This is a genomic window from Duganella sp. FT27W, assembly GCF_009295655.1.
GTDB classification, from domain to species: domain Bacteria; phylum Pseudomonadota; class Gammaproteobacteria; order Burkholderiales; family Burkholderiaceae_D; genus Rugamonas; species Rugamonas zoogloeoides.
Genome location: NZ_WHIV01000003.1, coordinates 57,082 through 114,752, shown reverse-complemented (window position 1 = coordinate 114,752; position 57,671 = coordinate 57,082). Strand labels below are relative to the sequence as shown.

The following is a 57,671-nucleotide window of genomic DNA, read 5'->3' as shown; positions in this document are numbered from 1 at the left end:
GTGGACACGGACCGGTCATACTAGACGCTCCGCAGAAGGAGATAAATATGTCGATTCAAAAAATGCGCCTCAAACGAGGTTGGTCGCAACAGCAACTGGCAGATGCTAGTGGCTTAAGCGCTCGCACCGTTCAAAGGATAGAGTCCGGCCACCAGGGCAGTATGGAGTCACTAAAGTCAATTGCTGCGGTCTTCGAAGTTGATTTTTCAACATTAACCAAGGACGTAACTATGACTATTGAAAGCGCCAATTCTCTATCCAATAATGAACGGATAGATTTTAAAAGAGCAAGACGTATTCGTGATTGTTATTTGCATTTGCTGATGTATTTCGCTGTTAATATCATTTGCCTTGCCATTAACCTACTCACCACACCTGAGCACCTCTGGTTTATTGGTTTGACGTTGTTCTGGGGGATTGGTATTGCTTTTCACACGATGACCGTATTTGTCTTTGATAAATATTTTAATGGTCAGTGGGAATTGGCCTAAGTAGAGAAGATTCTTGGCCGTTCTTTGTAAATTGAAATGCAATGAATAACTTGGACTTTCTTCTCGGCGTTATCTCATCCTGGTGAAAAGGTTGTGATCTTGCCCCCATATCACTCGGCCTTGATCACTGCTGACCGCGCAAAGCGATACGCCTCGGACATTTTTTTACTGGAAACGCCGACTTCCCGCATTAATTTCGCTGCAATCGGTGAGGAAGGTGACCGCGAAAGTGTGGGAAAGACCGGGCCGTTTCTAGCTTCTTGTTGCGATGCAGGTTTAGCGACCATCCTGCGATTAATGGCGATGACGTCGCTGCGAGAGAAGGCCATTTTTGCCATGACGCTCTCCTGTTGGAATGAGCATCGATTATACGCCCCCGTATCATGAGATTCACGGCAGGCGTCAAAATAGGCAGATTCCGATTCAGCGCTTACCCGGCCGCAAAATCGATTCCAGCTCCGCAAACGACGGCCGCTGTTTAGCTGAAATCACCTTGCGCCCGAACTCCACCGCCAGCGACGGCGCGTAGCCGTTCAGGCTGGCGATGATGGTGACTTTTATGCACTGGAGCACGCCGGTCGATTCCTGCAGCTTGCGCTCGAGCAGGCTGGCGATCGGGCCGAACACGCCGTAGGCCAGCAGGATGCCGAGGAAGGTGCCCACGAGGGCGGCTGCGATCAGGTTGCCCAGTTCGGCCGGGGGCAGGCCGACCGAGGCCATGGTGTGGACCACGCCCATCACGGCGGCAACAATGCCGAAGGCGGGCAGCGCTTCAGCCACCTTGTGGATGGCGTTGATCGCAAGTTCGCCGTCCTGGTGGTGGACGTCGATTTCGTTGTCCATCAGGTTTTCGATCTGGTAAATGTCGATATTGCCGTTGATGATCAGGCGCAGGTAATCGGTGATGAATTCCACCAGGTGGGGATCGGCCATCACCAGCGGGAATTTCAGGAAGATCGGGCTGCTCTGCGGGTTGTCGATCTCATTCTCGATGGCCATCAGGCCTTCGCGGCGGGCCTTGGTCAGCAGCTCGAACATCAGGCTCATCAGGTCCACGTAGAGGGCGCGGGTCTGGCGCGCGGTCTGGAACAGGGTGGGCACGGCGTCGTACACGGCCTGGCGCGACTTGCCATCGTTGGCGATCACGAAAGCGCCCAGTGCGCCGCCGGCAATCATCAGGAATTCGTAGGGCTGGAACAGGGGCGCCAGGTGGCCGCCCTCGAGCGCAAAGCCGCCAAATATCGCGCCCAGCGCGATAACGATGCCAACAATAACTGCCATGGAAGGTCCAATCGTGAATTCCGACAAGGCATCACGATACCATCTTGCAGTACGGAAAGATATACAGATGAGCATGGATCCAACATCGATTCGGCATGCGCGGTGGTGAGGGCTTCTCCGCAGCAAGGGCGATCGGGTATAATGCCCGATTGCCCGGCATCTTCATGACACCCAACATGCAATCGCAACCACTTTCCCGTATCACCAAGCCTGCAGCAGCCACCACCATTACCGGTGCGGCGCCCAAAGTCGGCTTTGTCTCGCTCGGCTGCCCCAAGGCGCTGGTCGATTCCGAACAAATCCTGACCCAGCTGCGCGCCGAGGGCTACGAGACTGCCAAGTCCTATGACGGCGCCGACCTGGTGATCGTCAACACCTGCGGCTTCATCGATGCAGCCGTGCAGGAGTCGCTCGACGCCATCGGCGAAGCGCTGGCCGAAAACGGTAAGGTCATCGTGACCGGCTGCCTCGGTGCGAAAAAAGACGCCGCCGGCGACGATATCATCATGAAGGTGCACCCGAAGGTGCTGGCCGTGACCGGCCCGCACGCGCTGGCCGAAGTGATGGACTCGGTCCACTTCCACCTGCCCAAGCCGCACGAGCCGTTCATCGACCTGCTGCCGCCGCAAGGCATCAAGCTCACGCCGAAGCACTACGCGTACCTGAAAATCTCCGAGGGCTGCAACCACCGCTGCTCGTTCTGCATCATCCCGTCGATGCGCGGCGACCTGGTGTCGCGCCCGATCGGCGAGCTGCTGCTGGAAGCGGAAAACCTGTTCAAGTCGGGCGTCAAGGAACTGCTGGTGATTTCGCAGGATACCTCGGCCTACGGCGTTGACGTCAAATTCCGCACCGGCTTCTGGAACGGCCGCCCGATCAAGACCCACATGACGCAGCTGATGGAAGCGCTAGGCGAGCTGGCCAAGTCGCATGGCGCCTGGGTGCGCATGCACTACGTGTACCCTTACCCGCACGTGGACCAGGTCATTCCAATGATGGGCGAGCACGTGCTGCCATACCTCGACATCCCGATGCAGCACGCGCATCCCGACGTGTTGAAGCGCATGAAGCGTCCGGCCAGCGGCGAGAAAAACCTCGATCGCATCCTGGCGTGGCGCAAGATGAACCCGGACCTGACCATCCGCTCGACCTTCATCGCCGGCTTCCCGGGCGAGACCGAAGAAGAGTTCCAGTACCTGCTCGACTTCCTCAAGGAGGCCCAGATCGACCGCCTCGGCTGCTTCGCCTACTCGCCGGTGGAAGGCGCTACCGCCAACGAACTGGCCAACCCGGTGCCGGAAGAAGTGCGCGAAGAACGCCGTGGCCGCGTGATGCTGCTGCAGGAAGAAATCTCGAAGAACCGCCTGAAGGCCAAGGTCGGCAAGACCGTGCGCGTACTGATCGATGAAGTCAATCGCACCGGTGGTGTTGGCCGTTCGGCAGCCGATGCACCGGAAATCGACGGCGTGGTGTACGTGAAGCCACCGTACGAGCCGCACAAGAAGCTGGTCGTGGGCCAGTTCGTCGATGTGCGCATCACGACTTCCGATGCGCATGACCTGTGGGGCGAGGCGCAATAAGCTGCTGCGGGGCGGCTATAATACGGGCGGAGCATCGATATGATCGATGTTCCGCCTTTTTTTATTCGCTTGTTCCTTTGATGACCACCAAAAAATCCCCGCAGACCGCCCTGATCCACTCCGACTACCGTCCTCCCGCAGGCTTCAGCGCGTTCCCCACCGCGATCCACCACGCCTCCACGGTGCTGTTCGAAAACGTGGCTGCGCTGCGCTCGGGCGAGTGGAAGGACAAGAACGCCTATACCTACGGCCTGCACGGCACGCCCACCACGTTTACGCTCGAAGCGCGGCTGGCCGAAATCGAGGGCGGCGCCCAATGCCTGCTGGCGCCCAGCGGCCTGGCGGCGATTGCCATGGTCGATTTTGCGCTGCTCAAGACCGGCGATGATGTGCTGTTGCCCGATAACGTCTACAACCCCAATCGCGAACTGGGGCGCTGGCTGCAGGCCGATTTCGGCATCACCGCGCGCTACTACGACCCGCTGGTCGGCGCCGGCATCGCCGAGCTGATACTGCCCAATACAAAACTGATCTGGTCCGAGGCACCTGGTTCGGTGTCGATGGAAGTGCCGGATTTGCCGGCCATCTGCGCGGCCGCCCATGCGCGCGGCGTGCTGGTCGCGCTGGACAACACCTGGGCTGCGGGCCTGGCCTTCAACGGTTTCGAGCACGGCGCCGACATCGTCATGCAGGCCCTGACCAAGTACCAGTCCGGCGGCTCGGATGTGCTGATGGGCGCCGTCATCACGCGCGACCGCGCCATCCACGACCGTCTGAGCCTGGCCCATATGCGCCTGGGTCTCGGCGTGGGTGCGGACGACGCCTACCTGGTGCTGCGCGGCCTGCCCACCATGCGCCTGCGTTTCGAGGCCCACGACAAGTCCGCGCGCAAGGTGGCGGCGTGGCTCAAAACCCGTCCCGAGATCACCCGCGTGCTGCATCCCGCGCTGCCCGACTGCCCGGGCCACGATACCTGGCAGCGCGACTTTACCGGCGCCGGCGGCCTGTTCTCGGTGCTGTTCGACGCGCGCTACTCGGAAGAACAGACCGACCGCTTTGTCGATGCCTTGCAGCTGTTCGGCATCGGTTACAGCTGGGGCGGCGCCAACAGCCTGGCAGTCCCGTACCGCATCGCGCACATGCGCAAGAACTGGGGCGACCAGGGCATCCTGGTGCGCTTTAACATCGGCCTGGAAAGCGCCGATGACCTGATCGCCGATATTGAACAAGCATTGGAGTTGATGAAATGAGTCGTTTCTGGAGCAAAGTAGTCCATGGCCTGACGCCGTACACGCCGGGCGAGCAGGTACGCATGCCCGGCCTGATCAAGTTGAACACCAACGAAAACCCGTACGGCCCGTCGCCGAAGGCCGTCGCTGCCATGCAGGCCGCCGTGGCCGACGACCTGCGCCGCTATCCCGATCCGGCCAACCTGGCGGTCAAGGATGCCGTGGCGCGGCGCCTGGGCGTGCGGCGCGAGCAGGTTTTTGTCGGTAACAGTTCGGACGAAGTACTGGCTCACACCTTCCACGCGCTGCTCAAGCACGAACTGCCGCTGCTGTGCCCCGACATCAGCTACAGTTTTTACGCCACGTATTGCAGCCTGTATGGCATCACGGCCGTGCAGGTGCCGTTGAATGACCGCTTCGAGATCGACGTCGAACATTACAACGCACCGTGCGGCGCCATCATCATTGCCAACCCCAATGCACCGACCGGCATCGCGCTGTCGCTGGCGCAGATCGAGGCGCTGTTGCTGGCGCACGCGGACCAGGTAGTAGTGGTCGATGAAGCCTACGTGGACTTCGGCGGCGAAAGCGCCAGCGCACTGGTGGACCGCTACGACAACCTGCTGGTGATCCAGACGCTCTCGAAATCGCACTCGCTGGCCGGCCTGCGGGTGGGCTTTGCGGTCGGGCACCCGGACCTGATCGCGGGCCTGGAGCGCGTAAAGAACAGTTTTAACTGCTACCCGCTAGGGCAGGTGGCGCAGGCCGGCGCGGTCGCCTCGCTGGACGACGTCGACTACGCGCAGCAGACGGCGCGCGCGGTCATCGCCACGCGCGCGTGGCTCACCGCCGAGATGCTGGCGCTGGGCTTCGACGTGCTGCCTTCGCGCGCCAATTTCATCTTCGTGCGCCATCCGCAGCACGACGCGGTGACGATTGCCGCCGGCTTGCGCGAACGGGCGATCCTGGTCCGCCACTTCAAGCAGGCGCGCATCGACCAGTTCCTGCGTATCTCGATTGGTACGGATGCCGAATGCGCGGCACTGGTCGATGCATTGAAGACGCTGCTTGCCTGATTCGTTCTGGTATACTGTATGCATACACAGTATATCGAGACGAGGTGGGACGTGGAACTGACGGACAAACTGGAAATCCTGGCCGACGCGGCCAAGTACGACGCCTCGTGCGCCAGCAGCGGGGCGCCCAAGCGCCATTCGGTGGGCAAGGATGGCTTTGGCGCCACCACTGGCATGGGCATCTGCCATAGCTACACGCCGGACGGGCGCTGCGTTTCGCTGCTCAAGATCCTGCTGACCAATTACTGCCTGTACGACTGCCAGTATTGCGTCAACCGCCGCACGTCCAATGTGCCGCGCGCACGGTTTACGGTGGCCGAGGTGGTCAAGCTCACCAAGGATTTCTACCTGCGTAACTACATCGACGGCCTGTTTCTCAGTTCCGGCATCATCCAGTCGGCCGACTACACGATGGAACAGCTGGTGCAGATCGCCCGCGAGCTGCGCGAGGTGCACCAGTTCCGTGGCTACATTCATTTGAAGACGATCCCCGATGCCGATCCGGCGCTGATCGCCGCCGCCGGCCGCTACGCGGACCGCCTCAGTGTCAACATCGAGCTGCCCACCCAGGACAGCGTGCAAAAGCTCGCGCCGGAAAAGAGCGTGCATACCATCAAGCTGGCCATGGGCTCGATCCGCCGCAAGCTTGACGAAAAGGCCGAGGAACCGAAGTCGCCGCGCTTCGCGCCGGCCGGCCAGAGCACGCAAATGATCGTGGGTGCCGATGCCAGCGACGACCAGCAAATCCTGAAAACCGCCGAAACCCTGTACGGCAGCTACAAGCTCAAACGCGTGTACTACTCGGCTTTCAGCCCCATCCCGCAAAGCCCGAAAAGTGTGCCGCTTGCACCCCCGCCCATGATGCGCGAGCACCGCCTGTACCAGGCCGACTTTTTATTGCGCAGCTACGGCTTCCAGGTCGATGAACTGCTGCCCAAGACGGGCAACCTGGCGCTGGACATCGACCCCAAGCTGGCCTGGGCGCTGGAAAACCGCGAACACTTCCCGATGGACCTGAATCGCGCCGAACCGCACATGATTGCCCGCATTCCCGGCATCGGCCTGCGCAACGCCCAGCGCATTGTCGATCTGCGCCGCTTGCGCCAGGTGCGCTATGCCGACCTTACGCGTTTGAAGTGCAGCATGAAGAAGATTTCGCCGTTCATCATCACGGCCGATTACATCCCGGTCAACGATGCCGGACCGTCCGAGCACCTGCGCCGGGCGATGGCCGTGCCGGCCCAGCAGATGAACCTGTGGCCGGAGCTGCAAGCGGCATGACGCGGCGGGTGGTCCAGACGTTTGCCGAATGGCGCACGGCCGCCCGCGACCTGGTGGCGCGCAGCATCGCGCCCGAGTACGTGGAGTGGGCCAGCGAGCCGGAAGACGGCGACCTGTTCTCCGGCTTCGGCTCCCAGGCCGGCGCCGCGGCGCTCAAGGCTGCGCCGCCGCCGGGTACCGAGTTGCGCCTCCCGCGCCAGCTGATGGACATGATCGAGGACGCCGCCTGCTTCAATGCGCTCGACCGCTGGTCGTTTTTATACAAGGTGATCTGGCGCTGGCATTTGGGCGAGCGCGATGTGGTGTCGCCGGCCGATGCGGACGGCGCCCGCCTGTACGCGATGGTCAAAGCCGTGCACCGCGAGCAGCACGACATGCATGCCTACGTGCGCTTCCGCGAGCGCAAGGAAGAAGATGGTGCGCCGCGCTTCGTGGCCTGGTTCGAACCCACCCACAACGTACTGCCGCAGGTGGCGCGCCACTTCGCCCGCCGCATGGGGCCCATTACCTGGATGATCGCCACACCCGCCCAGGCCATCCTGTGGGACGGCGAGAAATTGATCGAAGCGCCGTCGCTGCTGCGCACCGCAGCCGATATCGAGGACGCCGGTGAGGCGCTATGGCTCACCTATTACCGCAGCATCTTCAACCCGGCGCGCGTGAATGCCGACCTGCTGCGCAGCCATATCCCGTCGCGGTTCTGGAAGAATTTACCGGAAGGCGCGATCGTGCCGGCCATGGTCACCGCCGCCAACAACGGCGAGCGCCGCACCGGCCAGACCGGCACCGTGGGCCAGCGCGGCGGCGCCACCAGCATCCCGATCGCCCCGGAACGCGCGCAGCCGCAGCGCGAGGTACCCACGTCGCTCGACCAGTGCCGCCGCTGCGCACTATGGGAAAACGCCACCCAGGCCGTGGCTGGCGTGGGACCGGCACAGGCGCGCATCATGCTCGTCGGCGAGCAGCCGGGCGACCAGGAAGATTTGCAGGGCTTGCCTTTCGTGGGGCCGGCCGGTGCGGTGCTGCAACAGGCGATGCAGGAGGCCGGGGTGGACCGCGACAGCATTTATCTCACCAACGCCGTCAAGCATTTCAAGTGGGAGCCGCGCGGTAAACGGCGCCTGCACAAGACGCCGGCGCAGCGCGAGGTGGCTGCGTGCCACCTGTGGCTGGAAGAGGAACTGAAGCGGGTGCAGCCGCAAGTGGTGGTGGCGCTGGGCAGCACCGCGCTGAAATCGCTGCTGCAGGACGGCTCGGCCACCATGACGTCGATGATGAACGATGGCCACCCGGCGCCGGTACAGCACGACGGACGCTGGGTGGTCACCGTCTATCACCCGTCATACGTATTGCGCGCGCCCGATGAAGCGGCGCGGCGCCAGGCCTACGGCGTGATCGTCGAAGGCCTGCGCCAGGCGCTGCAGCTGGTCGGGCGTTAGACGGCCGCCACTTCGTTGTTGCTGAGGCGCATGAAGCCAGCGATCAGGCGGTAGGCTTTCCACAGCCAGGCGCCGAGCCAGATCAGGTACGCCAGCGGAATGCCGATAATGGTGATGAACGCCAGCGCACCGACGGCCACCCACACCACGTACCACCAGAACGAGCGGATCATCCACGTGTGGTGGCTGTGCACGAAGGTGCCGGTGGTGCCGGGGCGTTGCGCATAATTGATCACCAGCGGAATCACCGAGAACAGGCCCAGCGAAAAGATGAAGCTCACGGCATGCACGATGTACAGCCACCAGGCGGTGGTCTTGGCCGAGCTGTCACGACCATCGAGTATCAGATCCTGCGACATGGCGATTCCTTTAAATTGACAATGGTGTCAAAAGTATAGCGGAATCGCCCAGTGTTCACCGAGTTTCATTGTGCGGAGGCGTACCAACCGCATGTTGCAAGAACATGTCTATATCAGCGAACAACTCGGCCTGAATGGCGGCGCGGTCGAACCCGGGCGGATCCTGCGACGGATGGAACTCCGGCTTGGTCATCTCGGGCGGGAATTTGCTCATGAACGAGAAGTGGGCCGCGCCCGCAAACACTTTGTGGACCACCTGGTCGCGGTTGGCCACACCATCGAGTACGTTGAGCGCGTGTTCGACCGGCGTGTTGACGTCCTGGTCGCCGGTGATCATCAGGATCGGCAGCCGCACGGCGCGCAGCGCTTCGGGACGAAACCAGGCGGTGGCTGGCGCCAGCAGCACCAGTGCGCGCACCCGGTCGTCGGGCGTCACCGGCACCGGCTGCGGCGGATTGGTCTTGCGCTCGTATGGCCCGGTCCACGGCTTGCCGCCCGCTACCGCCAGCGCCGTATAGCCGCCGATCGAGTGACCGATGACCGCGACGCGGTCCGCGATCAAATGGTTGTTCAGCTCATTGTAGGCGGCGTCGATGACCAGCGTGATGTGGCGCGGCCGGTTGGCCAGGTTGGCGGCGGTGTTGGCGCGGTTGTTGTTATGGCGCGTGTTGCCGGTATGGGCGGGCAGGGCGACGATGTAACCCGATTGCACCAGGTGTTTCGCCAGCTCGCGATATGCCCACGGCGTGCCGGCATTGCCATGCGAGACCACCACCAGCGGATACGGCCCGCCCACCGGCGCAGCATTGAGCGCCACATCGAGCGAATACGGACCGAATTGTTCGGTCGCTTCCACGCCCTCTGCCGGATACAGCAAGGCCAGGGGGATCATCGCCTGCTGCACGGTGTCTGCCACCTCGAGCAGGCGGCAGCCGCAAGCCGCCATTTATGCCAGCAGCGGCAGGATGCCGTCGAGCCCCACGAAGTTGAGCGCCACGCTGGCCTGCTCGCGCACCACCGGCTTGGCGCGGAACGCCACCGACATGCCGGCAATGCTCATCATTTTCAGGTCGTTGGCGCCGTCGCCCATGACGATGGCATCCGATGGTGAAATGCCCAGCTCCGTGCATACGCGTTCCACGGTCTGCTGCTTGGCTTCGGCATCGACGATGGCGCCCACCACCTTGCCGGTCAGTTTGCCATCGACGATCTCGAGCTCGTTGGCGTGGGTATAGTCCAGATTGAGGCGCTGTTTCAGGCGGCTGGTGAAATAAGTGAACCCTCCGGAAACCAGCAGGGTTTTCAGGCCGGCCTGCTGCACCGCTTGCAGCATGGCTTCCGCACCGGGCGAGAGTTTCAGGCGCTCGTCGTACACGCGGTCCAGCGCGGAAGCGTCGAGGCCTTCGAGCAGCGCCACGCGGCGCGTGAGGCTGGCGGCGAAATCGAGTTCGCCGCGCATGGCCGCCTCGGTAATCTCCGACACCTGCGCTTTCAACCCCTGCATGTCGGCGATTTCATCGATGCACTCGATGGTGATCAGGGTGGAATCCATGTCCATCGCAACCAGTTTGAAATCGGTCATTTTCTGCACGCCGATGGTATAGGTGGCGTCCAGTTGGGCGGCATTGGCGGCCACCTCGATGGTCTGGCGCAGCGCCGGCGAGAACGCGATGCCCTCGCAGCGGACGGCGCGGTCGCTCAGCCACGTGAGCGCTTGCGGCGCCGTCAGTGCGGCGATGCGTTCGAGTCGCGCGCGGCAGTCGTCGCGCCCTTGTAATACCAGGTTCATGGATTTTGTGGCTGATGTCATAGTTCGTACGAGTTGTAGGCTTCGGTGTTCGAGTGACGCGTGTTTAAGGTACGACCTTAGGCGCGTGCGGTCAACCCTTGATTAGTTGCCAGTGAGTTGTTTAATTGCACCTTTGATCTGCGCGACCCGCGCAGCCAGGTCCGGCATGGCGGCCGTGATCTTCAGTTTGTCCTGGCCGGCAAGCTTGATCTGGCGGTTTTTCTGTATCAGTTCGATGATGCGCATCGGATCGATCGGCGGTTTGGCCATGAATTGCAGGCTGGCCGCTTCGCCGTGGGCGTCGATCTTGATGATGCCCACGGTCTTGGCGGCGATGCGCAGGCGGTGGGTTTCGATCAGCGCCTTGACCGGGTCGGGCAGCTTGCCGAAACGGTCGATCAGCTCTTCCTGCAAATCGTCGATCTTGTCCTGGACCGTGCAGTTGGCCATGCGCTTGTAGATCGACAGCCGTTCGTGCACGTCGCCGCAGAAATCGGACGGCAGCAGCGCCGGCGTGTGCAGGTTGATCTCTGTGGTGGTGGACAGCGGCGCGGCCAGGTCCGGCTCCTTGCCGGCCTTGAGCGAGCGTACCGCTTCGTTCAGCATATCGGTGTACAGCTGGAAGCCGATTTCGGTCATCTCTCCCGACTGGTTGTCGCCGAGGACTTCGCCGGCGCCGCGAATTTCGAGGTCGTGCATGGCCAGGTAAAAGCCGCTGCCCAGTTCTTCCATCTGCTGGATGGCGTCCAGGCGGCGCTGCGCCTGCTTGGACAGGCCCTGCACGTCGGTGACCAGCAAATACGCGTAGGCCTGGTGGTGCGAACGGCCCACGCGGCCGCGCAGCTGGTGCAGCTGCGCCAGGCCGAACTTGTCGGCGCGGTGCATGATGATGGTGTTCGCGGTGGGCACGTCGATACCGGTTTCGATAATCGTGGTGCATAGCAGGATGTTGTAGCGCTGCGCCACGAAGTCGCGCATCACCTTTTCCAGGTCGCGCTCGTGCATCTGGCCGTGGGCCACCGCGATGCGCGCCTCGGGCAGCAGTTCGGTCAGCATCGCCAGGCGGTTCTGGATGGTTTCCACCTCGTTGTGCAGGAAGTACACTTGGCCGCCGCGTTTGAGTTCGCGCAGGCAGGCCTCGCGGATGATCGACTCACCCTCGCTGCGCACGAAGGTCTTGATGGCCAGGCGCTTTTGCGGCGCGGTGGCGATGATGGAAAACTCGCGCAGACCTTCGAGCGCCATGCCCAGCGTGCGCGGGATCGGCGTGGCTGTAAGCGTGAGCACATCGACTTCGGCGCGCAGCGACTTGAGCGCCTCCTTCTGGCGCACACCGAAGCGGTGTTCCTCGTCGATGATGACCAGGCCCAGGCGCGTGAACTTCACATCATCGGACAGCAGTTTATGGGTGCCGATGACGATATCGAGCGTGCCGTCGGCCATGCCCTTGATGGCCTGATTGATTTCCTTGCCGGTGCGGAAGCGCGACATCTCGGCTATGCGCACCGGCCAGTCGGCGAAGCGGTCGGCAAAGGTTTGCGCATGCTGTTCGGCCAGCAGCGTGGTCGGGGCGAGAATCGCCACCTGCTTGCCACCCATCACCGCGATGAACGCGGCGCGCAGCGCCACTTCGGTCTTGCCGAAGCCGACGTCGCCGCACACCAGGCGGTCCATCGGTTTACCGGACGTCATGTCGCGGATGACGTTATTGATCGCTTCCTGCTGGTCGGGCGTTTCGTCGAAGCCGAAGCTCTCGGCAAAGCGCTCGTAGTCGTGCGCCGAGTATTCGAACGCGTGGCCCTGGCGCAGTGCGCGGCGGGCGTACAGGTTGAGCAGTTCGGCAGCGGTGTCGCGGATCTGTTCGGCCGCGCGGCGCTTGGCTTTTTCCCACTGGCCGGAACCGAGCGTGTGCAGCGGTGCGTCTTCCGGTGCAGCGCCCGAGTAGCGCGAGATCACGTGCAGCTGCGACACCGGCACATACAGCTTGGTGTCCTTGGCGTATTCCAGGTGCAGGAACTCGGTCTCTCCTTCGCCCAGATCCATGCTGGTAAGGCCCATGTAGCGGCCGATACCGTGATTGACGTGCACCACGGGGTCGCCGATCTTCAGCTCGGACAGGTCGCGCACCATCGATTCGACTTGCGTGACCGCTTCCTGCTTCTTCTTGCCCACCCGGCGGCCCGAACCCGCATACAGCTCGGTCTCGGTGATGAACACCAGGCGCTCGGTCGGCGTAGCCAGTTCGAAGCCCGTGTGCAGCGGCGCCACGCCCAGCGCCAGTTTGGCGTCGGACGTGGCAAAGCCTTCGAAACCCTCCACCGGCGTGAGGGCCAGGTCGTACTCGCTGAAATACTGCTGCAGCGTTTCGCGGCGGCCGTTGGTCTCGGCGCAGATCATTACCCGCGTGCCCGCCTGCAGCAAATAGCTGCGCAGGTTGGTCAGCGGATCTTCCAGGTGGCGGTTGACGGCGATGTTCGGGATGGGCGCCGACAGCTCCGATGCACCCTGGTCCGGGTCTTTCGAAATGACCATGCGGCCGTACGGCTTGGCCAGCGTGAAGAACTGCTCGTCCGACAGGAACAGCATGTCGGGCGGCAGGATCGGGCGTTCGCGGTCGGCCTTCAGGAAGCGGTGGCGCGAGGTGGTATCGGCCCAGAAGCGCTTGATGGCGGCGTCGATGTCGCCGACCAGTGCCAGCGCCGCGCCGTCTGGCAGATAGTCGAACAGCGTGGCGGTCTGCTCGAAGAACAGCGGCAGGTAGTACTCGATACCGGCCGAAGCGATGCCGCTGCTGATGTCTTTATAGACTACCGAGCGCGAAGGATCGCCTTCAAAATATTCGCGCCAGCGGCTGCGGAACGTGGTGCGCGCCGCTTCGTCCATCGGGAACTCGCGCCCCGGCAGCAGGCGCACTTCGCCAACCGGGTACAGCGAGCGCTGGGTGTCGGCGTCAAAAGTGCGGATGGTTTCCACCGTGTCGCCGAACAGGTCGAGCCGGTAGGGCAGGGCGGAGCCCATCGGGAACAGGTCGATCAGACCGCCGCGCACCGAGTATTCGCCGGGCGACATCACTTGCGTGACGTGGGTGTAGCCGGCCAGCGTCAGTTGCGACTTCAAACGCGCTTCGTCGAGCGACTCGCCCTTCTTGAAGAAGAACGTGTACGCGGCCAGGAACGACGGCGGCGCCATGCGCACCAGCGCGGTGGTAGCCGGCACCAGCATCACGTCGCACTGGCCGCTGGAGATTTCGTGCAGCGTGGCCAGGCGCTCGGACACCAGGTCCTGGTGCGGCGAGAAGGCGTCGTAGGGCAGCGTTTCCCAGTCCGGCAAAAGGTGGCAGCGCACTTCCTCGCCCGCGAACCATGGAATTTCGTCGCGCAGCCGCTGCGCGTCTGCCGCGCTGGACGTGATCACGGCCAGCATGCGGCCTTGCGCTTTCAGGGCGAGCGCCGCTTGCGCGAGCGCGTACGCATCCGAGGAGCCGTGCAGGGTAGGCAAGGCAAAGCGGTTGCCCGGTTTTGGAATGGAGTTGGCGAGGACTAGGGACACAATGAGGTGGACGCTGGTGAGCTATGGTGCATGGTCAAAAGGTGAACAACATTATAGACGATGCACCGCAGCCCGACAGTCGCCTACCCCGGCTTGGGTGCGGACCCGGCCACCAGGTTGGCGATGCCGAACGGGATATGCACCATCGGTATATTCCCGGCCGGCGACTTCAGGTGGCTCAACTGGTCGTCGAAGAACAAATGGGGCTTGAAGATGGACAGGATGCGCGCCTTTTCCATCCCGCCCAGGAAGAACGTTTCGTCGGCCGACACGCCCCAGCTCTTGAGCGTGGTGACCACGCGCTCGTGCGCCGGTGCGCTGCGCGCGGTGACGATGGCGATGCGCAGAATGCGCTGGTAGCCGGGATCGTTTGCTAACGCCTGGTCTTCCAGCCGCTGCATGGCCGATAGCTTCTGGAACAGATCTGCCAGCGGGCCCGGTTGGTGCGGCACCTCCACCCGTTCCCGTTCGTGGGCGTGGAATTCGGCGACGTCGTTGTTGCGCTTGAAGACAGTCTCCGATTCGTCGTCGGCGATCACGCCGTCGAAGTCGAAGGCCACCCGCAGTTCGCCGTCGGCGTCGTCGTCCTCGGTCAGGCCGGGCAGCACCAGGCCGGCCGGGTAATGGGCGTCGAGCGCCATGCGCACGTCCTGCTCGTTGGCAGTGAGGAACAGCGAGGTATTGAAGGCGGGCAGGTAGGTGTACGGTGACTTGCCGGTGACAAAGCAGGCGCGCGAGATGTCGAGCCCATAGTGGGCGATCGAATTCATCACCCGCAACCCGGTCTCCGGCGAGTTGCGCGACAACAGCACTACCTCGACCGGCGACGCTTGCGGATGATGGGCATTGATCGACAGGAAGCGGCGGATGAACGGAAACGCCACGCCCTTGCCGAGCACCACGTCGAGGTGACGTTCCTGGTATTGGCGATACGCTTCGGCGCCGCCTTCCAGGTACACCTGGTGCGATTCGGTCAGGTCGAACAGCGCGCTCGACGCGATGCCGACCACCAGCTTGTGTTCTATCGGATAGGCCATAGACGGGTGTATGGGTTGTCAATCACGCCACTTTAACCGATTTTTCGTGCCTGCCGCGCCACACCTGCGCGTCTTGATGCACATTTCAATTGACGTAGCCTGCGTGACAACGGATATTGGCTGGGCAGAACAAAAAGGTAAGCCACTTCTGGTACCGCAGTAATGTCAAGCAGCCCGTGTGGCTGCTTTTTTTTTGCCTGCCGGCGCGCCTGTCTCCAAGAGGCTGAGTGGGATATCATACCCTCATGCGTCCTCGCTCCTGCGCGCATAGCCGAGCGCCAGCTCCGCCCGATTGCGCCCCAGCTCCTTGGCCTGGTACAGCGCCATATCCGCCGCATGCACCAGTTGTGCGGGCGCCGCGCCGCCGACCGGGTGGCCGCACGCCACGCCCACGCTCACGGTCACAATGCCGCCAGGCGCTGCAGCATGCACAATGCCCAACGCAGCCACCGCATCGCAGACTGCCTGCGCCACAGCCAGTGCGTTGTCGGGATGGGCATCGGGCACGACGAAGATGAATTCCTCGCCGCCATAGCGCGCCACCTGGTCGCCGCCGCGCCGGAATTGGTCGGCGATCGCCGCCGCTATTCGGCGTAGGCAGTCGTCGCCTTGCTGGTGGCCGTAGTGGTCGTTGTACTGCTTGAAGTGGTCGATATCGAGCATGCCGATTGCCAGCATGCTGCGCTGGCGTGCCGCGCGCGTCCATTCGACGGCCAGGATCTGGTCGAAGCGGCGGCGGTTGGGGATGCCGGTGAGGACGTCGGTCATCGACATCAAGGCAAGGCTGTCGTTGGCTTGCTGCAGTTCGGCCGTGCGCTGGGCCACGCGTGCTTCCAGGCGTTGCTCCGTTAGCTTCAGGCCGGCGATCAGGTCATTCTGGGCGGTCAGCGCCGCCGCCTGTGCCCATTCCTTCTCGCGCCGCATGGCGTGCATGCGGTCGGCCAGCGCGAACGCCAGCAGCAGCATCTCGCAGGCGGAACCGATCTGGGCGCCGAAGTTGGTGATCAGGTTATGCGGCAAGAACGCCAGCGCTGCGAGCGCGCTGCCCATATTGGCGACGAAGAATACGCAAAACGCGGCGCAGAAATAGTAGGCGCTGCGCTGGCGGCGCCACACACACACCAGCGCGATCAGCAGGGTGAGGGGCGAGGTGATACTCCAGATCGCGGTCATGGCGCCAGCCACCTGCTGGTAGAAGAACACCAGCAGCACCGGCGAGACCAGGAACCATGCCAGCATCGCCAGCAGCACTTTGTCGAGCCAGGGTACCAGCGTGCGTGTGCCGATCATCTCGCGCATGAAAATGGTGACCGTGGCGTGCGATAGCGAGAACAGGATCGCGGTCGACAGGTTGGGCCAGCGCCCTCCCATCCCTGGCCACAGCCATTCGTGGGCCAGACCGTTCTGGCTGGCGAGCGACATGGCGGTGATGGCGACGAAGGCGATGTACATCAGGTAGAGCCGGTCGCGCAGCATGGCGAACAGCACCAGGTTGAACAGGAACATGGCGACGACCGTGCCGAAGAACAGGCCCTGCGCCAGGTAGTCGCGCTGTTGATGGGCGGCGAACGCCACCGGGTCCCACAGGCGCACCGGTATCAGCTTGGCGCCTTCGGAGGCCACGCGCAGATAATAGGTTTGCTGCGATCTGGCGGGCAGATCGAGCGCGTAGATGTAATAGCGGTTGGGATACGCGCGCGAGGCGTATGGCAGCGCGCTGCCGGTGTGGTGCGCGCGATAGCTGCCATCTTCAACCGGTTCGTAGAAGGCGATCTCGCTCAGACGGGCGTTGCTGATCTCGAGCAGGCGGCGTACCGGCACGGCGCCGGGATTGCGCAGTTCCACCTTGAGCCAGTAGGCCGAGCGCGTGTAGCCGAAGCTGATGGCCTGGTCGGCCTGTCCCGTGTAGCGGTAGGTTTGCGTGCGTGCCTGAGCGAAGTCGAGCTGGCTGCCCGGGTCTTCGAACACGGTAAAATGTTCGGTGAGCGACACCGAACCCTGTTCGAGTTCGAGCACATCGACCGGCGTGCCGCTGGCACGGGCGGGCGCCAGCAGCACCAGCGACAGCCAGAGCGCGGCAAACAGATGCAACAGCACATAGTGCGGGAGGCGAAGGATGTACAAGGCAGGTATTCCTGGTCAACGATCTCCATGTTACCGCATACGCTATAATATTTTCCATAAAATCAACTATAGAGACCACTGTGCAGCCAGACTTCACCTTCGCCCAGTTCAAGACCATGACGCCGCTCGACGCCGGCAATATCTGGGCCTACCTGCTGGACCACTACGCCGACCGCATCACCGTCAAGCGCCGCAAGCCGGCATTGGAAAACCTCGAGCGCATCTTCAACGCCACCTTCAAGCTGGCCAATGACGTCGGTTTTCGCGCCATGAACCTGCGCGACCTGTGCCAGGAAACCGGCTTGTCGATGGGGGGCTTGTACGGCTACATCAGCACCAAGGACCAACTGGCGGAAATGATCGGCGACGTGGTGCGCCATGCCACGCGCGAGGTGCCGCTGCTGTTCGACACCATCGCCGATCCGCTCGACCGACTGGAGGCGCTGATACGCTCGTCGATCTACATCTCCGAGATTTTGCAGCCGTGGTTTTATTTCGTGTACATGGATTCGCGCGTACTGGCCCCGGAGCTGCGCCACGCGGCCAAGAATTCGGAGCTGTACGTGCAGTCGCTGTTCGCCGACGTCATCGTGCGCCTGCCGTCACGCCCGCCGGGCAGCGCCGATTTGCTGGCGTCGCACCTGATGGCGACGTTCCAGGACTGGTACGTGAAACGCTGGAAGTACCGGGCAGCCGACGTGACGCCCGACCAGTTTGCCGGCAGCGCGGTGCGCATGATGCGGGGTTACCTGGCGGTATAAAACGCTGTCATCGAGACATGATTGGCGTCCGAATAAGCTGTGCATGGCGCGCCACACTGACTGCGAAAGCCATTGACGGCAATAGTTGGCCCGATGGATATTGCGATAGGGAATTTCTCTCCAATAGTCACTCACATGGTTGAGCTGACTATCACTATTCGCATAATCGGGAAGTACGATGTTCAGGAATTTACGCATTAAATGGAAGCTGGCCGCGCTGGTGGCGATCATGCTGGTCGCTTTATTGGTGGTGGGCACGGCGGGCTATCGGGGCATTGCCACCGTGGGCGATTCGGTCGATGAAATCGGCGTGGTGCGCCTGCCGTCGATCCAGGGACTGCTCGGCATCAGCGAAGGCCAGACCGCCGTGGCGGCCGCCACCCTGTACGCCGCCATCTACGAGAACAATTACCAGGCCCACGACAAGTTCGCCGAAGTGCAGGCGTTGCGCCAGCGCGCGTGGGCCAATATAGACCGTGGCTGGAAGCTGTACGAGCCGCTGCCGCAAACGCCGGAAGAAACCGTGCTGTGGAAGCAGTTCAGCGCCGAATGGACCGCCTGGAAAGCCTCAGACGACCGGATCGGCGTTACCGTCGGCAGCCTGGCCGCCAATCGCGACGAAGCCGCACAGAAACAGCTGTTCGCCAGCTTCTACCAGCAATATAACGCCTCGCGCCCGCTGTTTCAAAAGGCGGAAGCGACGCTGCTCAAGATCGTGCACCTCAATGAGGGCATAGCCGGCGCCAGTGTGGAACAGGGACGGGCAGCGGTGATCAAAGCCGAATGGGCGATGGTGATCGCCGCCCTGATCGCGGCGCTGGTGGCGATCGGCTGCGCGGCCTATATCACGCAGACCATCACGCGGCCGATCGACGAGGCGGTGCGCGTGGCGCAAACCGTGGCCTCCGGCGATCTGACCAGCCGCATCGACGTCACCACCACCGAGGAAACCGGCCAGCTGCTGCAGGCCTTGAAGGACATGAACGCGAGCCTGATCGAGATCGTCGGCCAGGTGCGCAGCGGCACCGACACCATTGCCACGGCCTCGGCGCAAATTGCCAGCGGCAACCTGGACCTGTCCTCGCGCACCGAGGAACAAGCCAGCTCGCTGGAGGAAACCGCATCGTCGATGGAGGAACTGACTTCCACCGTCCGCCAGAATGCCGACAACGCGCGCCAGGCCAATGTGCTGGCGGCATCGGCGTCGAGCGTGGCCGTGCGCGGCGGCGGCGTCGTGGCGCGCGTGGTTGAAACCATGGATGCGATCAACGCGTCGTCGGCGCGGGTGGTGGACATCATTTCCGTCATCGACGGCATCGCGTTCCAGACCAATATCCTGGCGCTGAATGCGGCGGTGGAAGCGGCACGCGCCGGTGAACAGGGGCGCGGTTTTGCGGTGGTTGCGGGCGAAGTACGCACGCTGGCGCATCGCTCGGCGGCGGCTGCCAAGGAAATCAAGACGCTGATCGGCGATTCGGTGGAGAAGGTGGGCGAGGGCGGCAAGCTGGTGGCCGAAGCGGGACAGACCATGAGCGACATCGTGGAGAGCGTGCAGCGCGTCACCGACATCATGGGCGAAATCACCATGGCCACCCAGGAGCAAAGCACCGGCATCGACCAGATCAACATGGCGGTGAGCCAGATGGATACGGTCACCCAGCAAAACGCGGCGCTGGTGGAAGAGGCGGCGGCGGCCGCCGCCTCGCTGGAAAACCAGGCCGCGCGCCTGGCCCAGGTGGTGAGCGTGTTCCGGCTCGATGCGGTAGCACCGGCGCGGGCCAGGCTCGCTTACTGATTGATCGGCGGTGGCGGCGGCGGTGGCGCCGCGCCGGCGCCGGTAGGCACCGGCATGATATTTTCAGCGCCCGGCGGTGCGTTATCGAGGTCCAGCGATACCCGCGCCGCATCGCCGGTGAACTCGTCGTACAGCCACTCGCTGCCCACCTGCGTCAGACCCACCGGTACTTGCCGATCGCGGGCCGGGCGGTCTTTCATCGCCACCTTCATGTAGTCGAGCCAGATCGGCAGCGCCACGGTGGCGCCGAATTCCTTGTTGCCCAGCGACTTGGAGTCGTCGTAACCCATCCACGAGACAGCCACGATGCCGCCGCCATAGCCGGCAAACCAGCCATCGACCGCGTCGGACGACGTGCCGGTCTTGCCGGCCATGTCGTGGCGGCCCAGGCGCGCCACGGCGCCGCCGGTGCCGGTGCGGGTGACTTCGCGCAGCATGCTGTCGGTAACGTAGGCGTTGCGTGGATCGAGCACGCGCGCTTCGTCGGGCAGGGTGGTGCGCGGCTTGGTTTCGGCGATGATCTTGCCGTCGCCATCGACGATTTTCGCGATCAGGTAGGGCTCCACCGAATAGCCGCCATTGGCAAACACCGAGTAGGCGCCGGCCAGCTGCGCCGGGGTGACCGAGCCGGTACCGAGCGCCATGGTGAGGTTTTTCGGATGCTTGGCCAGGTCGAAGCCGAACTTGCCCAGGTAATCATGCGCGTACGGTACCGTGAGCGCGCGCAGGATGCGTACCGTCACCACGTTCTTCGATTCGGCCAGCGCATAGCGCATGGTGATCGGGCCTTCGTACTTGTTGTCGTCGTTGCGCGGGCTCCAGGGCTGGTTGCCGGTTTCGGCTGCCGTCAGCTCAAGCGGCTCGTCGTTGAGCAGCGTGGCCGGCGAAAAGCCTTTTTCCAGCGCTGCCGAATACACGAACGGCTTGATCGAGGAACCGGGCTGGCGCCACGCCTGCGTCACGTGATTGAACTTTTGCAGGTTGTAGTCGAAGCCGCCCACCATGGCGTGGTAGCCGCCATTGACCGCGTCCATCGACACGAACGCTGCCGCCACCTGCGGCACTTGCGCAATCGCCCAGCCCTTTTTGCCGTTGTCCATGATGCGGATGACGGCGCCGGGACGTACCCGCAGCGACTCTTTTGCCTTGTCGGTCAGCGCATTGGCGGCCAGGCGCAGGCCGTCGCCGGTAATGGTGATCTCGTCGCCGGCTTCGTTCTGCACCGTGACCGACTTGGTGCTGGCGGCCAGCACCACCGCCGCAATCAGGCGGTCGCTGGTCGGCCGGCGTTGCAGCGCTTCCTCGATGGCGTCGTCGCGTTCCTCGGCGTCGGTGGGCAGCGTGATATAGGTTTCGGGGCCGCGATAGCCGTGGCGCTGGTCGTAGTTGATGACGTTGCGGCGCATCGACTCGTAGGCGGCGTTCTGGTCGTCCTTGAGGATGGTGGTGTACACGCTGATGCCGCGCGTATAAGACTCTTCCTTGAACTGCGCATACACGGCCTGGCGCGCCAGTTCGGCCACGTATTCGGCGTGGACGTCGAATTGCTGGCCCTTGGCGCTGATGTGGATCGGCTGCTTCAGCGCGGCGTCGTACTGGTCGGCGGTGATGTAATCGAGGTCGCGCATCGACTTGAGCACCAGGTGCTGGCGCTGCTTGGCGCGCTTGAGATTGGTGATCGGGTTGTGGCGCGCCGGGTTTTGCGGCAGGCCGGCCAGCATCGCCATTTCGGCGATGTTCAATTCCTTGAGCGACTTGCCGAAATAGGTTTGCGCCGCGCTGCCGAAACCGAACGAGCGCTGGCCCAGGTAGATCTGGTTCATGTACAGCTCTAGAATTTCGTCCTTGGACAGGGCGTTCTCGATTTCCAGCGACAGCATCACTTCATTGAGCTTGCGACCGATGACCTTTTCGCGCGTGAGGAAGAAATTGCGCGCCACCTGCATGGTGATGGTGGAGCCGCCCTGGCGGAACGAGCCGCCCAGGTTGGCCTTGACGGCGCCCAGCGCGCGCAGCCAGTCGATGCCATTGTGCTCATAAAAGCGCTTGTCCTCGATCGACAGCACCGCTTTTTTCATCATGTCCGGAATATCCTTGATGGCGATGAAGTCGCGGTGTTCTTCGCCGAATTCGCCGATCAGGGCATTGTCGGCGGTATAAACGCGCAGCGGGATCTTGGGCTTGTAGTCGGAGATTTTTTCCAGCGTGGGCAAATTGGGGGCGATGGCCAGGAACATATAGGCCGCCAGCCCGGCAGCGCCGACCACGCCGGTCACGCCGACCACGATGGCGGCGCGGATGGCATTGCGGCGATTGAGCCACCGGGGCAGTTTGTTGGTTGTAGCAGTCAAAGCGTGGTTCTCGCTATCAATACGGTGCGCAGATTATAGACCAACGATATTTGCGCCAGCTTAAAGCGCCTAACGAAACGTCGCTGGCTGCGTGGCGGTACCAAAGGTCTCGCCGCAAGCCCTGCTTGCCGTAGTGGCAAGAAACGTGGCTTTCATGTCGAATTTTAGGCGGGCGGTACGGTTGCCCTCTATCATCAAAGTGAAATTTGTCGTACCGTAGGGGGTGTGGTAAATCTTGCTATATTACAAGTGACAATTTCGGGGAACTCATGGCGGAACCGCAGCACACGCTCGATTGCGATGTCCTGATCGTGGGAGGCGGCATCAATGGCGCGGGAATCGCGCGTGATGCGGCCGGACGCGGGCTGTCGGTCGTCCTGTGCGAAAAGGACGACCTGGCGGCGCACACGTCGTCGGCCTCGACCAAGCTGATCCACGGCGGCCTGCGCTATCTCGAGTACTACGAATTCAACCTCGTGCGCAAGGCGCTGATCGAGCGCGAAGTACTGCTGCGCGCCGCGCCCCACATCATGTGGCCGCTGCGCTTCGTCATGCCGCACTCGAAAGGCCAGCGCCCGGCGCTGCTGATCCGCGCCGGCCTGTGGCTGTACGACACCCTGGCCCGGCGCGAGCTGTTGCCGCGTTCCGCCGCCATCAACCTGCGCTGCCACTCGGCCGGCAAGCCGCTCAAGCCCGAGTTCCGTTGCGGCTTTGCGTACTCCGACGGCTGGGTGGACGACGCTCGCCTGGTGGTGCTCAACGCCATGGACGCCTGCGAGAAGGGCGCCACCATCCTCACCCAGGCGCGCGTGGACACGCTCACCCGCAAGGGCGCCGGCTGGGAAGCGATCATCGACAAGCCCACCTGCGGCGGCATCCGTGTCAACGCCCGTTACGTGGTCAACGCCGCCGGGCCGTGGACGGCGCAGATGCTGCACGTGGCCACGCCGAAGGAGGGCGCCGGCCACCTGCGCCTGGTCAAGGGCAGCCATATCGTGGTCAAGCGCATGTTCGACCACGACAATGCCTACATCTTCCAGAACCGCGACGGCCGCATCGTGTTCGCGATTCCCTACGAACGCGACTTCACGCTGATCGGCACCACCGACATCGACTACCAGGGCAACGCCGACAACGTCGCCATCGACGCCAACGAAATTGCTTACCTGTGCCAGCTGGCCAGCGAATACTTCGTCAACCCGGTCACGCCAGCCGACGTGGTCTGGACCTATTCCGGCGTGCGCCCGCTGCTCGACGATGGCGCCGACGCCAAGGCCGTCACCCGCGACTACCGGCTCGAAGTGGATGACGATGGCGCGCCGATCCTGAGCATCTTCGGCGGCAAGATCACCACCTACCGCAAGCTGGCGGAAGATGCCGTAGAGCTGATCGCCAAGGCGCTCGACAACCGCCACGGCAACTGGACCGCCAATGCCTGCCTGCCCGGCGGCGACTTGTTCGGCGCCGAGCCGCAGAACAAGTCGGTGCTCGGTTTCGACGAGTGGGTGCGCAAGGTGCAGAACCATTACGCCTGGCTGCCGCCGCTGCTGGTGGTGCGCTACACGCGCGCCTACGGCACCCGCATCCACACGCTGCTGCGCGAACGCGCGACCATCGCCGACATGGGCGAGGAAATCGCCCCGGGCCTGTACGAGGTGGAAGTGGAGTACCTGCGCAAGTACGAATGGGCGCGCACGGCACACGACATCCTGTGGCGCCGCTCCAAGCTGGGATTGCACGTGTCGCCCGAGGCGGCAGCCGCCTTGCAGGACTGGCTCACCGCCCATCCGATGCAGTTCAGATAAAAACGGCGCCACCAGGGCGCCGTTTTCGTCAGAGCGTGCAGTGTTTACTTCACGCCGTGCATCAGCTTCTGGATCAGCGGGGCAACCAGGAACAGCACCACGCCGCCGGCCAGCAGCGAATAGAAGCCGAAGGTGTAGCCCGACAGCGCCGACGTGATCGACATGCCTTCGGTACCGCTGACGTGCGAGGCGAAGATGCCCGACAGGTTGTTGCCGATACCGGTGGACAGGAACCAGCCGCCCATGCCCAGGCCCACCAGGCGGGTAGGCGCCAGCTTGGTCACCATCGACAGGCCGATAGGCGACAGGCACAGCTCACCGATCGATTGCAGCACGTAGACCATGAACAGCGTCCAGAACGGGATCTTGTTGTCGAGGTTGACCAGTGCGGTCAGCGCGTACATCAGCAGGCCGAAAGCGAGCGCGTTGAACAGCAGGCCCAGGCCGAATTTGCGCGGGATCGAGGGATTGTTCGAGCGCAGCATCACCCAGATAAAGGCGATCAGCGGTGCGAAGACGATGATCGCCAGCGAGTTCACGGTCTGGAACCAGGCCACCGGGAAGGTCCAGTTGAACATCTCGCGGTCGACGATTTTGTCGGCCAGGAAGGTGAACGAACTGCCAGCCTGCTCGAAGAACATCCAGAACATGATGTTGAAGAAGAAGATGATCAGCATTGCCAGGGCCTTGTCGCGCGCGACCTTGCCGTTTTTGAAGCCTTCCACCAGCAGCATTACCGACAGGCCCACGAACAGCACCGTCAGGACGATCTGCAGGTTGGCGGCGCCGGCGGCCAGCAGCAGGTACATGAGCGGAATCACGCACAGCGAACCGAGGATCACGTAGACCATGCGCTTCGGATCGGCGTGCTGGGCGTCCGGTGCGCCGATGCCCTTGAGCTGGGCGCGGCCGATGAAGAACCAGACCAGCGAGATAAGCATGCCCACGCCGGCGGCAATGAACACGACCTTATAGGCAGGCATGCCGTCGGTGCCGAAGATGGCGGTGGCCAGCCACTGGGTCAGTACCGGGGCGACCAGCGCGCCGGCATTGATGCCCATGTAGAAGATTGTGAAGCCCGAATCGCGGCGGGTGTCGGTGGTGCCATAGAGCTTGCCGACCATGGTCGAGATGTTCGGCTTGAACATGCCGTTACCGACGATGATGGTGGCCAGGCCGAACTTGAACACTTCTTCGTTCGGCACGGCGATCATGAACAGGCCTGCCGCCATGAAGGCGGCGCCGACCAGGATCGAGCGCTGGTAGCCGAGCACGCGGTCGGCCACGTAGCCGCCGAACAGCGCGGCGGCATAGACCAGGGCGAGGTAGGAGCCGTAGACCAGGTTGGCGGCCGATTCGCCGACCGCATTGCCACTGTAGAACTGCGCCACGATGTAGAGCACGAGCGCCCAGCGGACGCCATAGAATGCGAAGCGTTCCCAGAATTCGGTCATGAACAACATCCACAGGGGTGCGGGATGGCCCATGATCTGCTTGAACTCGGGGATGGCTGCTTCCGATTTATTGATGGTGGCACCGCTCATGCGGGGTCTCCTCTTCGATGATCTGTTTAAAAAGGTCTCGGGCTCCCTCGTGAGGAGCCAAATCGGGCGCCATTTTAATCTACAAATGGTTTAGAAAGTACTTTTTGCGCGCTGCGCCGCACCAAACTCCGCACGCATCGCGCCGACTTGTCGTATATTGGCAGGGCAGGCAACCCTGCGAGACACCGAATCTGCGCACCTGAATATAAGGATTTACGCAACATGGAACATGACGTTATCGATACCCTGATTTCGCCGGAAGGCCAGCTCGAAGTGCTGTCCAAGGCCGAAGTAAACAAACTGCTCGATACCAGCCAGGGCGGCCTGTATAACGTATTTCGCAATTGCGCGCTGGCCGTGCTCAATTGCGGCAGCACCATCGACGACGGCAAGGAACTGCTCGAGCGCTTCGAGTCGTTCTCGATCAGCATCGTGCAGCGCGAGCGTGGCATCAAGCTCGATATCAAGGGCGCACCGGCTTCCGCTTTCGTGGACGGCAAAATGATCAAGGGCATCCACGAGCAGTTGTTTGCCGTGCTGCGCGACATCGTCTTCGTCAGTAACGAGGTGACCAACTCCGACAAGTTCGACATGGCCCGCACCGAGGATGTCACGGACGCCGTGTTCCACATCCTGCGCAACGCCGGTGTATTGAAACCCATGCTCAATCCGAACCTGGTGGTGTGCTGGGGCGGCCACTCGATCAACCGCGCCGAGTACAACTACTCGAAGGAAGTCGGTTATCAAATGGGCCTGCGCGAACTCGATATCTGCACCGGCTGCGGCCCGGGCGCCATGAAAGGCCCGATGAAGGGCGCCACCATCGGCCACGCCAAGCAGCGCCTGACCAATGGCCGCTACCTGGGCATCACCGAGCCGGGCATCATCGCCGCCGAATCGCCGAACCCGATCGTCAACCAGCTGGTGATCATGCCCGACATCGAAAAGCGCCTCGAAGCATTCGTGCGCGCCGGCCATGGCATCGTGGTGTTCCCGGGCGGCGCCGGCACGGCCGAAGAGATCCTGTACATCCTCGGCATCCTGCTCCACCCGGACAACGCCGAACTGCCGTTCCCCTTGATTTTCACCGGCCCGGAAACCTCGCGCGAGTATTTTGTGCAGATCAATAACTTCATCCACGCCACGCTGGGCCCGGACGCGCAGGAACGCTACAAGATCATCATCGACGATCCGGAAGCCGTGGCGCGCGAAATGCAGGCCGGGATCAAGGCCGTGCGCGAGTACCGCAAGACCCGCAGCGACGCCTATTACTTCAACTGGGGCCTGAAGATCGACCGCGAATTCCAGAAGCCGTTCGCGCCGACGCATGAAAACATGCGCAACCTCAGCCTGCACAAGGACCAGGAAGTGCACCTGCTGGCGGCGAATTTGCGCCGGGCGTTTTCGGGCGTGGTGGCCGGTAACGTCAAGAACGAAGGCATCCGCGCAATCGAGCAGCACGGCCACTTCGAGATCCACGGCGACAAGGCGATCATGGGACCGATGGACGCGCTGCTCACGTCCTTCGTGGAGCAGAGCCGGATGAAATTGCCGGGCAAGGCCTATGAACCTTGCTATCGGGTGATCCAGTAGGGCACCTGAAAAACCTCCATGGCGGCGTTGCCGCTCCTCGCCGTACTGGCGTACTGTCTTCGTCGCTGCGCCTTGCCATGAAGGTTTTGTCAGGCGCCCTTTATTACGCGGGCCAGTCGCGTGGTCCGCGTCCTTCCATCTCCCGGTCAATGTAGAACGCGGCACTCACCAGCGCCAGGTGGGTGAACCCCTGCGGGAAGTTCCCCATCAGGCGCGCCCGTTCGTCGAATTCCTCCGCATACAGCTGCAAGTGGTTGGCATATCGCAGCAGCTTTTCGAAGATGTGCCGCGCCTCGTCCATGCGGCCGGCGCGCGCCAGGCATTCTACGTACCAGAACGAACATGCGGAGAACGCGCCTTCCTGGCCGGGCAGGCCGTCGTCGCGCTTGTAGCGATAGACCATGCCGTCGTCGGTGAGGTGCTTACCGATGGCGTCGAGCGTGGCCAGCCAGCGCGGATCGGTGGCGCCCACGAAGCGCACCAGCGGCATCAACAGCATCGACGCATCGAGCTCGCTGCTGCCGCGTTCTTCGACGAAGTGGTTCTGCTTCTCGTCCCAGAAATTGTCCCAGATGTCGTCGTGGATGGCGTTGCGCACCTTGATCCAGCGGGTGAAAGGCGCCGCCAGCGAACGTTTGCTGGCCAGCCGGATCGCGCGGTCCATCGCCACCCAGCACATCAGGCGCGAATGCAGGTGGTGGCGCGCCGGGCCACGGATCTCCCAGATGCCGGCATCCGGTTCCTGCCAATGCCGCGCCACGTAGTCGATCACGCGGCAAACTCCGAGCCAGCGATCGTGCGAGATCGCCTCGCCGTACTTGTTACTGAGGTAGATCGAGTCCATCAACTCGCCGTAAATGTCGAGCTGCAGCTGGCCGACGGCATCGTTACCAATGCGCACCGGCGCGGCGCCGCCGTAGCCGGCCAGGTGGTCGAGCGAGGTTTCGGTGGGGACCTTGCCGCCATCGAGCGCATACATCACCTTCAACTGGCCGCCCTTGGACGAGTGCATGGCACGGTCGCCGAGCCAGCGGTAGAAATCCTTGGCCTCCGTGTGGTAGCCGAGGCGCATCAGCGCATAGATCGAGAACGACGAATCGCGTATCCACGCGGCGCGGTAGTCCCAGTTGCGCACGCCGCCGGCCGCTTCCGGCAGCGAAAACGTGCCGGCCGCCGCGATCGATCCGTGCCGGCGCGACGTCAGCAGTTTCAGAACCAGCGCCGACCGGCCCACCGCATCGCGCCAGCGGCCCTTGTAGGTCGAGCGCGCCGACCAGGCGCGCCAGCGATTGATGGTCGCTTCGATCAGCTGGCCGATCTCGTCAGCGTCGATTAGCGGTTCGCTAGGTTCGTCAAGCATCAGGGTCAGGCACTGGCCCGCCTTGAGTTTGATGCTGGCGTGGACTTCGCCGTCGCCCTTCGTAAAATCGGCGCCGGACAGGCGCAGTGGCGGGCAGTCCTTGGCCGTGAACAGGGCTGTGCCATCCTTGATTTTCACGGATGGCACAGCCCGCGCATAATCGTAGCGCGGCGCGCAGCGCACGTGGATGGTCACCGTGCCGCGTGTGACGACCATGCGGCGCACCAGCCGGGTGGGCGCTTCGTCCGTTTCCGACGTGTCGATCATCAGGTCGGTCAGTTCGGCGCTGGCGTCGCTGCCCATCCATCGCGTGAGCAGCACGTTGGTGTCGGGGATGTACATCTGCACTACGCGTGGCGCGTCGATATCGGGCGCCAGTTCGAATACGCCGCCGTTGTCCGCATCGAGAATGCCGGCAAAGATGCTGGGGCTGTCCAGGTTGGGCCAGCACAGGTAGTCGATGGCGCCGTCGCAAGCTACCAGGGCGATGGTGGCCAGGTTGCCGATCACGCCGTGATCGGCGATATCGCGTTCCTTGCGCCGATCGCTCACGGCATCGGGTTCTGGTGTGCCGGGCTTGAGCCGCGCTCTGTTCGGCTTGGCAGCAGCCATCAGCCGTTATCCTCGAAGCCCGGGTACAGCGCCATGCCGCCATCGACAAACAAGGTGCTGCCCACCACGTAGTCGGCCAGGTCGGAAGCTAAAAACAGTGCGGCGTTGGCGACGTCGTCGGGCTGGCCCACGCGGCCGTACGGAATCAGCTTGAGCAGGTCGTCGGTGCCGCCGTCGGCCGTCACTTCGGCGTTGATCGGGGTCTTGATGGCGCCGGGGGCAATGGCGTTGATGCGGATGCGCTCGGGCGCCATTTCCTGCGCCATGGTTTCCATCAACAGGTGTACGCCACCCTTGGACGCCGCGTAGTTGACATGGCCGGCCCACGGTATGCGCTGGTGAACGGAACTCATGCAGATGATCTTGCCCAGTGCGCGCGAGGCATTGCGCTGGCCCTGCCGGCGGAACGTGCGCACCGCTTCGCGCATGCACAGGAACTGGCCGGTCAAGTTGGTTTTCAATACGCTTTCCCACTGCTTGAGCGTCATGTCGGCGCTCGGGGCATCGTCCTGGCGGCCCGAGTTGGCCACCACGATGTCGATGGCGCCGAAGCGCTCGACGGCGGCGGCGAACAGCGCCTGCACATCGGCTTCCTCGCCCACGTCGGCCTGCACGGCGATGGCCTTGCCGCCTTCGGCGGTAATCGCTGCCACCACTTCGTCCGCCTGGTCCTGGTGCGAATGGTAGTTGACGACCACGTTGGCGCCTGCCTTGGCAAAGGCCAGCGCGATGCCGCGCCCCAGGCCGGAGTTGGCGCCGGTGACGATGGCGGTTTGATCTTCCAGCGTAATGTGCATGTGCGTGCTCCCTTGCTGATGAACGGTGATCGTTTCATTGTAGGCAACGGGCCCGGGGCGAGAAGGGCGCGCGCAAGGGCGAAGCGGCTTCACCGCACGCACAGGCAAAAAAATCTGGACGAAAAAAAAAACCGCTCCGAAGAGCGGTTCTGGTAGCGCGATGCCGGAGCTTATTCTTCGCGGCGCAGGTGCGGGAACAGCAGCACGTCGCGGATGTTCGGCGAATCGGTGATGATCATCATCAGGCGGTCGATGCCGATGCCGCAACCGCCGGCTGGCGGCATGCCGTATTCCAGCGCGCGGATGTAGTCGGCGTCGTAGTACATTGCCTCTTCATCGCCGGCGTCCTTGGCGGCTACCTGCGCCAGGAAGCGTGCCGACTGGTCTTCGGCGTCGTTCAGCTCGGAGAAGCCGTTGGCGATTTCGCGGCCGACCATGAACAGCTCGAAACGCTCGGTAATGCCTTCGCGGGTGTCCGACGCGCGCGCCAGCGGCGACACTTCCACCGGGTAGTCGATGATGTACGTCGGTTCCCACAGCTGCGCTTCGGCGGTTTCTTCGAACAGCGCCAGTTGCAGCGCGCCCAGGCCGGCGGTGGCGAACGGCTTCACGCCAAACTTGAGCAGCTCGGTCTTGATGAATTCAGCGTCGTTCAACTGCTCGGCGGTGTAGCCCGGTGCATACTTGTTGATCGCTTCGACGATGGTCAGGCGGTGGAACGGCTTGGCCAGGTCCAGCTCGCGGCCGCCGTAGGTGAGCGTGGCGGTGCCGTGGGCGTCGATGGCGGCCTGGCGGATGATCGCTTCGGTGAAGTCCATCAGCCACTGGTAGTCGGTGTAGGCCGCGTAGAATTCCATCATCGTGAATTCAGGGTTGTGACGGATCGACACGCCTTCATTGCGGAAGTTGCGGTTGATCTCGAACACGCGGTCGAAGCCGCCCACCACCAGGCGTTTCAGGTACAGCTCGGGCGCGATACGCAGGAACATCTGCATGTCGAGCGCATTGTGGTGCGTGGTGAACGGCTTGGCGGATGCGCCCCCTGGAATGGTGTGCAGCATCGGCGTTTCCACTTCCATGAATTCGTTCTTTTCCATGAAGCGGCGCATCGACGAGATGGCGGCGGTACGCGCCTTGAAGGTGCGGCGCGTCTCTTCGTTCATGATCAGGTCCACGTAGCGCTGGCGGTACTTGGTTTCCTGGTCGGCCAGGCCGTGGAATTTGTCCGGCAGCGGGCGCAGCGACTTGGTGATCAGGCGCAGTTCGGTGACCTTGATGGTCAGCTCATCGGTCTTGGTCTTGAACAGGGTGCCGGTCACACCCAGGATGTCGCCCAGGTCGTAGTGGTGCAACGCGGCCATGGCGGCTTCGCCGGTCAGGTCGAGCGTGGCGTAGATCTGGATGCGGCCGTCGGCGTTCTTGCCGGACGAATCCTGCAGGGTGGCGAATGCGGCCTTTTTGCCGGCTTCGCGCTTGAGCATCATGCGGCCGGCCAGCACCACGGTGACCGGAGCGGCTTCGAGTTCCTCGCGCGTCTTCGCACCGAATTCGGCGTGCAGGTCGGCAGCCTTGTGTTGCGGTTTGAAGTCGTTGGGGAAGGCGACGCCTTGCTGGCGCAGGGCGGCCAGCTTGGCGCGGCGCTCGGCGATGATCTTGTTTTCGTCGGGCGCTGCTGCTTGGTCTTGAAGATCCGTAGTCATGGTCTGTTTCTTTGGTGGGGTGAAGATTATTAATTGGTGGCGTCGGCCAGCGTATAGGGCTCGGTCGCAAACAGCGCGTCCACATCGAGCTCGCTGAAGTCGCGGGCAATCGCGATCACGTTGTCGAACTGGGCGAACGCTTCGGCCGGCAGGGTGGTGGTGAGCACCACCGCGCGCATGCCGGCGCGGCGCGCCGCTTCCACGCCCAGCGGCGCGTCCTCGAACACGATGCTGTCGGCGGGCAGGCTGCGGGCACGTTCGGCGGCCAGCAGGAACACGTCCGGGTTCGGTTTGCCGCGCGTCACATCGGCGGCGCCTGCGATGGCGTCGAATTGCTTGCGCAGATCCAGGCCGTCAAGCGTGAAGTCGATATTGGCCGGCGGCGCGGCCGTGGCCACGGCCAGCTTCACGCCAGCGGCTTTGGCGCGGGCGATGAACTGCTCGAAGCCGCCCGTGACGGCCAGGTGCGGCGCATACAGTTCGCGGTACAGCGACTCTTTTTCCACATCGAGCGCAGCGGTTTCTTCGTTGGTGAGGTGGTCGCCCAGGTAGGTGCGCATGATTTCATGGCCCTGGCGGCCGGCCGTGTCGCGGAAAAACGCATCCGGGTCGAGCGTGTGACCACGCTTGCCGAAGAACGCCAGCCACGATTCGGTGTGGTAGGCCATGTTGTCCACGATGGTGCCGTCCATGTCGAAGATGAACGCGCGCTGCGATGTAGTCATCGAATCTACCTTTAATTAAACGCCTTGTTTCAGCGAGGCCGAGATGAAATCGTCGATTTCACCGTCCAGCACTGCCTTGGTGTTACCGGTTTCGAAGTTGGTGCGCAAATCCTTGATGCGCGACTGGTCGAGCACATACGAACGGATTTGATGGCCCCAGCCCACGTCGGTCTTGGAGTCTTCCAGCTTCTGCTGCTCGCTCATGCGCTTGCGCAGTTCCATTTCGTACAGTTTGGCCTTCAACATTTCCATCGCCTCGGCCTTGTTGCGGTGCTGCGAACGGTCGTTCTGGCACTGCACCACGATGCCCGAAGGCGCGTGGGTAAGACGAACCGCCGAATCGGTTTTATTAATGTGCTGACCACCGGCGCCCGACGCACGATAGGTATCGATGCGCAGGTCGGCCGGGTTGATCTCGATATCGATCGAGTCATCGACTTCCGGGTACACGAACAGCGACGTAAACGACGTGTGGCGGCCGTTGGCCGAGTCGAACGGCGACTTGCGCACCAGGCGGTGCACGCCGGTCTCGGTGCGCAGGAAGCCGTAGGCGTATTCGCCTTCGACCTTGATGGTGGCGGTCTTGATGCCGGCCACCTCGCCGTCGGACTGCTCCATGACTTCGACCTTGAAGCCCTTGCGGTCGCAATAGCGCACGTACTGGCGCAGCAGCATCGAGGCCCAGTCCTGGGCTTCGGTACCGCCGGCGCCGGCCTGGATGTCGATGAAGCAGTTGTTCGGGTCCATCGGATTGTTGAACATCCGGCGGAATTCCATGCCCTCGATGACCACGCGCACGGCTTCGGCATCGACGATCAGTGCTTCCAGCGTGTCGTCGTCGCCTTCTTCCCTGGCCATGGCGAACAGGTCGGCCATGTCTTTGAGGTCGGTGTCGGCCTTGGTCAGCGCGAACACGATGGCTTCCAGCGATTTTTTTTCCTTGCCGAGATCCTGCGCCTTTTTAGGGTCGTTCCAGATCGTCGGGTCTTCCATTTCTTCGTTTACTTGCTCGAGCTTCTCTGACTTTTTATCGAAGTCAAAGATACCTCCGAAGTTCGGCTTCACGCGACGTCAGGTCGGTGAGCAGGGCGGAGAGGGAGTTGATGCGTTCGGCTTCCATGTTTTCTTCTTCTCTAAGGGCGAAATCAAACCCTAGATTATACGCTATGAAAGCCCAACCATCTTCTCCCTCGCGCCAATCGGCCGGATCACCCGCGCTTCAACTGCTTGATCACGCTTGCCACCTTGGCAGTGATCACGTCGATCGCCGGGCCGTTGGCGCCGTGCGGGAAAATCACGTCGGCGTTGCGCTTGGTCGGTTCGATGAACTGCTTGTGCATCGGGCGCACGGTGTCCATGTACTGGCCCACCACGCTGTCCACCGAGCGGCCCCGCTCCGTGATGTCGCGCTGCATGCGGCGGATGAAGCGCACGTCGGACGCGGTATCGACGTAGATTTTCAGCGACATCATGTCGCGCAGGTCGGCGTCGTACAGGGCGAACAGGCCCTCGATCACGATCACTGGCGCCGGCTTGACGGGGATGGTGCGCGTGGAGCGGTTGTGCAGGGTGAAGTCGTACTCGGGCATCTCGATCGACTCGCCGCGACGCAGGGCCTGGACGTGCTGCACCAGCAGCGGCCACTCGAAAGCGTTGGGATGGTCGTAATTCTGGTCGGGGCGCAGTTCGGGCGCAAGGTGCGACTGGTCGCAGTAGTAATCGTCCTGCATCACCACCGAGACCATGTCGGAACCGAAGGCGGAGAGCACTTGCTGGGACACCGTGGACTTGCCACTGCCGCTACCGCCTGCGACACCAATAATAAACGGTTGGAATGGGATATTGTTCATACCCCGCATGATACCGGAACCGCGCCTTTACCGACAGGGACCAATGGCGGCAGATTCATGCAAAAATCCGCAAGATGGCTTAAAGATTAAGTTTGCGTCCCGTTGCATATGTCTTGATTCGCGTTGGATCGCTGCGTATTATGCTGCGATCTTCCCTGATCTGATGACTTATGCCGCTGCTGCCGCCTTTCCCCCGTCTCCGACTGTTATCCACCATCCTGCTGGCCGGGGCAGGCAGCCTGGCCGTCGCTGCCAACCCGGCTGCCACGCCGGCCGGCGCCCAAGCGACCATGGCCCTGCTGGAGACTACCGACCTGCACGCCAATGTCCTCGGGTACGACTACTACAAGCTCAAACCCGAGCCGGCGCTCGGGCTGGAACGCACCGCCACGCTGATCCGCCAGGCGCGTGCCCAGTACCCGAACAACCTGCTGCTCGATAACGGCGACGCTTTGCAAGGCACGGCGTTATCGGATTATCAAGCCAAGGTGGCGCCGGTGCAGTGCGGCCAGTTGCCGGCCATCTACAAGGCGATGGACTTGCTGGGCGTCGATGGCGCCGGCATCGGCAACCATGAATTCAATTACGGCCTGCCGTACCTGAACCAGGTCACCGGCAGCGCCTTCGATGTGGACGGCGTGCCAGCCGATGCGCCGCGCTGCGCGGGGCCGAAATTCCCGATCGTGCTGGCCAACGTGGTCAGCACCCGCTCGGGCAAGCCGCTGTTCGCGCCGTACAGCATTCTTACCCGGCAAATTGCCGCTACCGGCCCCGATGGCAAGCCGGTCAACGCCACCATCAAGGTGGGCATCATCGGTTTCGCTCCGCCCGAGATCCTGGCATGGGACAAGCGCTGGCTCGATGGCAAGGTGACTGCCGAAGGCGTGCGCGAGACCGCGCAAAAATTCATTCCGATCATGCGCGCCCAGGGCGCCGACCTGATCGTGGCGCTGTCGCACGGCGGCATCGATGGCGCGCCGTACACGCCGGCCATGGAAAACGCCAATTACTACCTGGCGCAAGTGCCGGGCGTGGACGCCCTGCTGATCGGCCACTCGCACCTGCCGTTCCCGCTGGCCACCAGCACGGTCGCGCAATTCAACCTGCCGGGCGTGGACAAGGCCAGGGGCACCGTGCACGGCGTGCCGACCGTGATGGCCAGCCTGTGGGGCAAGCACCTGGGCGTGATCGCGCTGCACATGACCTACGACGGGCAGCGCTGGAATGTCGATAAAACCCGCACCACGGTGGAAGCGCGCAGCACCCGCAACGCCGACGGTACTTACGTGGACGCCGATCCGGCCGTGGCGCAACTGGTAGCGGCCGAGCACGAGGCCACCATCCGTTACGTGCAAACCCCGGTGGGCAACAGCGACTTCCGCATGTCGTCGTACTTTGCCGATGTGGGCGATGTCAGCGCGGTGCAACTGGTGAACCAGGCCCAGACCGATTACGTGCACAACTACGTGCAGGCCAATTTGCCGCAGTACGCGGCGCTGCCGGTGCTGTCGATGGCATCGCCGTTCAAGACCGGAGCTGCCGGCGTGGGCGACTACACCGATGTCAAGCCAGGTGCGCTGGCGCTCAACAACGCCGCCGATTTGTACCTGTACCCGAACGAGCTGCATGCGGTCAAGGTCGATGGCGCGGGCCTGAAGGCGTGGCTGGAAAAATCGGCCGAGCGCTTCAACCGCATCGATCCGGCCGCCACGGCGCCGCAGGAACTGATCAACACCGGTTCGGCCGGTTATAACTTCGACATGCCCACCACGACCGACATCAGCTACCAGATCGACGTGACGCGGCCGGTCGGCCAGCGCATCGTGGCATTGAACTGGCAGGGCGCGCCGGTCACGCCCGGCCAGCAGTTCCTGGTCGCCACCAATAACTACCGCGCCAGCGGCGGCGGCAATTTCCCCGGGCTGGACGGCAGCCAGACCGTGGTGGCCGCGCCGGACAGCAGCCGCGACGTGCTGATCGCGTTCATCCGGAAGACCAAGAACCTTACCCGCGCTGCCAACGGTGCCACCCGCAGCTGGCGCTTTGCGCCCGTACAGGTGGCCGGCCCCGTGGTATTCCACGCGGCGCCGGGCATGATCGCGCTGGCTGGCGAGGCGGGTTTGACGGGCGTGACCGAGCTGCAATCCGACGACGGCAGCGGCAAGGGCTTTGCACTGTACGCGGTCGATCTGGCGCAGTAGAAGGCGATAACCGTGCGCGACGCATGGCGCAGGGCATTGTGTGTTACTGTGCGCAACGGTCCTCGTTCACCGTCCCAGTAGCCCGCCTAGTTGACGACTGGAACCCAGGACCGTCTTCATGCGTCTTAACAATCCCAATCAAAACCACCTGTTGGCGGCGCTGCTCGACGCCGAGTTCGACCGGCTGTCGCCGCACCTCGATCCGATCATGATGCGCCTGGGCGATGTGCTCTACGAGTCCGGCGCCGCCATCAACCACGTGTATTTTCCGACGTCGGCCATCGTCTCGCTGCATTACGTGCTGGAAAACGGCAGCTCGTCCGAGATCGCCGGCGTCGGCAACGAGGGCATGCTGGGCATCTCGCTATTCATGGGCGGGAACACGACGCCCAGCCGCGCCGTGGTGCAGACCGCCGGCCATGGCTACCGCCTCAAGTCCCACCTGCTGCTCGACGAGTTCAACCGCGCCGGGCCGGTGATGCGCCTGCTGCTGCGCTACACCCAGGCGCTGCTCACGCAAATGTCGCAAACCGCGATCTGCAACCGCCACCACACGGTGGACCAGCAGTTGTGCCGCTGGCTGCTGCTCACCCTCGACCGATTGCCCACCAGTGAACTCACCATGACCCAGGAACTGATCGCCAACATGCTGGGCGTGCGCCGCGAAGGCGTGACGGTGGCAGCCGGCCGGCTGCAGGCCAGGGGTTATATCAGCAACCGGCGCGGCCATATCTCGGTGCTCGATCGCCATGGCCTGGAGGGCGATGTGTGCGAGTGCTACGAGGTGGTCAAAAAAGAATTCGCCCGGTTGATGTCGGACGTGCGCCAGCGCCAGGAGGTCAAATGAACGCCGGCCTTTCTGTCGCCAAGCTGCTGCTCGAAGCCGATGCACTGCAAACGGCCATCCATAACAGCGCCAACTTTTGCAGTATCGCCACCGATGTCAACGGCGTGATCCAGATTTTCAATGTCGGCGCAGAGCGCATGCTGGGCTACAGCGCGGCCGAAGTGCTGAACCACGTCACGCCCGCCGGCCTGGCCGATCCGCAGGAAGACGTCGAACGGGCGGCCGCCCTGAGCCTGGAGGCCGGTGTACAAATCCAGCCCGGGTTCGAGGCGCTGGTGTTCAAGGCCTCGCGCGGCATCGAGGACAGCTACGACATGACCTTCATCCGCAAGGATGGCAGCCGGCTGCCGGTGAGCATGTCGGTGAGCGCGCTGCGCGACGCCGGCCAGAACATCATCGGCTACCTGTTGATGGGAACCGATAACACGGCCCGCAAACAGGCCGAACGCGAACAGGCCTTGCTGGACCAGCGCCTGCGCGAGCAGCAACTGGCGCTGCAGGACACCAACGTGGAGCTGGAAGCGGCGCGGGCGCTGGCCGAAAAGGCCAACCTGGCCAAGTCCGAGTTTTTATCGGCCATGAGCCACGAGCTGCGCACGCCGCTCAATGCGGTGCTTGGTTTTGCCCAGTTGCTGGCGTCGGACAAGCCGCCGCCGACCACGTCGCAACAGCGCTCGCTTGACCAGATTCTCAAGGGGGGCTGGTATTTGCTGCAACTGATCAACGAGATCCTCGATCTCGCCATGATCGAGTCGGGCAAGGTGACCATGTCGCAGGAGTCGATGGGGTTGGCGGAGGTGCTCAAGGACTGCCAGACGCTGATCGCGCCGCAGGCCGAAAAGCGCGGCATCCGGCTGTTCTTTGCCGCCATGAGCGAGCCGTACTATGTCCACGCTGACCGCACCCGGGTCAAGCAGGTGATGATCAACCTGCTGTCCAACGCCATCAAGTACAACCGCCGGGGCGGCATGGTGATCGTCGAATGCGCCCGGGCCGAAGGCGCCCGCGTGCGCGTGAGCGTGACCGACACTGGCGCGGGGCTCAATGCCGAGCAGGTCGAGCAGCTGTTCCAGCCGTTCAACCGCCTGGGCCAGGAAGAGGGCGCGGAAGAGGGCACCGGCATCGGCCTGGTGGTCACCAGGCAGCTGACCGAGTTGATGGGCGGCGCCATCGGCGTGTTCAGCGAAGTGGGCGTCGGCACCACGTTCTGGATCGAGCTGGCCGCCAGCAGCGAACCGGTGCTGGAAATTCCTGCATGCGACTTGCCGCCGGCCGCGGCCGTGGGCGCCGGCGCACCGTTGAAAACCCTGCTGTACATCGAAGACAATCCGGCCAATCTGAGCCTGGTGGAGCAGCTGGTACTGCGCCGCAGCGACCTCAAACTGCTGACGGCCATCGACGGCTATGCCGGCATCGAACTGGCGCGCACCTACCAGCCGGACGTGATCCTGATGGACATCAACCTGCCCGGCATCAGCGGCTTCGGCTGCCTGAAGATCCTGCACGATGATGCCGCCACCGCGCATATCCCGGTGCTGGCGCTGTCGGCCAACGCCATGGCGCGCGACGTGGAAAAAGGCGTGGAGGCGGGATTTTTCCAGTATCTGACCAAGCCGATCAACGTCACGCAGTTCATGTGCGCACTCGACGAAGCGCTGGCCTTTGCCGCCGTCCATGGCAGCCCGCAAACACCTACCGAGGAAACCGCATCATGATAGAACCATCCGACATCCACGCCGCCCAGATCCTGATCGTGGACGACCAGAAAGCCAACGTCATGCTGCTCGAGCAGATGCTGGCCAACGCCGGCTATACCAATGTGCACAGCACCATGGACCCGTTCCAGGTCGCCGGCCTGCATCTCGCAAACCATTACGACCTGATCCTGCTCGACCTGCAAATGCCAGGCATGGACGGCTTTGCGGTATTGCAGGCGCTGCACGATATCGAACCGGACGGCTATGTGCCGGTGCTGGTGGTCACGGCCCAGCCGACCCACAAGCTGCGCGCGCTGCAGGCGGGCGCCAAGGACTTTATCGGCAAGCCGTTCGACCTGCTGGAAGTGGAAACGCGGATCCAGAACATGCTGGAAGTGCGCCTGCTGCACCGCAAGCTGCGCCGCTACAACCAGCAGCTCGAATTCACGGTACTCGAGCGCACGGCGCAGCTGCGCGAAAGCGAAGCACGCTTCCAGCGCTTTGCCGAACTGTCCACCGACTGGTACTGGGAACAGGACGCCGACGGTCAGCTGGTGAACTGCCACGGCCCGGTGGCCGACATGGTAGGGCTGTCCGGCGCCGCCACCGGCGGCTGGGACGTGGCCGAGCGCGCGGAACTGGAAGCGAACATCGCCGACCGCAAGCCGTTCCTCGACTTTATCTACAGCCGCACCGCCGACAGCGGCGCGGTCCAGTACCTGCAAGTGAGCGGCGAACCGGTCTTCGACGAAGCGAGCCGCTTCATCGGCTACCGCGGCGTGGGCCGCGACGTCACCGCCATGGCGCTGCTGTTCTCCGCCCGAGAGAGCGCGAGCGCCTGACGTCAGCCGCATTTGCGACGTTTTCGGTACACTAGCCGGTCTTTGATGGTCACCGGAGTACGGCAATGAAAACAGTCACATTTGGGTCCGGCGTCAGCGTGCCGGTGCTGGGGCAGGGAACGTGGAATATGGGCGAGGATGCCTCGCGCAAGGCCGCCGAGGTGCGGGCCTTGCAGCTGGGCCTCGACCTGGGCATGACCCTGATCGATACCGCCGAGATGTACGGCGAGGGCGGCGCCGAGGAAGTGGTCGGCGCGGCGCTGGCCGGGCGGCGCTCGGACGCTTTCCTGGTCAGCAAGGTGTATCCGCACAACGCCAGTTTCGACGGCGTGCGCGCGGCCTGCGAGCGCAGCTTGAGGCGCCTGCGCGTCGAGTCCATCGACCTGTACCTGCTGCACTGGCAGGGCCACTATCCGCTGGCAGAAACCTTCGACGGATTCGAGGCGCTCAGGCAGGCCGGCAAGATCAGGGACTATGGCGTCAGCAATCTCGATTTGCCCAGCATGGAGGAAGCGGTCGGCTATGGCGCCCCGGCCACCGACCAGGTGCTGTACAACCTGCTCAAGCGCGGCATCGAGTTCGACCTGCTGCCATGGTGCCGCGCGCGCGGCATGCCGGTGATGGCGTATTCGCCGCTCGAGAGCAGCGGGCGCGAACAGGCCGCCTTGCTGGGCCACCCGGCCCTGCGCACCGTGGCCGATGCGCATGACGCCACGCCCGCGCAGATCGCGCTGGCCTGGGTGCTGCACCAGGACGGCGTGATCGCTATCCCCAAGGCGGTCGATCCTGTACACTTGCGCGCCAACCGCGCCGCCGCCGACATCCGGCTCACCAGCGACGACCTGGCCGCGCTGGACCGCGCCTTTCCGCCGCCGCGCCGGGCGCGTGCGCTGGACATGAGATAACCATGCGATAACTGCCAATCACCACTATGTTCAAACGACTCAAGCAACTGCTCAACCCCACGCCGCCGGCCCCGCAAGGCGACGAAATCCTGGTCAACGCCTACGCCACCGTGGCCCACCTGCCGCCGCGCGACTTCCCGCACGTGACGGGCGGCCTGCGCGGCCTGGCCGATCCCGAACTGGCCAAGCACCTCAACGGCTTCATGCACCATGTCGCGGATGCCGGCCAGGGCAAGATGACGCGCACCCGCTACCACGTGATCCGCCACATCCAGCGCGTGCAGCAGCATGCCAGCCTGGCGCTGGCGCCGGCCGACATGCCGGCCATGCTGGCGTGGGCCCGGGACGCCAACGCCATCCTGTTCATGGCCGACGGGAGCGTGCTCGATCCGCAGGGCCGCGCGCTGCTCAAACCCGCTGCCGCCGATGGTGATTCGCAAGCGGAACTGCCATACCCGCCAGCGGCGTGGGACCGCAAGGCCCGCACCGATGCGGTCCTGGCCCAGCGCCAGGTGACGGTGCCGGCCGACCTGCCGCCCGTGGTCTCCGAGCCCGAGCTGCGCCTGCGCACGCCGGAAGACGTATTGCGCCGCATGCTGGCGCTGTTCGTCGTGGCGATCCGCGCCGAGTCGTTGACGGGCGAGCGCCCGATTGCGGTGGCCGACCTGCAGCAGCGCTTTCCGCCGGCGTTTGCCGGTCTCACCGAACTGGAACGCGATTTCCTGGCCAAGGATGCGCCCACCGCGCAGGAAATCACCCAGTTCCTGTGGCGCTACGAGGCGATCCTGGTGCTGCAATGGGCGCTCGGTTTGCAGGATGCGCTGCCGTTCCCCGACGCGATCTGCGATGTGGCGGCCATTTCCAGCACCGTCATCGAACGCGGCACCGAAGGCTTGCGCAAGCAGCCGGTCGTACGCGGCGCCACCAAGGTGCTCGACGCGCTGGATTTGCACTACCGCCTGCACTGGGCTTCGCGCCAGGCGCTGCTCAAGAAAACTGCGGTGCCTGCGGGCCTGAACGACAGCGTCCTGCAGGAGCGCCACCACGCGCTGAACTGGCTGGTGCGCTTCGAGGACCGCGAATGGGACGAGGTCGATACGCCGACCTGAGCCGCCTAAGTAAAACCCTTATGTACGCTACCGAACGGAATCAAATGTTTACCGAGAGTATATTTCACTGATCCCAGAGCAATCCTTGGGCTTAACTGAAGGAGCGAATATGAACAAGAAAATTATCCTCGGCGCAGTATTGGCAGCATTCGTGGGCACGATGGGCAGCGCCATGGCGCAAGGTCGCGGCAACGACGACCATCGCGGCAAACCCGACAAGCACGACAACAAGGGCAACAACAAGTACAAGGACAAGCACGACGACCGTCGCGACTTCGATGGCGATCGCCGCAACGACCGCTACGATTATCGCCATGACAATCGCGGTGCCAACCGGGGCGCCGGTCCGCGCCACGACCTGTACAAGGGCCATCGCCTGCCGCCGCAGTACCGCAGCAAGCAGTACGTGGTCGATAACTGGCGCACCCATCGCCTGAGCGCACCACCGCGCGGCTACCACTGGGTGCAGACCGGCGCTGACTACGTGCTGGTGGGGATCGCCACCGGCGTGATCGCGACGCTGATCCTGTCGAATTGATCTTCACGGTAGCACCAATGACGGGCCGCAGCGATGCGGCCTTTTTTTTGTTCGCAGTTCAGCGTGGCGCACGGCCGATTGCCGCGTCGATCACTTCGCGCATGTGCTGCGCGTGCAGCCGCTCCTCTTCGGTCGTCGCACGGGCCGACGCACGGGCCGACTTAGGGGCTGGCTCGCGGGCTTCGGCCAGCGCCTGTTCCAGGTAGGCGTCTTCCGTGCCGAACCACTGATCCGCGACCTCCGCGCCCAGCAAGCGCTCGCGCAGCTGCCGGCGCTGCGCCTGCCAGCGCGCCAGCCTGTGCAGGTCGGGATCGTCGCCAAAATTTTGTGCCGCCAACAGCGTGGCGTGAGTGGCCAGATAGCGGTCGTACCGTGCGGCCAGCGCTTGCGCCTCGGTTGCAGCGCCGGCGGGCAGCCTGCGCTGCAGGTGGTCGTCCAGTTGTTGCAGGCGCTGCGGATTGCGCCGGTCGTTTAAATACCGCTCCATCACCATCCGCAGCGCGTGGTCGGCAACCAGTCGCTGGTCGTCGGTCAGCGCCAGGTCAGGCTGAACCGCAGGCAGCAGGGCAAGCCCCGCGTGCGCAGTGGCCGTGTTCGCAGACTGGTCTGCCGGCGGCGAATCGCCAGCCGCGCCGGTCGGCGCTGGCATCGGGCCGCCTGGCGTGCCGGCGGCGCCGGTTGCCATCGCGTGATCGGCAGGCCGTACAGCCGTTGTCGGCAATGGCAATCCCGGCGCGACCATGCCCGGCGCCATTGCCGCCGCCAGCACCGTCGCGGCGAGCGCCAGCGTCGCTGCTGCCGCCACAGGCGCTGCCTGCATCAGTAGGTAGGCCAGCCGTTGGTGAAGAACAGGTCGCTCATGAACAGCACTGGCGTGTAGTTGTTCTGGCTGTCGAGCGCATGGCGCGCCAGCACGCCATTGCTGATCGACTCGGCGCCCGGCGCGATGAAGCGGCCGCCGCCTGCATCGAGCACGGTGCCGCCGCCGTTGCGCATGTCCACGCCGTTCTTGTCGAGGTAGGGGCCGGTCACGCTGGTCGAGCGGCCATAGGCGATACGGTAGGTGCTGTTGGCGCCGTCGCAGCATTTGCCCTTGGAGACGAACAGGTAGTAATACGAGCCGTTGGCTACGATGAACGGGTTTTCGATGCCGATCGAGTCGGTCGCCAGCCGGGTCCTGGCGCCGAACGGTTTCAAGGTATTGGCATCGACGCGCGTGATGTAGATCCCGGTCTGGAACGAGCCGTAACTGAGCCATGGCTGGCCGGCTTTATCGACAAAGAAGTTGGGATCGATGGCATTGAAATTGTCGCCGGGAGCGGAGGTGATGACGGCGCCCTGGTCCACCCAGTTCCCCTGGGCGATGCTCGATGCCGTCGCCAGCCCGATGGCCGACTTCTGGCTGCCGAACGTCGAGACTGCGTAATAGAGTATGGCCTTGCCGTTCCACTCGTGCAGGTCGGGCGCCCACGCCTGTTTCTTGTTGCCGTTGTACTGCCCCCACCACGGCAGGCCGTTGCCGAAGATCGGCACGCCCTGGGTCCAGGCGCGGCCGTTGGCCGAGTACTTGACGCCGACGCCGGTATCGCTGGTCTCCACGATCCACCAGGTATTGGCAGCCTTGTACAGGTGCGGGTCGTGGGTGACGATATCACCGGTCAAGGTCCAGGTGGCGGCAGCCGCGCCGGCCGAGGCGATGGCCAGGCAGCCGGCGGCCGCCCATTGTTTCAGGTGCTTCAGGGTTGTCATGATGTCTCCGTTTTTTTATCGATGCCGGCGTTGCGGCAGTACCCCATGCTGTGCCCGGTTCGCCTGCGCGTCTAATCAAATTTTTGAGCGCAGCGATATCGTGATGCGTATCGCTGCTACAAATATATATGTAGTCAGGTTACTAAAAAATGTAATTGAAGAGGAAAATATTTTCTGCATCGTGTAAAAATTGAATGTAGTTCTGCTACATTTTGTGCGGGAGACATGATTCCCAAAAACATAACGATGAGGACAAGATGATGACCCAGACGAAACTACGCAACATCCCGCGCATCCTGTGCGCCGCCGGCCTGCTCGGCGCTGCCATGGCGCCCGCGCACGCCGCCCTCAACCCCGCCGACACATCGGTACAGATGTTCCGCTGGAAGTGGAACGACATTGCCAAAGAATGCACGAGCTTCCTCGGCCCGCAGGGCTTCGGCGCCGTGCAGGTGTCGCCGCCGACCGCTGCCGCCAGCCTGGGCACGTGGTGGGATGTGTACCAGCCGGTCAATTTCAATTCCCTCAAGAGCAATATGGGGACCGAGGCCGAGTTCAAGGCCATGGTCAACACCTGTCATGCGGCCAAGGTACGCATTTACGTGGACGTGGTGGTCAACCACGTGGCGGCCGGCGCCGGCACTGCCACCGACGGCTCGACCTGGAATTCCAGTTCGCTGACGTATCCGTTCTTCAGTGCCAGCGATTTCCACCCGGCGTGCGATATCGCCGGCGGCGATTACGGCTACCCCGGCAACCGCAACAACGTGATGGTGTGCCGCCTGAGCGGCCTGCCCGACCTGAAAACCGAAGGCAGCTACGTGCAGGGCCAGGTGAAAACTTATCTGAACAAGCTGGTGGCGCTGGGCGTGGACGGCTTGCGCTTCGACGCGGCCAAGCATATGCAGCCGGCCGACATCCAGGCCATCATGAGCGGCGTCACATCAACCACCACGTCGGGCGAGCCGCTGTGGGTGACGCAGGAGGTGATCCCGGACAGCAATGTGGTGCGTTCGACGTATTTTGCGGCCGGCACCCTCAACGAATTCCAGTACTCGTACGCATTGAAAGCCATGTTCCGCAACGAGAACGGCGCCAGCCTGTCGCAGGTACGCACCATCATGGGCACGCCCGGCAACTGGGGCGGCACCTGGGGTTTCATTCCGAGCGACAAGGCGACCGTGTTCGTCAACAACTGGGATACCGAGCGCAATGGCAGCTCGCTGGTCGCCAGCAACTACGTTGCGGGCAGCATCAACGACACGCAAGGCACCAAGCGCTACGACCTGGCCAATATCTTCATGCTGGCGTGGCCGTATGGCGCGGCGCAGCTGCATTCGGGGTTCCGCTTTACCAGCTACGACCAGGCGCCGCCGTCGGCCAGTCCGTTCGATGCGAACGGCAATCCCGTCATCAATCAGCAGTGGGATTTCATTCACCGCTGGAGCGATATCGCGAACATGGTGGCGTTCCGCGCGGTCACGCGCGGGCAGGGCATCGATAACTTCACGACTGGAACCGCCAACCAGGTCGCGTTTGCGCGCGGCGCCAAGGGCTACGTGGCGATCAACAACGACAGCGCGCCGTGGAACGTCTCGCTGCAAACCCAGCTGCCAGCCGGCACCTATTGCAACGTGGTGCAGGGCCAGTTGAACGGCACGGCCTCCGCGTGCACGGGCGGCAGCGTCACAGTGGCATCCAATGGCGTCATCAGCGTGAGCATTCCCGGCAACGGCGGTTCGACCGTGCCGGCAGTGGCCCTGCACGTCAACCAGAAAATCGCCGGCAGCGGCGGTGGTGGTGGCGGTGGCACCTGCACCACCGTCCCGGTGACGTTCCGCGTGGCCAATGCCAACACCGCGTTCGGGCAGAACCTGAACGTGGTCGGCAACCAGGCCGCACTGGGCAACTGGACCCCGGGCGCCGGCACCCAGATGACCATCGAAGGCAGCGGCGCCAATGTGCCGTGGTCGAGCACGGTGCAACTGCCGCCGGCCACGGCGATCCAGTACAAGTTCGTCAAGGTTGGCGCGTCGGCCGTGTGGGAGAGTAACCAGGGGACTGCCAGCGGCAACCGCGAGGCAACCACGCCGGGCTGCGGCGGTTCGCTCACGCTAGACGGCGGCAGCTTCAGGAATTAGAACCTGTCCCGGCAGGGATAGGTTCTTAGTGCAGGTTCGCCGGTACGGCTTTTTGCTGCTGCACCAGGATGAACGGGCTGACCACGGACGCCCACAGCTGGGCGTTCGATTCCAGCCAGCCTTGCGCCTGCTGGTCGCTGACCTTGGCCAGCAGGCCGGCTTCCATCCACCTGGAGATATTGTCCTTGTCGTCGTGCGAGATGCGCACGGCCACGTCGACCAGGTCGAGCGAGTCGGCCACCCACACCACGTTGCCCTGGGCGAAGTGCTTGAGCAGTTCGGTCCATGGCAGGCGCGCGGTTTCGCGGTTGATCTTGTCGCGCAGTTCGGTATCTTTTTCTGGTTTGGTTTGCATATCAAATAACTTCTACTGTAGGTTGCGGATTGCCGCGCCATGTTAACCGATAGACCGCGCCTTTGCGCACATTGCCCACCAGCGCAGGGCGGAAGCATGCGAGATTGGTGCCGCCCGGGCGCCGCACGCTCGGGTACAGCACACCGAGCGACCCGCCGTCGAGCAGCCGTTCGGCCAGCGTTTGCGAGTCGACATAGCTGTCCGGCGCCAGGCAGGCGGCGTAGCGCGGCTGGCCGCGCAGGTCGTGGAATGCCGCGGTGAAGTCGGCCAGCATGCACTGGTATTGCACGCTGTCGTCGAAGCGGTTGATTTCGGCGTATTCCACGGTCTTGTGGAAAATGACTTCGGCCAGCGCGGTGTCGGCGTCGAACGCGCAATACCAGGCGCCACGGCGGCTGTCGTTGAAGCGGCTGCCCTGCGGATGGGCGTAAGTGTAGGCGGCGTTGATGATGCGGAAGTTCGGCACGCCGAACACCAGTTCATCGACGCTGATGCCGGCGGCGCCGCCGTTTTGCGTGCGCAGGCGGGCATTGGTGGCGTTATCGAGATCGAACAGGTCGCGCAGGTGGGCGTCGTTCTCGGCCAATGGCGCCAGTACGGAATCCTCGACGTCGGCAAAGCGCGACGGCAGCAGCCGGCACGTGTCGAACTGGCGCAGCGCGGTCAGTGGCGGAACCAGGCTGACCGCCACTACAGGCCCCCGCGCCGCGCGTCGAGCAGCTGGCGCACGGTTTGCATGGCCAGCAGGCCGCCGCCCAGCATGTAGGCAAGCGGCGTGCGGCCTTCGAAAATCTGGTTGGTGTTGGGCAGGTTGACCCATTCGTCGGCGAGCTTGTCGCCGTACAGGATGTGCAGCGCCTTGTAGATGCCGAGCAGGTACGAGATGCGCGTGATGCAATCTACTTCCAATACCCGTTCCGGCTTCTTTTTCCAGTCGTACCAGGCGCTGTTGGACAGGCCGCCGAGCAGCTGGCGCGCATCTTCGTCGCGCACCTTCCAGGTGGCTGCCAGCTTGAAAAAGCCCTTGAGGGCGGACGTGGACAACCGCTCGCGCTCGGCCTTGGCGTTCAGATCGACCAGGACAGTCGGCTCGAAGCGGCTGCGGGGGTAGGCATAATTGAGCATAAATCCTCCGGTAATGGATTGGTTATACTCCGTTTTCGGATGAAATGCAATCTTACGCCGCTTCCGCGTGCTCCACCAGCAACTGCACCTTGGTCACGCCGTTAAACTCGTTGGCATCGAGCCGGAATGCTACCCTGGCGCGGTCGCCGAGAGAATCGATGTGGCCGAACCAGATCGCATCGTAGCGGGCGCCGTTCTTTTCCAGCAGCAGTTTCAAATGGCGCTCCTTGAGGATGCGCTGGCTGACCACGCGGAATTCGTCGCAGAACACCGGCGGCGCGAAGCCCTGGCCCCATACCTGGCCGGCCATCAGGTCGATGAACGAGGTGGTGTAATAGGCGTCTTCGAGCGGACCGTCGGTTTCGATCACGCGTTCCAGTTGCTGCTCGGTGAGCCAGGCGCGGCCCACTTCCTCGAAGGCGATCGAGAACGCTTCGAAGGCGTCGGCGCGCAGGGTCAGGCCGGCGGCCATGGCGTGGCCGCCGAACTTGTCGATCAGGCTCGGCGCCTTTTTATACACGAGGTCGAGCGCATCGCGCAAGTGGAAGCCGGGGATGGACCGGCCGGAGCCCTTGATCCAGCCGTCGCCGGCCGGTGCGAAGGTAATCGTCGGACGGAAGAATTTTTCTTTCAAACGCGAAGCGACGATGCCGATCACGCCCTGGTGCCAACTGTCGTCAAACACGCAGATGGTGCTGCTGTTGGCCGGTTCGAAGGTGTCCAGGTGCAGCAGCGCCGTGTCCTGCATGTCCGCTTCGATTTCGCGGCGCTTCAAGTTGATGTCGTTCAGTTGCTGGGCCAGCCCCCAGGCGCGGTCTTCGTCGTCGGTGACCAGGCATTCGATCCCGAGCGACATGTCTTCCAGGCGGCCGGCCGCGTTCAGGCGCGGGCCCAGTGCAAAACCGAGGTCGAAAGGCGACGCGGTGCGCGGGTTGCGGCCGGCCACGCGGAACAACGCGGCCACGCCCGCGTGCATCTGGCCCGCGCGCATGCGTTTGAGGCCTTGGGCGACCAGGATGCGGTTGTTGGGGTCGAGCCGCACCACGTCGGCCACCGTGCCCAGCGCCACCAGGTCGAGCAGTTCCTGCAGTTTCGGCTGGGTCCTGGTGTCGAACACGCCGCGTTGGCGCAATTCGGCGCGCAAGGCCAGCAGCACGTAGAACACCACGCCCACGCCGGCAATGTGTTTACTCGGGAAACCGCACTCGGGCTGGTTCGGGTTGACGATCACGCGCGCAGCGGGCAGGGTGTCGGCCGGCAGGTGGTGGTCGGTTACCACCACTTCGATACCACGGCGGTTGGCTTCGGCCACGCCGTCGATGCTGGCGATGCCGTTATCGACCGTGATGATGATGTCGGGCTGCTTTTCGCGCGCGGTCAATGCCACGATCTCGGGCGTGAGGCCATAGCCGTACTCGAAGCGGTTGGGCACGATGTAATCGATGTCGGCGCCCATCTGGCGCAGGCCGCGCAGGGCCACGGCGCAGGCAGTGGCGCCGTCGCAGTCGTAGTCGGCCACGATGACCATGCGCTTGTTGGCGGCAATCGAATCGGCCAAAAAAACGGCCGCAGCGCCGATATTCATCAGGCCCGACGGCGGGATCATGGCCGCCAGTTCGCTCGACAGGTCCCTGGCGTCGGTCAGGCCGCGCGCGGCGTACAGGCGCGCCAGCACCGGGTGGATGCCTTCCTGGCGCAGCACTTCTGATTCACGGAACGGAATGGGGCGAATGGCGATACGGGTCATGTCAGGCTTGCTTCAATAAGTTCAGGTTGGGCTGGCGCCAGAATTTGCGCTGTGCCATTTTCGTGCTGGTCACTTCCAGCCAGCTTTCGCGGTGGCTGAGCATCAGGTGGACGCGGCCCACGCGGCCGCCCTTCAGCGCCGCCAGCAGCGGTGCACACCAGTGCTGGTCGATGTGCTGCAAGGCAGCGATCCATTCGGCCCACTCGCTGGCCTGGCCCGGCGCGATCAGGTCGGCCACCACGGCCACGCTGTGGCCCGGGCGGGCGAGCAGTTGTTCCACGCTGGCCTGGCGCAGTTCGGGCGCCGCCAGTGCCTGCAGCCACGACGGCCCGCCGCTGACCGCCAACGTGGGCGCGGACACCGGCGCAGCGGTCGAACTCCCACCCCAGCACCAGTAAGAATTCACCGCCGGCAGCCCGCGCACTTCGCGCGCAGCGTTGACCGGGTGCTGGTGCCACAACATCTGGATTTCGTTTTGCAGGCGCCGGTAGTCGCGCGCGCGGTCGCCCTCGGGCAGCCAGTCGCCGAGGTTCTGGTTCACCACCGAGTCGGGCGAGGCGGTGGCCAGTTGGGCCCAGTCGTCGGCGCGCACGAACCACAGGCCCGGCGCGGCAAACAGCAGCGGCTTGCCCAGTTCCTCGAAATACGGACGGGCGGCATCGTACAGGGCGCGGGCGTCGGCTTCGTCGAGTTGCAGTGCGCGCGGGTCGGCCAGCGACGGATGGGTGCTCGACACTTGTATATGCGCCGGTTGCAGGATCAGCCAGTGGCCTGCGGCCGCTTGCGCCGACAGGCCGCAGCCGCGCATGCAGGCGCCGGCCAGCGGCGCGCCGGTCTGGAACGTGATGGGCGCCGGCACCAGGTCGAGGGTGCGGGCCAGCCAGGCTTCATGCGGCAACACGCGGCTGTGCTGGGTAAAACTGTGCAGTTGTTGCTGGCTGTGGCGGCCGAGCAGGGCGGCCAGGGCCGGGGCTTGCAGGGCGCGCAGCAGGTGCGGCGCCATTTCCGCCGGGGGCAAGGCGAAGGGCAGGGCGAGGGTGATATCGGTCATCCCGAGATTGTAGGCGATTGCGGCGCACGACGAAGGATTGTTTAAAAAAGTCCCCGCACACCGTGCAAAATTAAATAGTTGCCGCAAAGAAAACTGTATTATTTCGCGAACAAAACAATTACAGATAAAAAATTATAGTTATCTAAATCAAATCTTCGCTATAATCTCGACAACAAACATGAATGCAAGTCATCACCCAACCCCGTGATGGCCCCGTAACACCCCATACCGCCGCTGCACCACCCGAAATCACGTTTCGCTGCGCCGGCTCACTGTCGATAAAAAAACGAACTGAAGAAAGCGAACGCATGAGCTCGATCAATCTTGCTACCACTATTCACATTTGCGAAGATACCGAAGGTACCTTCGAGATCCGTGACATCCTGGCCAGCGCCGGTTACACCCCCAACACCGGCAATACGCTCAAGATCAACGCCGTGTCGGTGGTGCTGCCCGATGGTACGGTTACCAGCAAGGACAGTCCGTTGTTCGGCAAGATCGATGCGGATACCCTGTATGTTCGTCCGGGTCAGTGGGCCGCCAACTACAATGGCGAATTCGTCACGTACGAGTTCGTGCTCGACCAGGGCACCAAGGGCAATACGATCACGCTGAACCTGCGCGTGATCGTCGATCCGGTCAACGACGCCCCGACCGGCGCCGACAAAACCTTCGACCTCGACAATGGCAGCCCGGTGACGCTTACCCAGGCCGATTTCGGCTTTGTCGATGCCGTCGAGCACGACGCCTTCCAGTCGGTGATCATCACCGCCTTGCCGCCAGCCGGCACCCTCAAGCTGAACGGCGTGGCCGTCACCCTGAACACCGAGATTTCCGCCGCCGACATCCAGGCTGGCAAGTTGAGCTTCGAGCCAAGCCAGAGTACCGCCGGTACCTTCGAAGTCGGCTTCAAGGTGCGCGATGCGGGCGGACTGGTCGGCTGCGGCGCGGCCGATACCAGCGCCACCCCGAACTACCTCACCTTCAAGATTCCGCCAGCGCACCTGGGCGACCTGGTCTGGGAAGATGCCAACGGCAATGGCGTGCAAGATGCCGGCGAAGCGGGCGTGGCCGGCGTGGAAGTGCAACTGAAAGCAGCCAATGGCGATGTCGTGGCTACCACCACCACCGATGCCAGCGGCAACTACCACTTCGACGTGGCAGCCGGCACCTATTCGGTGACCGTCAAGGCCCCGCCCGGCTACGCCGAGGCCGCGCAGGCGCAAGGCGCCGATGGTGCGCTCGACAGCGACATCGATGCCAGCGGCAACACCGGCCTGATCAACCTGGCCGCCAACACCACCAATAACAATGTCGATGCCGGCCTGTACCGTCCAGCCACGCTGGGCGACACCGTCTGGTACGACACCAACCGCAACGGCGTGCAGGACGGCGGCGAAGGCGGCGTGGCGGGCGTGCGCGTGACCCTGCTCGACGCCGCCGGCCGGCCGGCCGGCACGGCAGTCACCGACGCCGACGGCCACTACCAGTTCAGCAACCTGAAACCGGGCGCCTACAGCGTCCAGTTCGACAAGGCCACGCTGCCAGCCAACTATCTTTTCACGGCCCAGGGCCAGGGCGCCGACCGCGCGCTCGACTCCGACGCCAACGTCGATACCGGCGTCACCGCGCAAGTGGTACTGGCTTCGGGCGACAGCGTGCAGCACCTGGACGCCGGCCTGGTCATCCAGCAAAGCACCGTGGGCGACCGCGTGTGGGAAGACCGCAACGGCAACGGCGTGCAGGATGCCGGCGAAGCGGGCATCGACGGCGTGGTCGTCAACCTGAAGGACGCCAACGGCAACGTGGTGGCCAGCGTGACCACCCATGACGGCGGCCAGTACGGCTTCACCGTCGATCCGGGCACCTATTCGGTGGCGGTAGCGCCGCCTGCCGGCTATGTATTCACCGCTGCCGGCCAGGGCGCCAATGGCGCGCTCGACAGCGATGTGGGCGCCAACGGCCAGACCACCGTGGTGCTGGCCCCGGGCCAGAACAACCTCGACATCGACGCCGGCCTGTACCGTCCAGCGTCGATCAGCGAATTCGTCTGGTTCGACAAGAACCGTGACGGCCTGGTCAGCGAAGGCGAAACCGGCGCTGCCGGCGTGCGCGTCACCTTGCTCGACGCCAACGGCAACGCCGTGCCGGGCGCCGTGGCCACCACCGACGCCAACGGCCACTACCAGTTCACCGGTTTGCAGCCGGGCACGTATAGCGTGCAGTTCGATAAATCGACCTTGCCAGCCGGCTACGCACTGACCACCGCCAGCACCGGCGCGCCGGGCAGCGGCGGTTCCGACGCCAATCTCGATACCGGCGCCACCGGCAAGGTCACGCTGGCCTCGGGCGACGACGTGACCGTGCGCGCCGGCCTGGTGGCGCAGAAAGCCACCATCGGCGACCGCGTGTGGGAAGACAGCAATGCCAACGGCGTGCAGGATGCGGGCGAAGCCGGCATCGTCGGCGCCACCGTGCAACTGAAGGACAGCACCGGCAAGATCGTGCAGACCACCACCACCGGCATCGACGGCAACTACAGCTTCTCGGCCGATGCCGGCACCTACACGGTTGCCGTCACCGCGCCCAAGGGCTATGTATTCACCACCGCCAACGCGGGCGGCAATGCCGCGCTCGACAGCAATGTCGGCAGCACCGGCCAGAGCGGCCAGATCAACGTGGCCAACGGCGAAACCAATAACACCATCGATGCCGGCTTGTACAAAACTGCCAGCGTGGGCGACCGCGTGTGGTACGACAAGAACGGCAACGGCTTGCAGGACAGCGGCGAAGCCGGCATTTGCAACGTCAAGGTGACCTTGCTCGATGCCAATGGCAAGCAGGTCGGTGCGGCGGTGTGGACCGACGCCAACGGCAACTACCAGTTCACCAACCTCAAGCCTGGCACCTACAGCGTGCAGTTCGACAAGTCCACGCTGCCAGAAGGCATGAGCTTTACCACCGCCCATGCCGGCGGCAACGACAAGGTCGATTCCGACGCCAGCGCCAGCGGCCTGTCGCACAGCTTCACGCTGGTTTCCGGCGAAGTCAACAACAGCGTCGATGCCGGCGTGGTGGCAGCTGCCACCATCGGTGACCGCGTGTGGCTCGACAAGAACGGCAACGGCATCCAGGACAGCGGCGAAAGCGGCAAGTCGGGCGTGACCATGGAACTGCGCGACAGCACCGGTAAAGTGGTCAAGACCACCACCACCGACAGCAACGGCAACTACAAGTTCGTGGTGGAAGCGGGCACCTACAGCGTGGCCATGAAACTGCCGAACGGCTACGCCGTCACCAAGCAAAACGTTGGCAGTAGCGACGTGCTCGACAGCGACGCCAACGCCAGCGGCAACCTCGGCTCGGTCACCGTCGCCGCCGGCCAGAACGTCACCAACATGGATGCCGGCATCTACCAGACCGGCGCCATCGGCGACCGCGTGTGGCTCGACGCCAATGGCGACGGCATCCAGCAAAGCAACGAGAGCGGTGTACGCGGCGTGAAAGTCACGCTGTTCGACGAGGCGGGCAAGGCAATCGCCACCGACGTTACCGACGCTTACGGCCAGTACCTGTTCAGCGACCTTGGCCCGGGCAAATATTCGGTCAAGTTCGATGCACCGGAAGGCTATCTGTTCACCAAGCAGAACCAGGGCTACTACGACAGCATCGATTCGGATGCGGACGCCAACGGCGTGATCTCGCAGTTCACGTTGGCCTCGGGCGCCGTGGACCTGACCCGCGACGCCGGCCTGATCAAGGCATCGAGCATCGGTGACCGCGTGTGGGAAGACAGCAACTACAACGGCGTGCAGGATGCGGGCGAAAAAGGTGTCGATGGCGTGACCGTCAAGCTGTACGACGCCAACAACGTCCTCAAGGCCACCACCGTCACCCACGACGGCGGCCAGTACCTGTTCAGCGGCCTCACCGCCGGCAACTACAAGGTGGAAGTGACCAACGGCAGCGGCTGGTTCTTCACCAAGTCCGGCATGGGCAACGACAGCACCGATTCCGACATCACCAGTGTCAACGGCAACGTGGGCCGTACCGGCACCATCGCGCTGGGCACGGGCCAGAACATCACCACCGAAGACGCCGGCATTTACCGTAAGGCCAGCATCGGCGACAAGGTCTGGCGCGACAGCAACCACAACGGCGTGCAGGATGCCGGCGAAGAAGGTATCGGCGGCGTGACGGTATCGCTGTTCGATGCCGTGACCAAGAAGCAACTGGGCGCGTCGGTCAAGACTGATGCCAACGGCAACTACAAGTTTGCCGACCTGACCCCGGGCAGCTACTACGTTCAGTTCGACAAGACCGACGTCAAGTTCAAGGGCTACAACATGAGCGACTGGAAGTGGGGCGTCAAGAACACCGGCACCAACGACGCCATCGACTCGGACGTGGCCGGCGACGGCAAGATGTTCAACAACGTTACCAAGACCGATACCATCACCCTCACGTCCGGCAAGAACGACATGAGCTGGGACGCAGCGATCACGCCGATCGCGATCGACCTGAACGGCGACGGCATCCACACCATCGCCCGCGAAGACATGACCGGCAGCTTCGACCTGCTGGGCACCGGCAAGGCGATTCAGACCGGCTGGTTGTCCAAGGGCGACGGCTTCCTGGCCATCGACAGCAACCACAACGGCCAGATCGACGATATCAGCGAACTGTTCGGCGGCACGGGCAAGGGCGACGGCTTCGCCAAGCTGGCCAGCTACGACAGCAACGGCGACGGCGTGGTCGATGCCCTCGATGCGGACTTCGCCAGCCTGTTGATCTGGCAGGACGCCAACAGCGACGGCAAGACCGACGCCGGCGAACTGGTGTCGCTCACGCAAGCGGGCGTGGTGAGCCTGAAGCTGGCCTACACCGACCTGGCGTTCCTCGATGCGAACAACAATCTGCACATGGAAAGCAGCACCGTTACGCTGGCCAACGGCCACAGCGCCGCCATGACCGACGTGTATTTCAACGTGGCCGCCAGCGACGCTGCCGACGCCGGCATCACGGCGCCGACCATCGATCAGCTGATTGCCGATGCCGCCCAGGTGCAACTGGTGGGGCAGTGTCCCGTGTTCGTAGTCTGACCGTACTAAATCGATAAAAACCAATAATTTATATTTAAAAGAGAATAACAATGAACATCACTTTGCAAAACGCCCTGAAATCCTCCGCTTTCGCCATCGCCATCGCTTTCTCGGGCGCCAGCTACGCTACGCCTGGTCAGTCGCCAGCGCCGGTCGTCACCTACAACCAGAATCCGGTCGATGGCGGCATGGTCTTCGATGCGGACGCCAAGTTCTTCAAGGAGCCGGCTGCCGGCAACTTCCACGCCCAGGGCGTGGCGCTGTACCAGATGACCAGCAACGACAGCTATGCCCAGCAGTTCTACGCCTACTGCTTCGCGCCGACAGTGGACACCCTGACCAATGCCATCTACACCGCGACCTTCAATGTGTCCGTCAAGGACTCGGTGAAAGCGCTGTTCGAAATGGCGTATGCCAACACCCTCACCAGCGTAGGTACCGGCCAGAGCACCGACGCCCAGATCGCCTTCCAGCTGGCGCTGTGGGAACTGCAAGATGGCAACAGCGACCTGTTCTCGGGCGACCAGTACTACACCCGCGGCAACGACGCCAACGTGGAAGCGGCCCAGCTGCTGATCGACAATATCCAGGGCTACCAGCTGAAAAACATGTACAGCTACACCAAGTTCACCGGCTTCGAGGGCGCTGAGCAGTCGCAGACCATGCTGGGCGTGTCGGCCGTGTCGGCCGTGCCGGAAGTGCAAACCTGGGCCATGATGGGCATGGGCCTGGCCCTGGTGGGCGTGATGGGTCGCCGTCGCCGCAAGGATGACGACCTGGGCGACGAAAAGTTCTCCTGATTCGGTCGCATGAAGCGGTGCGTGATGGCAATTTCCTGAAGTTGTGGCACACTGCGGCCTCAACCCATCACGCGTGACCGTTTTTTATGAGTTTTATGAGTGTCGTCAGCAATTTGCCGTACGAATGGCTGGTCGGCCTGCGTTATACGCGGGCCGGCAAGCGCGGCGGCCGTAATCGTTTTATCTCCTTTATCGCCGCAATTTCCATGGCCGGCATCGCGCTGGGCGTGGCCGCGCTGATCGTCGTGCTGTCGGTCATGAACGGCTTTGAAAAAGAGGTTACCAACCGCATGCTGTCGGTACTGGCCCACGTCGAATTGTTCGACCTGCGCGGCCAGATGCCTGACTGGCGCCAGCAGGCGCTCGAGGCACGCAAGAATCCCGAAGTCGTTGGCGTGGCGCCGTTTGCCGAAGCACAGGGCATGCTGGTGCGCGGTGACGTCCTGAAACCGGCGATCATCCGCGGCGTGCTGCCCGAGATGGAAGCGCAAGTGTCCGACGTCATCAGGCAGATGCGCCAGGGCAGTTTCAATGCGCTGCAACCGGGCAGCGACAACATCGTGCTCGGCATCGAGCTGGCGCGCCTGCTCGATGTGAAGCCCGGCGAAAAAGTGACGCTGGCGCTGGCCGACGGCCAGCCCACCAGCGCCGGCGTGATGCCGCGCATGCACACCTTCCACGTCGTCGGCATTTTCGAGGCCGGCCACAACCAGTTCGACTCCACGCTCGCCTTTGTGCACCTGGCCGACGCCGAGAGTATCCTCAAGATCGACGCACCCGCCGGCCTGCGCCTGCGCGTGGCCGACATGCAGCAGGCGCCGCAAGTGGCGCGCGAACTCAAGACGGCCATGCCGGGCCAATTGTACGTGCGCGACTGGACCATGCTCAACGCCACCTGGTTTGCGGCCGTTCAAAGCCAGAAGCACATGATGTTCATTATTCTCACCATGATCGTCGCGGTAGCCGCCTTTAACCTGGTCTCGACGCTGGTGATGACCGTGACCGACAAGCAGGCCGACATCGCGATTCTGCGCACGCTGGGTGCTTCACCGTTTTCCATCATGCAGATATTCATGATCCAGGGGGCGCTGGTGGGCGTGGCTGGTACTGCCATCGGCGTTTGCCTGGGATCGCTGCTGGCGCTGAACGTCGATGTGATCGTGCCGGCCATCGAACAGCTGCTGGGCATGAAATTCCTGTCGAAGGACATTTACTTCATCAGCGCCTTGCCGTCGGACCTGCGGTGGGGCGATGTGCTGCGCATCGGCGGCGTGTCGGTGCTGCTGGCGTTCGTGGCCACGCTGTACCCGAGCTGGCGCGCGGCGCGCGTGAAG

Annotated in this window: 44 protein-coding genes (1 of these 44 running past the window's edge); 21 read left to right on the top strand and 23 right to left on the bottom strand. The window is 63.4% G+C overall.

Annotated features, from left to right (window positions below; genetic code table 11):
* Window positions 1-47 precede the first annotated feature (47 nt).
* Entirely contained in the window at window positions 48-491 is a 444-nt protein-coding gene (locus tag F8197_RS12325; RefSeq protein ID WP_193333416.1) for a 2TM domain-containing protein, read from the top strand.
* A 110-nt stretch (window positions 492-601) separates the two neighbouring features.
* Here F8197_RS12325 and F8197_RS12320 read toward each other — a convergent pair whose 3' ends face one another.
* Window positions 602-829: a hypothetical protein gene (locus F8197_RS12320; protein WP_152882136.1), complete on the bottom strand. Its 228-nt coding sequence runs from the start codon at window positions 827-829 to the stop codon at window positions 602-604.
* 85 nt (window positions 830-914) lie between these two features.
* Window positions 915-1,772: a flagellar motor stator protein MotA gene (motA, locus tag F8197_RS12315; RefSeq protein WP_056148316.1), complete on the bottom strand. Its 858-nt coding sequence runs from the start codon at window positions 1,770-1,772 to the stop codon at window positions 915-917.
* A 176-nt stretch (window positions 1,773-1,948) separates the two neighbouring features.
* Here motA and rimO point away from each other — a divergent pair, with 176 nt between their 5' ends.
* The 5 genes from rimO to F8197_RS12290 all read left to right on the top strand — a co-directional run bounded on the left by rimO (window position 1,949) and on the right by F8197_RS12290 (window position 8,377).
* Window positions 1,949-3,352, top strand: a complete 1,404-nt coding sequence (gene rimO / locus F8197_RS12310) for a 30S ribosomal protein S12 methylthiotransferase RimO (RefSeq protein ID WP_152882135.1) — start codon at window positions 1,949-1,951, stop codon at window positions 3,350-3,352.
* Between the two features lie 80 nt (window positions 3,353-3,432).
* Entirely contained in the window at window positions 3,433-4,602 is a 1,170-nt protein-coding gene (locus F8197_RS12305) for a cystathionine beta-lyase (protein WP_152882134.1), read from the top strand.
* Window positions 4,599-5,657, top strand: coding sequence for a histidinol-phosphate transaminase (hisC, locus tag F8197_RS12300; protein WP_152882133.1), 1,059 nt, complete (start codon window positions 4,599-4,601; stop codon window positions 5,655-5,657). Before F8197_RS12305 ends, hisC begins: the two co-directional genes overlap by 4 nt.
* A 51-nt stretch (window positions 5,658-5,708) precedes the next feature.
* On the top strand, window positions 5,709-6,938 hold the full coding sequence (locus F8197_RS12295) for a putative DNA modification/repair radical SAM protein (protein WP_373996899.1): 1,230 nt from the start codon (window positions 5,709-5,711) through the stop codon (window positions 6,936-6,938).
* Window positions 6,935-8,377, top strand: coding sequence for a UdgX family uracil-DNA binding protein (locus tag F8197_RS12290; protein ID WP_152882845.1), 1,443 nt, complete (start codon window positions 6,935-6,937; stop codon window positions 8,375-8,377). The genes F8197_RS12295 and F8197_RS12290 overlap by 4 nt, the downstream gene beginning before the upstream one ends.
* Here F8197_RS12290 and F8197_RS12285 read toward each other — a convergent pair.
* The 6 genes from F8197_RS12285 to F8197_RS12260 all read right to left on the bottom strand — a co-directional run bounded on the left by F8197_RS12285 (window position 8,374) and on the right by F8197_RS12260 (window position 17,235).
* Window positions 8,374-8,736: a hypothetical protein gene (locus F8197_RS12285; protein ID WP_152882131.1), complete on the bottom strand. Its 363-nt coding sequence runs from the start codon at window positions 8,734-8,736 to the stop codon at window positions 8,374-8,376. The genes F8197_RS12290 and F8197_RS12285 overlap by 4 nt on opposite strands.
* 55 nt (window positions 8,737-8,791) lie before the next feature.
* Window positions 8,792-9,682, bottom strand: a complete 891-nt coding sequence (locus F8197_RS12280) for an alpha/beta fold hydrolase (RefSeq protein ID WP_152882130.1) — start codon at window positions 9,680-9,682, stop codon at window positions 8,792-8,794.
* Entirely contained in the window at window positions 9,683-10,525 is an 843-nt protein-coding gene (gene serB, locus F8197_RS12275) for a phosphoserine phosphatase SerB (protein WP_152882129.1), read from the bottom strand. It lies immediately after the preceding gene.
* Between the two features lie 102 nt (window positions 10,526-10,627).
* Window positions 10,628-14,074 carry a transcription-repair coupling factor gene (gene mfd / locus F8197_RS12270; protein ID WP_373996857.1) on the bottom strand — a complete coding sequence of 1,149 codons (3,447 nt, stop codon included), beginning with the start codon at window positions 14,072-14,074 and terminating at the stop codon, window positions 10,628-10,630.
* Between the two features lie 83 nt (window positions 14,075-14,157).
* Window positions 14,158-15,111 (bottom strand): 5'-nucleotidase, encoded by a 954-nt coding sequence (locus F8197_RS12265; RefSeq protein WP_152882128.1) that lies wholly within the window; start codon window positions 15,109-15,111, stop codon window positions 14,158-14,160.
* A gap of 243 nt (window positions 15,112-15,354) precedes the next feature.
* Window positions 15,355-17,235, bottom strand: coding sequence for a diguanylate cyclase (locus tag F8197_RS12260; protein ID WP_152882127.1), 1,881 nt, complete (start codon window positions 17,233-17,235; stop codon window positions 15,355-15,357).
* 80 nt (window positions 17,236-17,315) lie between these two features.
* Between F8197_RS12260 and F8197_RS12255 the strand changes: the two genes are divergently transcribed.
* Window positions 17,316-17,996: a TetR/AcrR family transcriptional regulator gene (locus F8197_RS12255; protein WP_373996856.1), complete on the top strand. Its 681-nt coding sequence runs from the start codon at window positions 17,316-17,318 to the stop codon at window positions 17,994-17,996.
* A gap of 178 nt (window positions 17,997-18,174) precedes the next feature.
* The gene (locus F8197_RS12250) at window positions 18,175-19,791 is read left to right on the top strand and encodes a methyl-accepting chemotaxis protein (protein WP_152882126.1); all 1,617 of its coding nucleotides are present in this window, start codon (window positions 18,175-18,177) and stop codon (window positions 19,789-19,791) included.
* On the opposite strand, the gene F8197_RS12245 is transcribed toward F8197_RS12250, so the two are convergent.
* Complete coding sequence (locus tag F8197_RS12245) at window positions 19,785-22,142, bottom strand: penicillin-binding protein 1A (RefSeq protein WP_152882125.1); 2,358 nt, start codon at window positions 22,140-22,142, stop codon at window positions 19,785-19,787. The two genes, F8197_RS12250 and F8197_RS12245, sit on opposite strands and share 7 nt — an antisense overlap.
* Before the next feature lie 269 nt (window positions 22,143-22,411).
* Between F8197_RS12245 and glpD the strand changes: the two genes are divergently transcribed.
* Window positions 22,412-23,947, top strand: a complete 1,536-nt coding sequence (gene glpD / locus F8197_RS12240) for a glycerol-3-phosphate dehydrogenase (RefSeq protein ID WP_152882124.1) — start codon at window positions 22,412-22,414, stop codon at window positions 23,945-23,947.
* Window positions 23,948-23,991: 44 nt separating this feature from the next.
* Here glpD and F8197_RS12235 read toward each other — a convergent pair whose 3' ends face one another.
* Window positions 23,992-25,491 carry a peptide MFS transporter gene (locus F8197_RS12235; protein WP_152882123.1) on the bottom strand — a complete coding sequence of 500 codons (1,500 nt, stop codon included), beginning with the start codon at window positions 25,489-25,491 and terminating at the stop codon, window positions 23,992-23,994.
* 222 nt (window positions 25,492-25,713) lie between these two features.
* Here F8197_RS12235 and ppnN point away from each other — a divergent pair, with 222 nt between their 5' ends.
* Window positions 25,714-27,084, top strand: coding sequence for a nucleotide 5'-monophosphate nucleosidase PpnN (ppnN, locus tag F8197_RS12230; protein ID WP_056148276.1), 1,371 nt, complete (start codon window positions 25,714-25,716; stop codon window positions 27,082-27,084).
* Between the two features lie 103 nt (window positions 27,085-27,187).
* Here the strand turns inward: ppnN and F8197_RS12225 are convergent, their stop codons facing one another.
* The 6 genes from F8197_RS12225 to udk form a co-directional block, all read right to left on the bottom strand.
* Complete coding sequence (locus F8197_RS12225; RefSeq protein WP_227012221.1) at window positions 27,188-29,056, bottom strand: glycoside hydrolase family 15 protein; 1,869 nt, start codon at window positions 29,054-29,056, stop codon at window positions 27,188-27,190.
* Window positions 29,056-29,853 carry an SDR family oxidoreductase gene (locus F8197_RS12220; protein WP_152882122.1) on the bottom strand — a complete coding sequence of 266 codons (798 nt, stop codon included), beginning with the start codon at window positions 29,851-29,853 and terminating at the stop codon, window positions 29,056-29,058. Before F8197_RS12220 ends, F8197_RS12225 begins: the two co-directional genes overlap by 1 nt.
* A gap of 170 nt (window positions 29,854-30,023) precedes the next feature.
* Window positions 30,024-31,553 (bottom strand): lysine--tRNA ligase, encoded by a 1,530-nt coding sequence (gene lysS / locus F8197_RS12215; RefSeq protein WP_056148265.1) that lies wholly within the window; start codon window positions 31,551-31,553, stop codon window positions 30,024-30,026.
* Window positions 31,554-31,582: 29 nt separating this feature from the next.
* A complete protein-coding gene (locus F8197_RS12210) occupies window positions 31,583-32,278 on the bottom strand; it encodes an HAD family phosphatase (protein ID WP_152882121.1) in 696 nt (231 codons plus the stop codon).
* A 15-nt stretch (window positions 32,279-32,293) separates the two neighbouring features.
* Window positions 32,294-33,398, bottom strand: a protein-coding gene (prfB, locus tag F8197_RS12205) for a peptide chain release factor 2 (protein WP_152882120.1) whose coding sequence is annotated in 2 segments (ribosomal slippage) — window positions 32,294-33,316 and window positions 33,318-33,398 — 1,104 coding nt in all. Because the reading frame shifts where the segments join, the coding sequence is not laid out codon by codon here.
* A gap of 88 nt (window positions 33,399-33,486) precedes the next feature.
* Window positions 33,487-34,128 carry a uridine kinase gene (gene udk / locus F8197_RS12200; protein WP_056148263.1) on the bottom strand — a complete coding sequence of 214 codons (642 nt, stop codon included), beginning with the start codon at window positions 34,126-34,128 and terminating at the stop codon, window positions 33,487-33,489.
* 170 nt (window positions 34,129-34,298) lie between these two features.
* Between udk and F8197_RS12195 the strand changes: the two genes are divergently transcribed.
* The 7 genes from F8197_RS12195 to F8197_RS12165 all read left to right on the top strand — a co-directional run bounded on the left by F8197_RS12195 (window position 34,299) and on the right by F8197_RS12165 (window position 42,267).
* Window positions 34,299-36,329 (top strand): bifunctional 2',3'-cyclic-nucleotide 2'-phosphodiesterase/3'-nucleotidase, encoded by a 2,031-nt coding sequence (locus F8197_RS12195; RefSeq protein ID WP_152882119.1) that lies wholly within the window; start codon window positions 34,299-34,301, stop codon window positions 36,327-36,329.
* A gap of 118 nt (window positions 36,330-36,447) precedes the next feature.
* Complete coding sequence (locus F8197_RS12190; RefSeq protein ID WP_152882118.1) at window positions 36,448-37,176, top strand: Crp/Fnr family transcriptional regulator; 729 nt, start codon at window positions 36,448-36,450, stop codon at window positions 37,174-37,176.
* Window positions 37,173-38,891: an ATP-binding protein gene (locus F8197_RS12185; protein WP_152882117.1), complete on the top strand. Its 1,719-nt coding sequence runs from the start codon at window positions 37,173-37,175 to the stop codon at window positions 38,889-38,891. The genes F8197_RS12190 and F8197_RS12185 overlap by 4 nt, the downstream gene beginning before the upstream one ends.
* Window positions 38,888-39,715: a response regulator gene (locus tag F8197_RS12180; protein WP_152882116.1), complete on the top strand. Its 828-nt coding sequence runs from the start codon at window positions 38,888-38,890 to the stop codon at window positions 39,713-39,715. Before F8197_RS12185 ends, F8197_RS12180 begins: the two co-directional genes overlap by 4 nt.
* 65 nt (window positions 39,716-39,780) lie before the next feature.
* Window positions 39,781-40,620 carry an aldo/keto reductase gene (locus F8197_RS12175; protein ID WP_152882115.1) on the top strand — a complete coding sequence of 280 codons (840 nt, stop codon included), beginning with the start codon at window positions 39,781-39,783 and terminating at the stop codon, window positions 40,618-40,620.
* Between the two features lie 26 nt (window positions 40,621-40,646).
* The gene (locus F8197_RS12170; protein WP_152882114.1) at window positions 40,647-41,729 is read left to right on the top strand and encodes a DUF4272 domain-containing protein; all 1,083 of its coding nucleotides are present in this window, start codon (window positions 40,647-40,649) and stop codon (window positions 41,727-41,729) included.
* A 109-nt stretch (window positions 41,730-41,838) separates the two neighbouring features.
* A complete protein-coding gene (locus F8197_RS12165; RefSeq protein WP_152882113.1) occupies window positions 41,839-42,267 on the top strand; it encodes an RcnB family protein in 429 nt (142 codons plus the stop codon).
* Window positions 42,268-42,325: 58 nt separating this feature from the next.
* Here the strand turns inward: F8197_RS12165 and F8197_RS12160 are convergent, their stop codons facing one another.
* Window positions 42,326-42,988 (bottom strand): lipase secretion chaperone, encoded by a 663-nt coding sequence (locus tag F8197_RS12160; protein WP_193333415.1) that lies wholly within the window; start codon window positions 42,986-42,988, stop codon window positions 42,326-42,328.
* A 98-nt stretch (window positions 42,989-43,086) separates the two neighbouring features.
* Window positions 43,087-44,016 carry a glycoside hydrolase family 43 protein gene (locus F8197_RS12155; RefSeq protein ID WP_152882111.1) on the bottom strand — a complete coding sequence of 310 codons (930 nt, stop codon included), beginning with the start codon at window positions 44,014-44,016 and terminating at the stop codon, window positions 43,087-43,089.
* A 260-nt stretch (window positions 44,017-44,276) separates the two neighbouring features.
* Between F8197_RS12155 and F8197_RS12150 the strand changes: the two genes are divergently transcribed.
* Window positions 44,277-46,157: a carbohydrate-binding module family 20 domain-containing protein gene (locus F8197_RS12150; RefSeq protein ID WP_152882841.1), complete on the top strand. Its 1,881-nt coding sequence runs from the start codon at window positions 44,277-44,279 to the stop codon at window positions 46,155-46,157.
* A 25-nt stretch (window positions 46,158-46,182) separates the two neighbouring features.
* On the opposite strand, the gene F8197_RS12145 is transcribed toward F8197_RS12150, so the two are convergent.
* Genes F8197_RS12145 through F8197_RS12125 form a run of 5 tightly spaced genes read right to left on the bottom strand, consistent with a single transcriptional unit; the run spans window position 46,183 to window position 50,435 of the window.
* The gene (locus tag F8197_RS12145; RefSeq protein WP_056148244.1) at window positions 46,183-46,512 is read right to left on the bottom strand and encodes a DUF2288 domain-containing protein; all 330 of its coding nucleotides are present in this window, start codon (window positions 46,510-46,512) and stop codon (window positions 46,183-46,185) included.
* Window position 46,513: 1 nt separating this feature from the next.
* The gene (locus F8197_RS12140) at window positions 46,514-47,203 is read right to left on the bottom strand and encodes an RES family NAD+ phosphorylase (protein ID WP_373996855.1); all 690 of its coding nucleotides are present in this window, start codon (window positions 47,201-47,203) and stop codon (window positions 46,514-46,516) included.
* Window positions 47,203-47,637 carry an antitoxin Xre/MbcA/ParS toxin-binding domain-containing protein gene (locus tag F8197_RS12135; RefSeq protein ID WP_152882110.1) on the bottom strand — a complete coding sequence of 145 codons (435 nt, stop codon included), beginning with the start codon at window positions 47,635-47,637 and terminating at the stop codon, window positions 47,203-47,205. The genes F8197_RS12140 and F8197_RS12135 overlap by 1 nt, the downstream gene beginning before the upstream one ends.
* A gap of 52 nt (window positions 47,638-47,689) precedes the next feature.
* Window positions 47,690-49,384 (bottom strand): single-stranded-DNA-specific exonuclease RecJ, encoded by a 1,695-nt coding sequence (gene recJ, locus F8197_RS12130; protein WP_152882109.1) that lies wholly within the window; start codon window positions 49,382-49,384, stop codon window positions 47,690-47,692.
* A gap of 1 nt (window position 49,385) precedes the next feature.
* Window positions 49,386-50,435, bottom strand: coding sequence for a hypothetical protein (locus tag F8197_RS12125; protein WP_152882108.1), 1,050 nt, complete (start codon window positions 50,433-50,435; stop codon window positions 49,386-49,388).
* A 308-nt stretch (window positions 50,436-50,743) separates the two neighbouring features.
* Here F8197_RS12125 and F8197_RS12120 point away from each other — a divergent pair, with 308 nt between their 5' ends.
* From F8197_RS12120 to F8197_RS12110, 3 genes are all read left to right on the top strand, one after another.
* A complete protein-coding gene (locus F8197_RS12120; RefSeq protein WP_193333414.1) occupies window positions 50,744-55,537 on the top strand; it encodes an SdrD B-like domain-containing protein in 4,794 nt (1,597 codons plus the stop codon).
* 50 nt (window positions 55,538-55,587) lie between these two features.
* Window positions 55,588-56,337 (top strand): Cys-Gln thioester bond-forming surface protein, encoded by a 750-nt coding sequence (locus F8197_RS12115; protein ID WP_152882106.1) that lies wholly within the window; start codon window positions 55,588-55,590, stop codon window positions 56,335-56,337.
* 95 nt (window positions 56,338-56,432) lie between these two features.
* Window positions 56,433-57,671, top strand: partial view of a lipoprotein-releasing ABC transporter permease subunit gene (locus tag F8197_RS12110; protein WP_152882105.1) — the 5' portion only. Its footprint extends 27 nt past the window's final position; only the first 1,239 of its 1,266 coding nucleotides appear in the window; its start codon is at window positions 56,433-56,435; its stop codon lies beyond the right edge, outside the window.

What these genes read in the sequence shown, in the direction of transcription:
- F8197_RS12325 (WP_193333416.1), top strand. Translation starts at nt 48, where the DNA reads ATGTCGATTCAAAAAATGCGCCTCAAACGAGGTTGGTCGCAACAGCAA.
- F8197_RS12320 (WP_152882136.1), bottom strand. Translation starts at nt 829, where the DNA reads ATGGCAAAAATGGCCTTCTCTCGCAGCGACGTCATCGCCATTAATCGC.
- motA (WP_056148316.1), bottom strand. Translation starts at nt 1,772, where the DNA reads ATGGCAGTTATTGTTGGCATCGTTATCGCGCTGGGCGCGATATTTGGC.
- rimO (WP_152882135.1), top strand. Translation starts at nt 1,949, where the DNA reads ATGCAATCGCAACCACTTTCCCGTATCACCAAGCCTGCAGCAGCCACC.
- F8197_RS12305 (WP_152882134.1), top strand. Translation starts at nt 3,433, where the DNA reads ATGACCACCAAAAAATCCCCGCAGACCGCCCTGATCCACTCCGACTAC.
- hisC (WP_152882133.1), top strand. Translation starts at nt 4,599, where the DNA reads ATGAGTCGTTTCTGGAGCAAAGTAGTCCATGGCCTGACGCCGTACACG.
- F8197_RS12290 (WP_152882845.1), top strand. Translation starts at nt 6,935, where the DNA reads ATGACGCGGCGGGTGGTCCAGACGTTTGCCGAATGGCGCACGGCCGCC.
- F8197_RS12285 (WP_152882131.1), bottom strand. Translation starts at nt 8,736, where the DNA reads ATGTCGCAGGATCTGATACTCGATGGTCGTGACAGCTCGGCCAAGACC.
- F8197_RS12280 (WP_152882130.1), bottom strand. Translation starts at nt 9,682, where the DNA reads ATGGCGGCTTGCGGCTGCCGCCTGCTCGAGGTGGCAGACACCGTGCAG.
- serB (WP_152882129.1), bottom strand. Translation starts at nt 10,525, where the DNA reads ATGAACCTGGTATTACAAGGGCGCGACGACTGCCGCGCGCGACTCGAA.
- F8197_RS12265 (WP_152882128.1), bottom strand. Translation starts at nt 15,111, where the DNA reads ATGGCCTATCCGATAGAACACAAGCTGGTGGTCGGCATCGCGTCGAGC.
- F8197_RS12250 (WP_152882126.1), top strand. Translation starts at nt 18,175, where the DNA reads ATGTTCAGGAATTTACGCATTAAATGGAAGCTGGCCGCGCTGGTGGCG.
- glpD (WP_152882124.1), top strand. Translation starts at nt 22,412, where the DNA reads ATGGCGGAACCGCAGCACACGCTCGATTGCGATGTCCTGATCGTGGGA.
- F8197_RS12235 (WP_152882123.1), bottom strand. Translation starts at nt 25,491, where the DNA reads ATGAGCGGTGCCACCATCAATAAATCGGAAGCAGCCATCCCCGAGTTC.
- ppnN (WP_056148276.1), top strand. Translation starts at nt 25,714, where the DNA reads ATGGAACATGACGTTATCGATACCCTGATTTCGCCGGAAGGCCAGCTC.
- F8197_RS12225 (WP_227012221.1), bottom strand. Translation starts at nt 29,056, where the DNA reads ATGGCTGCTGCCAAGCCGAACAGAGCGCGGCTCAAGCCCGGCACACCA.
- F8197_RS12220 (WP_152882122.1), bottom strand. Translation starts at nt 29,853, where the DNA reads ATGCACATTACGCTGGAAGATCAAACCGCCATCGTCACCGGCGCCAAC.
- lysS (WP_056148265.1), bottom strand. Translation starts at nt 31,553, where the DNA reads ATGACTACGGATCTTCAAGACCAAGCAGCAGCGCCCGACGAAAACAAG.
- F8197_RS12210 (WP_152882121.1), bottom strand. Translation starts at nt 32,278, where the DNA reads ATGACTACATCGCAGCGCGCGTTCATCTTCGACATGGACGGCACCATC.
- udk (WP_056148263.1), bottom strand. Translation starts at nt 34,128, where the DNA reads ATGAACAATATCCCATTCCAACCGTTTATTATTGGTGTCGCAGGCGGT.
- F8197_RS12195 (WP_152882119.1), top strand. Translation starts at nt 34,299, where the DNA reads ATGCCGCTGCTGCCGCCTTTCCCCCGTCTCCGACTGTTATCCACCATC.
- F8197_RS12190 (WP_152882118.1), top strand. Translation starts at nt 36,448, where the DNA reads ATGCGTCTTAACAATCCCAATCAAAACCACCTGTTGGCGGCGCTGCTC.
- F8197_RS12185 (WP_152882117.1), top strand. Translation starts at nt 37,173, where the DNA reads ATGAACGCCGGCCTTTCTGTCGCCAAGCTGCTGCTCGAAGCCGATGCA.
- F8197_RS12180 (WP_152882116.1), top strand. Translation starts at nt 38,888, where the DNA reads ATGATAGAACCATCCGACATCCACGCCGCCCAGATCCTGATCGTGGAC.
- F8197_RS12175 (WP_152882115.1), top strand. Translation starts at nt 39,781, where the DNA reads ATGAAAACAGTCACATTTGGGTCCGGCGTCAGCGTGCCGGTGCTGGGG.
- F8197_RS12170 (WP_152882114.1), top strand. Translation starts at nt 40,647, where the DNA reads ATGTTCAAACGACTCAAGCAACTGCTCAACCCCACGCCGCCGGCCCCG.
- F8197_RS12165 (WP_152882113.1), top strand. Translation starts at nt 41,839, where the DNA reads ATGAACAAGAAAATTATCCTCGGCGCAGTATTGGCAGCATTCGTGGGC.
- F8197_RS12155 (WP_152882111.1), bottom strand. Translation starts at nt 44,016, where the DNA reads ATGACAACCCTGAAGCACCTGAAACAATGGGCGGCCGCCGGCTGCCTG.
- F8197_RS12150 (WP_152882841.1), top strand. Translation starts at nt 44,277, where the DNA reads ATGACCCAGACGAAACTACGCAACATCCCGCGCATCCTGTGCGCCGCC.
- F8197_RS12145 (WP_056148244.1), bottom strand. Translation starts at nt 46,512, where the DNA reads ATGCAAACCAAACCAGAAAAAGATACCGAACTGCGCGACAAGATCAAC.
- F8197_RS12135 (WP_152882110.1), bottom strand. Translation starts at nt 47,637, where the DNA reads ATGCTCAATTATGCCTACCCCCGCAGCCGCTTCGAGCCGACTGTCCTG.
- recJ (WP_152882109.1), bottom strand. Translation starts at nt 49,384, where the DNA reads ATGACCCGTATCGCCATTCGCCCCATTCCGTTCCGTGAATCAGAAGTG.
- F8197_RS12125 (WP_152882108.1), bottom strand. Translation starts at nt 50,435, where the DNA reads ATGACCGATATCACCCTCGCCCTGCCCTTCGCCTTGCCCCCGGCGGAA.
- F8197_RS12120 (WP_193333414.1), top strand. Translation starts at nt 50,744, where the DNA reads ATGAGCTCGATCAATCTTGCTACCACTATTCACATTTGCGAAGATACC.
- F8197_RS12115 (WP_152882106.1), top strand. Translation starts at nt 55,588, where the DNA reads ATGAACATCACTTTGCAAAACGCCCTGAAATCCTCCGCTTTCGCCATC.